Source organism: Pigmentiphaga sp. CHJ604 (assembly GCF_036972535.1).
In the GTDB taxonomy this organism is placed as follows: domain Bacteria; phylum Pseudomonadota; class Gammaproteobacteria; order Burkholderiales; family Burkholderiaceae_B; genus Pigmentiphaga; species Pigmentiphaga daeguensis.
The window spans coordinates 609,863-665,340 of record NZ_CP136998.1; the positions used below are offsets into that span (position 1 = coordinate 609,863).

Consider the following 55,478-nt stretch of genomic DNA (forward strand, 5'->3'; position numbering starts at 1 on the left):
GGCCGCCAGGAAGAACACGGCGCGCGTGAAGGTGGCCAGGCCGATCAGGGTGCTTTGCGTGACGCGAATGTCGTTCTTGTCCCGCAGGCGGCCGGCCAGGTAGATGGCATAGATGAAACCGCCGCTGCCGAACAGCGCGGAGAACACGCCACCCACCGTACCGAAGGCATAGGCCGACCCTGGCGGCAGCGTCCGGTGCGGACGAAAGCCGCTCAGGGAATACAGCGAGTAGGCGATGGCGAACACGCCCAGCAACAGGAGCAGGGCGTCCGGCCGGCTGCGCAGCAGGACGACGGCGCCCACCAGGCTGCCGAGCACCATCGCCGGTACCAGCCGACGCAGCTCGCCCATCGACGCGTGGCGCACGTCGCGCGCCACGCTGGTGGTGGCCGCGGCGAAGTCCAGCAAGGCCAGGAGCGGTACGATGGTGGCCACCGGCACGAAGTTGGCCAGCAGCGGGCCGGCGACCAGCGCGGTGCCGAAGCCCGCCATGCCGAAGATGACGTAGGCCGCTGCCACGCCGGCGAACATCAGCGCGAACTGGGAAAGCGGAACGGGAAGCAGGAAGAGAAGGGCATCCACGGCTGGGCTCGATCGGGGCAACGGCAGCAGTCTGAGCCCTGCGCGCGTGGCGGTCCAATTCTAAAATCAGGCCTCATCCATCTCATCGCGCGATAAATGTTCTCGGTCAGGCAGCTTGGATACTACGTGGCGATCGTCGAGGCCGGCAGCTTCAGCGAGGCGGCCGAGCGGCTGCACGTGGCACAGTCGGCGCTGAGCCGGCAGATCAAGCTGCTGGAGGAAGAGGTGGGCGTGGCGCTGCTGGCGCGCACCACGCGACAGGTGGAAATGACGGCGGCGGGAAGGGCCTTCCACGAGGACGCGGTGCGCATGCTGGCGGGGCTGGGCGAGATGGCGGGCCGCGCGCGCCAGGCCGAGCGCGGCGTGCAGGGCAGCGTGGCGCTGCTGCATTCCAGTTCCGTGCCGCTGGGCCGGTCGCTGCTGGCGCCGCTGCGGCGCCACCTGTCGCGCCAGCCCGGTGTCAGCCTGTCGATCTCGTCCGCATCGTCCGAGCAGCAGGCGCAGGACATCCAGGACGGACGCGCGGACCTGGGCCTGGCCCGCGCGCCGGTGCTACGGCAGCTGCCCGACGTGCTGACGGAGGTCCTGTACGAGGAAGCGCTGGTGCTGGCCGTGCCGGCGGAACATCCGCTGGCGGGGCGGGACGCGGTGCCGCTGCATGCCCTGCGCGGCGAACGCTTCGTGTCGCTGCCGCATGCCCATCGGGGCGGGTTGAGCTATCGGGTGGTGGAACTGTGCCGGCAGGCCGGGTTCTTTCCCCTGGCCGCGCAGGCGGTGTCCCGCAAGGCGACCCTGCTGCGGCTGGTGGAGCTGGGGTTCGGCGTCGCGCTGGTGCCGGCGGACATGGCGGCCGACGCGCGCGCCGAGGTGCGCCTGGTGGCGTTGGCCGAGTGCGATGCCCGCACCCAGGTGCTGCTGCACGTCCACCGTTCGCCCACGCCGCAGGCCCGCCAGGTCGCCGATGCGCTGCGCGCGGCCTGCGCGGGTTGGCGAGGACTGGGCCGCGCGGACCCGGTCAGCCCAGGGTAGATTCCAGCGCCAGCAACTGCTCGACGGTTTCGCGCGCCCGCACGACATGGTAGTGGTCGCCGTCCACCATGACTTCGGCGGCGCGCGGGCGGGTGTTGTAGTTGCTGGCCATGACCATGCCGTAGGCGCCCGCCGATTCCACGGCCAGGTAGTCGCCTTCGCGCACGGCCAGGTCGCGGTCCTTGGCCAGCCAGTCGCCGCTCTCGCACACCGGCCCGACCACATCGTAGCGTCCGGTGGCCTCGTCCGCGCGCGGCGCCACGGCCAGCACGCCGTGGTAGGCCTCGTACAGCGTCGGGCGGATCAGGTCGTTCATGGCCGCGTCGACGATCAGGAAATTCTTCGCTTCCGTGGGCTTGAGGTACTCCACGCGCGTCACCAGCAGGCCGGCGTTGCCGACCAGGGAACGGCCGGGTTCCAGCACGATCTGGCGCGAGCCGTAGCCGCGTGCGTCGATGCGTTCGAACACGCGGGACAGCAGGTCGGCGGGGGCCAGCGCGGTCTCGTGGGCGTAGCGGATGCCCAGGCCGCCGCCCAGGTCCAGGTGCTCGACCCGGATGCCGTCGGCCGCCAGCTTGTCGAGCAGGTCGAGCAGCTTGTCCAGCGCGTCCAGGAAGGGGGCGGTCTCGGTGATCTGCGAGCCGATGTGGCAGTCGACGCCCACGATCTCGATCCCCGGCAGCGAGGCCGCGGTCCGGTAGGCCGCGGGGGCGTCGTCGATGGCGATGCCGAACTTGTTTTCCTTCAGGCCGGTCGAGATGTAGGGATGGGTCTTGGGGTCGACGTCGGGGTTCACGCGCAGCGATACCGGCGCGCGCTTGCCCATCGCCTGCGCGACCTCGGACAGGCGGTGCAGTTCGGGCACGGATTCGACGTTGAAGCACTTGACGCCCGCTTCCAGCGCCAGGCGCATTTCGGCGGCCTGCTTGCCTACGCCCGAGAAGACCACCTTGGCCGGATCGCCGCCCACCGCCAGCACGCGCTGCAGCTCGCCCGCGGACACGATGTCGAATCCGGCTCCCATGCGCGCGAATTCCCGCAGCACCGCCAGGTTGGAGTTGGCCTTCATGCCGTAGCAGACCAGCACGTCGCGCGAGCCGATGCCGCGCCGGTAGGCGTCGTAGGCGGCGTGCAGCGCGGCGCGCGAATAGACGTACAGCGGCGTGCCCAGCTGGTCGGCCAGCCGGGCCACGGATACGCCTTCGGCGTGGAGCACGCCGTCGCGATAGGCAAAGTGGGGGCTGCCGACCGGAGTGGGCAGGGAAGCGGGGGTGGTCATTGTGTCAGGGGGGTATGCGAGATGGATTCGTTGCGCCGGGAGATGTCGTCGACGTCGCCCGTGGTCTTGGACACCGGCGCGGGGGCGGGCTGCACGGCCGGCGCGGGCGCCGTGGGGGCCGGCTGGGCAGGCAGGTAGAGCGGGCCCTTGATGCCGCAGGCGGCCAGCAGCGCGAGCGGCAGGACCGCCAGCAGGGGAGCCAGGCGGCGCCCGGCCGGCCGGGCGCCGATGGCTACAATGCCGGTATCAGCAACCAACGAGGGGTCTGGGCATGCGGCGCGCGCAGGGCGCGTGGGTTTCATGTCGGACATAGTCGAAATTATGAACGAAAGCGAGTTTCTTGCCTTGGCCGACGCCATCCTGGATTCCATCGAGCGGCAGGCCGACGTGTGGTTCGAGCAGCGCGACATCGATATCGAGGCGACGCGCAGCGGCAACGTGCTGACGCTGACCTTCGCCGATCGCAGCCAGGCGGTCATCAACAGCCAGGCGCCCATGCAGGAAATGTGGGTGGCGGCGCGCAGCGGCGGGTTCCATTATCGCCTGAAGGACGGGAAGTGGCTGGATACGCGGTCTGGCGAGGAACTGGCGCGGGCGTTGTCGCGGATTTGTTCCGAGCAGTCGGGGGAGGAGATTGTGGTAGAGGAACTGCCGGTTCGGTGAGTTCTAAACACGGCTGGTCCGGGGCACCGAATGCGCCGTCCGGCCTCTCGGCGCCCCGGACCCAGCCTGCGGCGTCTTGTGGTGGTGGCCGCCCGTGGGGGTATGGCGGGCGGGCGTAGGGGCGGTCAGGGCAGGTATTCCGGGCGGGTGTTGCCGCCGCCGCTGGTGCTGCCCGAGCTGCCGCCATTGCCATTGATCAGGTTGCCCAGGCTGTCGATCAGCCGCGACATGGGATCGGTCGAGGGGGGCGGCAGTCCTACGGTGGCGACGGCCTGGCCGGGCGGGAATTCGGCGAAATAGTAGTCGCCGTTCTGCACGATGATGCCGGGGGGCATGGGCTGTTCGCGCTGGGGGATGTCCTTGAGCGCGCGCTGCATGTATTTCAGCCAGATCGGCATGGCGGCGCCGCCGCCGGTTTCGCGCACGCCCAGCGAGCGGGGCTGGTCGTAGCCCAGCCAGGCGACGCCCACGAGGCCGGGGGTGTAGCCGGCGAACCAGGCGTCCACCGAGTTGTTGGTGGTGCCGGTCTTGCCCGCCACGTCCTGGCGCTTGAGCGACAGGGCGGCGCGGGCGGTGCCGGTGCGGACGACGTCGCGCAGCATGGAGTCGGCGATGTAGGCCGTGCGGGCGTCGATGGCGCGCAGCGATTCGTCGCCCGCCTTGGTCGGGCGAGCCTGCATCAGGACGCGGCCGGTGCTGTCGGTGACCTTGTCGATCAGGTAGGGGGTGACGCGGTAGCCGCCGTTGGCGAAGACGGAATAGGCGCCGGCCATCTGCAGCGGCGTGACCGAACCCGCTCCCAGCGCCATGGTCAGGTAGGCGGGGTGGCGGGCGGCGTCGAAGCCGAAACGGGTGATGTAGTCCTGGGCGTACTGCGGACCGATGCTTTGCAGCACGCGGATCGACACCATGTTCTTGGACTTGGCCAGCCCCTGGCGCATGGTCATGGGGGGCTCGTTCTTGCCGTCGTAGTTCTTCGGTTCCCAGCGCTGCGAGCCGGTGGCCGAGGCTTCGAGCACGAACGGATCGTCGGAAATGATGGTGGCGGGAGTCAGGCCCCGTTCCAGCGAAGCCGCGTAGATGAAGGGCTTGAAGCTGGAGCCGGGCTGGCGCCAGGCCTGGGTGACGCGGTTGAACTTGCCGCTGTGGAAATCGAAGCCGCCGACCATGGCGCGGATGGCGCCGTTTTGCGGGTCGGTGGAGACGAAGGCCGCCTGGACCTGGGGCGTTTGCAGGATTTCCCACTCGTTTCCGGTCTTCAGGATGCGGACGATGGCGCCGCGGCGGATGCGCACCGAAGGCTGGGCCTTGGCCGACAGCGCCGGCTGCACGAACTTGAGCCCCTTGCCGGTGATGTCGATGATCTCGCCCGAGCTGCGGGCCACGCGGACCTTGTTGGCATCGGCGGCCAGGACCACGGCGGACAGCAGGGTATCGCTGTCGGGATAGTCGTTCAGGGCGTCGTCGACCGCCTCGTTCAGCTTCTCGGGGTTGTTGTCGATGCCATTGGGCAGGTCGACGAAGGCCTCGGGGCCGCGGTAGCCGTGGCGGCGCTCGTAGTCCAGCACGCCGTCGCGCAGCGAATCGTAGGCGGCATCCTGCATGTCCCGGTTCACGGTCGTATAGACGTTCAGGCCGCGGGTGTAGGTCTCTTCCTTATAGATGTCGTAGACCAGCTGGCGAGCCAGCTCGGCCACGTATTCGGCGCGCACGCCGAATTCTCCGCCCAGTTGCCGGACCTGCTGCTTTTCGTCCAGGGCGGCGCGGTATTCGGGCTCGGTCAGATAGCCCAGGCTCAGCATGCGCTGCAGCACGTATTGCTGGCGCAGCTTGGCGCGGGTCGGGTTGACCACCGGGTTGTAGCGCGACGGGGCCTTGGGAATGCCGGCCAGCATCGCGGCCTCGGCGGCGGTGATCTCCGACAGCGGCTTGCCGTAATAGATGCGGGCCGCCGAGGCGAAGCCGTAGGCGCGCTGGCCCAGGTAGATCTGGTTGATGTAGAGCTCCAGGATCTGGTCCTTGGTCAGGTTGGCCTCGATCTTGAAGGTCAGCAGGATTTCGTAGAGCTTGCGGGTCCAGGTCTTTTCCGACGACAGGTAGAAATTCCGGGCCACCTGCATGGTGATCGTGCTGGCGCCCTGGCTCTTGGACAGGTTCACCATGTTGGTGAGGGCCGCGCGCATGACGCCGGACCAGTCTATGCCGCCATGTTGGTAGAAACGGTCGTCTTCTGCCGACAAGATCGCCGATTTGAGTACATCGGGTACGTCGCGGATGCGCACGACGTTGCGCCTTTCCTCGCCGAATTCGCCGATCAGGGCATTGTCCGCGGTGTAGATCCGCAGCGGCATCTTCGGATGGTAGTCGGTCAGGGCGTCGAGGTCGGGCAGGTTCGGGTAGGCGAGGGCCAGCGCCAGCCCCACCAGGAGGGCGCCACAAACGGCCAGCCCGGCCAGAACGCCGGCGACCTTCAGGAGAATACGGGACATGAGGAAGCAGCTTCTCGTGCGAGGACGAGACCCATTATAGGAACATCGAAACGGATCGGCTTATAGACCGCCCGGCGGCCCGGGCGTTCCTGTAACAGTTGGTGTGCCGGGTCCCGGGGGCCGATTTTCCGCTTCCGGCCCTCTTGCGGGATAATGCATCTTATATCGATATCTTTCTGTGGCTTCGGCCTCACGAGCTAGTGGATCAGGTCTCTTACGATTCATGCGCGGCCGCCGCCACGGGGCCGGCAGGCACGGTGTTCGTGCCGCCCGTCTTTCTCGTCGGCATGATGGGGGCGGGCAAAACCACGATCGGCCGCGGCCTGGCGCGGGCGTTGTCGCGCCAGTTCCTGGACGTGGACCTGGTGCTGGAAGCGCGCTGCGGGGTCCGGGTGCCCACCATTTTCGAACTGGAAGGCGAGGCCGGCTTCCGGCGCCGCGAAACCCATGCGCTGGACGAATGCAGCCGGATTTCCGGGGTAGTCCTGGCCACCGGCGGCGGCGCCGTGCTGGCCGAGGAAAACCGCCGCATGCTGCAGCAGCGCGGCACGGTCGTCTACCTCAGGGCCAAGGCCGAGGAGCTCTACCAGCGTACCCGCTACGACCGCAACCGGCCGCTGCTGCAGACGGCCGATCCGCTGGGCCGCATCACCGAGCTGCTGCGCCAGCGCGAACCCCTGTACGAGGAAATCGCCGACCTCGTCGTCGATACCGGCAAGGTGTCGGTGGCGCGGCTGGTCGGCCGCATCCTGCCCATGCTCGCAACCTGCAACAAGCAGGTCCGGCCGCCCGCCGCCGACCTGCCCCCGCTGGAGTGTCTATGAAAGAAGTCCGTGTCGAGACCCCGGGCGGGAGCTATCCCATACGGATCGCCCCCGGCCGCCTCGATCGCCTGGCCGAGGCCGTGCCGGCCGACGCCACCACCCTGGTCGTGGTCACCAATCCCACCGTGGCGGCGCTGTACGCCGAGCGCGCCGAGCAGGCCCTGGCGGCCACCGGCCGGCCCATCCTGCGCATCGAGCTGCCCGACGGCGAGCAATACAAGGATTGGCAGACCCTGAACCTGATCTTCGACGCCATGCTGGCCAGGCACTGCGACCGCAAGGCCGTGATCGTCGCGCTGGGCGGCGGCGTGATCGGCGACATCGCCGGCTTCGCCGCCGCGGTCTACATGCGCGGCATCCGCTTCATCCAGGTGCCCACCACGCTGCTGTCGCAGGTCGATTCGTCGGTGGGCGGCAAGACCGCCGTCAACCACCCCATCGGCAAGAACATGATAGGCGCGTTCTACCAGCCGATCGCCGTGGAAATCGACACCGACGTGCTGTCCACGCTGCCCGCGCGCGAGGTCTCCGCCGGGCTGGCCGAGGTCATCAAGTACGGTGCCATCCTGGATGCCGACTTCTTCGCCTGGTGCGAGGCCCACGCCCGGGACCTGCGCGCGCTCGAACCGGGCGCGCTGGCCGTGGCCATCGCCCGTTCGTGCGAACTCAAGGCCTACGTCGTCTCGCAGGACGAACGGGAAACCGGCTTGCGCGCCATCCTGAACTTCGGCCATACCTTCGCCCACGCCATCGAGGCCGGGCTGGGCTTCGGCGCCTGGCTGCACGGCGAGGCCGTCGGCTGCGGCATGGTGCAGGCGGCGGAGCTCTCGGCGCTGGCCGCCGGGCTGCCGCCGGCCGACGCCGAACGCATCCGCGGCCTGGTGCTGGCCATCGGCTGCCCGGTGTACGCGCCCGACCTGGGGCCCGACCGCTGGTTCGACCTGATGCAGGGCGACAAGAAAACCGAAGCCGGCCAGATCCGCTTCATCCTCTTGCCCAGGCTGGGGGAAGCGGTACGGACCCCGGCCGAGGCCGGACTGGTCCGGCAGGTCCTGGACCGGACCGTCGCCAAGACAGCGGGCGAGCAGCCAGCCACGCTCGCCTGACCCCGCCCACTCCGGAGGAGCCCCGACGTCATGCCCCAAGTCCTCGCTCCCTACGCCGCCGACCCGGCCGCCACCCGCGGCCGGCGCCACCCCGAAGCCCCGCCCCAGGGGCGTTCCGAATTCCAGCGCGACCGCGATCGCATCATCCATTCCAACGCCTTCCGGCGGCTGGAGTACAAGACCCAGGTCTTCGTGAACCACGAGGGCGACCTGTTCCGCACCCGGCTCACGCACAGCCTGGAAGTGGCGCAGATCGCGCGGTCCATCGCGCGCAACCTGGGCCTGAACGAAGACCTCGTCGAAGCCATTTCCCTGGCCCATGACCTGGGCCACACCCCGTTCGGGCATGCCGGACAGGATGTGCTGCACGCCTGCATGCAGGAGTTCGCACCCGAGGCCGGCGGCTTCGAGCACAACCTGCAAAGCCTGCGCGTGGTGGACGAACTCGAGGAACGCTACGGCGACTTCAATGGCCTGAACCTGTGCTTCGAGACCCGCGAGGGCATCCTCAAGCACTGCTCGCTGACCCGGGCGGCGCGCCTGGGCGACGTGGGCGAGCGCTTCCTGAACCGCACCCAGCCTTCGCTGGAAGCGCAACTGACCAACCTGTCGGACGAGATCGCCTACAACAACCACGACATCGACGACGGCCTGCGCTCCGGCCTCGTCTCGCTGGAGCAGATGCGGCAGGTCGGCATCTTCAACCGCCATCATGCCGAGGTCGTGCAGCGCTACCCGGACCTGCCCGAGCGGCGTGCCATCACCGAAACGGTGCGGCGCATGATCAACACCCTGATCATCGACCTGACCGAGACCACGGCGGCCCGCATCGCCCGGCACCAGCCGGCCTCCATCGACGACGTGCGCCGCGCGCCGCCGCTGGCGGGCTTCAGCCCCGAAGTGAAGGCCGAGGCCGAGGAACTCAAGATCTTCCTGCGCGACAACCTGTATCGCCACTATCGGGTGCTGCGCATGACCACCAAGGCCAAGCGCGTGCTGCGCGACCTCTTCATCGCCTTCCTGGACGACCCGCGCCTGTTGCCGCCGCAGTACCAGGCACGGGCCAACGTGGATCAGCCGCGGGCCATTGCCGACTACATCGCGGGGATGACCGACCGGTATGCGATCAAGGAGCACCGGCGGTTGTTCCTGGTGAGCGACGAGTAGCGGCGGGGGGGGCGGCCATCCGCCCCGCTTCCCGATGCATTGCGGTGGCGCCGTGCTGGTCAATGCGCCGCCTGCAACACCTCCGACCGATTGCCGCCGCCATTCTGGCGAGGGTAGGTATAGGCGCCGAGCCGCAACACCAGCATCGCCGAAGCCAGCAGGACCAGGCTCAATCCGGCCAATGCCGACGAATAGCTTCCCGTCGCGTCGAACACGAGCCCCATGACATAGGGGCCTCCGCCGGACCCCGCCATAAAGGCTGCGAACAGATAGCCATAGATCTCGCCGAAGCTCTTCAAGCCCAGGTAGCGCGACAGCAGGAAGGCGATCAGGTCTACTTCCGCGCCCAGGCCCAGCCCTATCAGCACGACCGCGACGGCCGCATAGGCGGGCGACGGGTTGGCGAGCAGCAGGGCGATGCCGGCTACCGGGACCAGGAAGAAGAAGGCCGCCACGTAGGGCGCGAAGATGCGGTCGAGCAGGAAGCCAGCCAGCAGCCTGCCTCCGATGAGCGCGAGGCCGGCGAAGCCCAGCGCCGAGGTGGCGAGCGTGGCGGCAATGCCGCGGTCGACCAGCAGCGGAACCACGTGGGCGATGACGCCGTTCGTGGCCAGGGCGACGCCCGCAAAGGCGATGGCCAGTTTCCAGAACAGGGGGCTGCGCAGCGCCTGTCGACCGGTCAGTCCGGGCAACGCCGGCAGGCCGTCGGCCGCGGCGCGATGGGGCGGTTCGCGCACCGCCAGGCCGACTGCGGTAAACCCGACCACGAAGGTGAGCGCCGCCAGCCCGACGTATGCGCCGCGCCAGCCCACGTGCGCGACCAGCGCCTGGGCGAACTGGGGAACCAGCGCCGCTCCCAGGCCGACGCCGGACATGGCCACGCCCAGCGCCAGCCCGCGCTTGTCGTCGAACCAGGCGGCAATCGCCTTGGCGTAGGGCAGGGGCGTCTGGCCCGCCGCGGCGATGCCCATCAGCGCATAGATGATCATGAACTTCGCCGGCGTATCGGCCAGGAAGGCCAGCGCGACCATCGCGAGCGCGAACAGCGTGATGGCCGGCAGGGTGACGGCGCGCACGCCGTGGCGGTCGGCGAGCCTTCCGGCCAGTGGCACGCATAGCGCGGTCACGCATAGCCCGATCACCAGGGCCAGCGATGTGGTGGAACGCGACCAGCCGAACTCGCTGGTGACCGGCAGCAGAAACACGCCGAAGGTGAATTGCATGATAGGACCGTTGCCGACCAACAGGCCGAACACGGATCCGACCACGATCCACCATCGATTGATCGTCTTCATTGTCTTCCTCCTGATGGCTCGGGCCATCTATGGGATGGGATCGCCGGCCGGATGCGATGTCCGGCCGGGGGGGGCGATTACCGGTCCAGCTTGAACAGCCGCGCCGCATTGGCGCTGCCTATCTTGAGCCGGTCGGCTTCGCTGATGCTGGTTGAGTCGAACCATTCGGCCGCATGGTCGATGTTCTCGAACGGCCAGTCGGTGGAGAACAGGATGCGGTCGGCGCCGATCTCGAGGATGGCATCGATCAGCGTCTGCGTGCGGAAGTTGCCCGAGGTGGTCAGGTAGAAGTTCTCGTTGAAGTAGTCGACGATCTTCCTCTTGGCCGGATACTTCGGCTTGGCCTTGAGCCAGGCGTTGCGGTGGTCGATGCGCCACATGCTGTAGGGCAGGCCTTCTCCCATGTGGCCCAGGATGATGCGCAGCGCCGGAAACTGGTCGAATAGGCCCGAGCCCATCAGCCGCAGGGCATGCACCGCCGTTTCCTGCCCGAATGCCCACGTCGGTCCGAGCAGCCAGCCGTGTCCGTCGTAGATGCCGGCGTCGGGTGGCAACGGATTGCGCGGATGCAGGTAGAACGGGACGTCGAGCGTCTGGACGGTTGCCCAGAACGGCAGGTACTGCGGCATGTCGTAGTACAGCGGCTTGGAATGCCGCACGTCTTCGGAGAATCCGTTGACCAGCGCGCCGACGAAACCCAGGTCCTTCACGCAGCGCTCCAGTTCGGCCGCCGCGAGTTCCGGCTCCTGCATGGCCAGCGCGGCAAAGCCGCGGAACCGGTCCGGCCGCTTGGCCACTTCCTCCGCCAGGAAGTCGTTGGCCCTGCGGGCCGTCTCATGCGCCTTGCGGTGGTCCCCGATGGCCTGCACCGCCGGCGCGTTCAGCGACAGGATCATGACCTCGATGCCATGCTCGTCCATCAGGCGCAGCCGCCTGTCCTGGATATCGAGCAGCCGCGACTTCAGCTCCGGCCAGTCCTTCTCCGGCACGAAGCCCGCCGAATCCATCAGGGTCTCTTCCGTGGCGAAATGTTCTTCCAGCGCGATTTTTCCTTTCATTCCTCTCTCCTGTACATGCAGTCAGAAAATGCAAGATCCCAATTCACGCAGCACGCGGTGCCCGTCTAGTACGAGCTTCTTGAGGTGTCACGCCACTGCTGCCGCTGGCAGCCAGCGAAGCACCGGCGCCACAGTCCAAGAAAGCGGCCCTAGACCCAGGATGCGGTGGATCCGGCTCCGCCGGTCCACCCGCATCGCCCCCTGGGGGGCGCGCGTCAGCGCGTAGGGGGGGTCAATATTGCCCGCGCGGCGCCAACCCCAGCGCCATCTGCCCGTACATCGTGCCCACCGCATCCCAGTTCATGCTGATGTGGCGGCCGACCGCGTTGATGTCGCGCCAGGCCCGCTGCACCGGGTTGTCCATCTGCAGGCCCGCGCCGCCGGTGGACGCGTTGAGGGCCTCGATCGCCCGCAGCGCCAGCGATACCGCGAACGACTGGCCGCGCCGGCAAACGATGCGGTCTTCCTCGGTCACGGCATGGCCGCCGCCGACCCTGGCGGTGACCCAGCGCAGGTCGCGCAGAAGGATCTCCCGTGCCGCGTCCGCGCTGGCGGCCGCTTCCGCCACGCGCAACTGGACCGTGGCGAACTCGGCCATCTTCTGATGCGCGCCGGCCACCGCGCCGCGGGTGACGCGGCCGCTGGTGACCGCTACGTACTCGTCGAGTGCCCCCTGCGCGGCACCTACCGCGACCGAGGCCAGGCACGAGGGAATGACGGTCAGCATGGGAATGCGGTAGCCGGGGACTTGCCGGTAATGCGCGGCCCCTGGAGTGTCGCCCGACGTGGTCTGGGCGAAGGTCAGCAGACGATGGGCGGGTACGTACACATCGTCGAGCACCAGTGTCTTGCTGCCTGTGCCCGCCAGCCCGACCACGTCCCATGTGTCGACGATGCGATAGTCCGTCGCGGGTACCAGCAGGAAGGCGGGCTCCAGGCGAGACGGATCGTCGGCGCACGGCACCATGGCGGCGCAGAGCGCCCACCGGGCGTTCTCACAGCCACTGGCAAAACTCCAGCTTCCGCTCAGCCGCAGGCCGCCTGGCGCCGGCTGCGCCCGGCTTGCCGGCGCATACGACCCGCATAGCAGCGCATCGGGATCGGCGCCCCAGACGTCGTGCTGCGCTTCGGCCGGAAAGCCCGCCAGCAGCCATTGATGCGCGGCCAGCAGGCCGCACACCCAGGCGGTCGATGCGCAGTGCTGTGCAAGGAGCAGATTGGCCTCGACCAGCGCTGCGAAGCTCTGCTCCGCGCCGCCGTATGCGGCCGGCTTGACCAGGTCGAAGAAGCCGGTGGCGCGCACCCGTTCCATGTGGGCAGCGGGTATGCGGCGCGCGGCCTCCACTTCTCGCGCAGCGGCGCGCAAGCCGGGAGCCAGCTCGCGCAATGCGGCGACGAGGGGCGGGGAGGGCGCGTCCGTGCCGCCGGGCGGCGACAGAATGGCGTGTTCCGCGAAACTGCTCATGATGGTCTCCGAGTTATGTGCATGAATGGCCGGCCTGCCGGCGCGCGGTGCGAGGGAGTGGAAATGCGCTAGCCCGACGCCATGGGGATCGAGCGGCAATAGGTCGCGTTCTGGTAAAGCAGCGGGGCACTGCGGTCTGACAGCTGTACGTCGTCGACCTCGCCGATGAAGACGGTATGCGTGCCGAACGGAACGGCGAGCTTCTTGACGCAGAAAATGCGGGCCTGCGCCGAGGCCAGGTGCTTGATGCCTTCTTCGGTTTCGGCCCAGTCGCCCAGGGCAAACCGTTCGCCGGGCGCGACCGCGCCGCTGAAGGCGGCGGAGAGGTCCTGGTGTTCCTGCGCCAATACGTTGACGCAGAACCGCTCGGTCGAGGACATGATGTGATGCAGCAGCGTGCGGTTATTGATGCAGACCAGCAGCGCCGCGGGATCGAGCGATACAGAGGTGACCGCGGTGGCGGTCATGCCGTGGCCGCGCTCGCGGTCGCCAGCGGTGATGATGGAGACGGTGGCGGCGATGCTGCGCATGGCCTGGCGAAACGCGACTTGCACGTCGCCGGAAGGCGTGGCGGCCATGTGTCTTCCTCCATGTTCTTCGTACTGTTTGAACAGTTTCACATACAACAATTGAAAATACAACTGTTGTAAAGTCCAAATCAGATAGGGGTTTTCTCTGCCCCGGTTCCTGAGCGCAGCCTTGACCATGTATCGATTGACCGATTCCTTTCCCTACTTGCTCAACCGCGTGGGCGTGCGCATAGGCGAGTTGTTCAGCAAGCGGCTCAAGCCTTATGACCTCACGCTGCCGATGTATCGCGTGCTGGTGTCGCTATGGGAAAGGGGCGACCAGAGACTGAACGAATTGGGCAAGGCGACCACGCTGGAGGTGTCGTCGCTGTCGCGGCTGATCGGCACCATGGAGGAGCGCGGCCTGGTGGTCCGGAACCGGCTGGAGGACAATGCGCGCGCCGTGGCGATCAATCTCACCGCGGAAGGAAGGCGGCTGGCGGAAGAACTGATTCCGCTGGCTGTCGAATTCGAGGAGGTGGCCATCCACAGTTTCGGCCGGAGCGAAGTGGCGCGGCTGAAGTCGGCCATGCTCGACATCTACGAACACCTGAACGCGCTCGATCCGCGGCTGCTGGAACCGGGCCGCAAGCGCAAATCCGGACACTGAGCGCTCCAGCCCGCCCATCCGTTGCCAATACGGCAACGGACAGGCCGTGAAAAGGCAAGGTTCGAGTACGCCAACTGGCACAAGGTATGCATGAGTCGGGCGTGGCCTGGAACGGGGCGCCCGCATGCACCATCAGTGGGCATCCCGCCGCTCGGAGCAGCGAGGCGGATTGCCTTCCGGGTCGCAACCTTATCGAAGGAACGATCCGACATGTCTATTTTCCGCTGGATTATCCGGGCCGCCGGCCTGGCCGCCCTGGCGTGCGCCTTGCCCGCCGCCGCGCAATCGCCCGCCAAGATCAGATTCATGCTGGACTGGAAGATCCAGGGCGTCCACGCCTGGTTCTATTGGGCCAAGGACAAGGGCTATTTCAAGGATGAGAACCTGGACGTGACCATCGACCAGGGCGACGGGTCGGCGGCGGCGGTGACACGGGTCATGTCCGGAGGCTACCAGGCGGGCGTGGGCGACGTGAACGCCATCATCCAGAATGCCGCGACCAAGCCCGGCGAGGCGCCTGTCATGGTTTACATGATCTACAACCAGGCGCCGTTTGCGCTGATTACCAAGGCCGACGGACCGATCAAGACGCTCAAGGACATCGAGGGCAAGACGCTGGGGTCGCCCGCCGGGGCGGCGGCGCTGAAGGTCTTCACCGCGCTCGCCAAGCGCAACGGCATCGACGAGAAGAAGGTGAGCTGGACCAACATGGCCCCGAACCTGCAGGAGCAGATGCTGCTGCGCGGGCAGGTGGATGCCTCGGCGGTATTCGCCGCCACCAGCTACATGAATCTGGTCGCGCAGCACGTGGATCCGGACAAGGACATCCGTTGGATTTTCTACAACGACAACGGCCTCGATCTGTACAGCAATGGCGTGCTGGTATCTCCCAAGCTGCTGGCCGAGCAACCGCGCGCGGTGGGCGGCCTGGTGAAGGCGGTCAACCGGGCGATGAAGGAATGCATCGCCGCAGCGGACGCCTGCATCGACAACCTGGCGCGCAACGAGCCGCTGATCGACAAGAGTATCGAGAAGCGCCGCATGTTGTACGTCCTCAAGCATTCCATCCTGACATCCGAGGTGGCCGAGATCGGATTGGGGGACGTGCGCGACGAGCGCATGGCGCGCGCCATCGACCAGATCGCCGACAGTTACGGCCTGCCGCGCAAGCCGTCGCCGGGCGAGGTGTTCAACCGGAGTTTCCTGCCGCCCAAGGCTGACCGCACGGCCAGGCTGCCGCTATGACGGCCGCGCAGGCGGCAACGGATGCCTGGGGCATCCGCAATGCGGCTCTCCCCGGGCGCGAAGGGCGGTGGCGCGTGATCGTGGCCGGGGGGCGCATTGCCGAGATCGCGCCCGAGGGCGACGGCGGCCGGTATGCCGACGCCTGGGACGCGGACGGACGGCTGCTCTCGACGGCCTTCGTCGACCCTCACGTCCATGTGGACAAGGCGCTGACCAGCGACCGCGTGGATGATGCCGTGGCCGCGTCCGACCTGGACGCGGCAATCCGGGCCGTGCGCCGCCTCAAGTCCGGCTTTACCGAGGAGGACGTCGCCGCCCGGGCGGCGGCGTCTCTGCGTATGGGGCTGGCGCACGGCACGACCGTGGCACGCACCAACTGCGAGGCTGACCGCCATGTCGGCTTGCGCGCCGTGGCCGGCGTGCGTGCGGCAGCCCGGGCGTTGGCGGGCGCGGTGGACGTGCAGGTCATCGCATTTCCCCAGGAAGGCTGGTTCGAGACCGCCGGCTCGGCCGAGGACGGCGCGGCGCCGTACATCGAGCAGGCCCTGGAGGCCGGCGTGCGCATCGTCGGCGGCAACGTCAACCGGGCGTTGTGGCCATCGGATCCCGAGCGCCAGGTGGACGAGAGCTTCGCGCTGGCCGCGCGCTACGACTGCGACATCGACTATCACCTCGACAACTGGGATACGCCCGAGTCGTTCACCCTGCCCTACGTGGCGCACAAGACCCTGGCGCAGGGATGGCAAGGCCGCGTGGCGGTGTCGCACATTGCCTCGCTGGCCGCGGTCGGCGATGCCGAGGCGGCCGACGCGATCGATGCGGTCAGGCGCGCCGAGGTGAGCGTTTGCGTACTGCCCACCCGCATGCGGCTCACGCGCGTGCTCGAACTGATGGAGGCCGGGGTCAACGTGGCCTGTGGCACCGACAACATGCGCGATCCGTTCGTGCGCTATGGCGATGCCGATCCGCTCAAGGCCATGCTGCTGCTCGCGCAGATCACGCGCCAGCTGCACAACGCCGGACTGGAGCGGATCTGGACGACCATGACCGGCAATGCGGCGCGCATGCTGCGATTGCGCGACTATGGCATGGCGCCTGGCTGTCATGCGGATCTGGTGTTGCTGGACGCGCATTGCGTGTCCGACGCGATATTGCGGCAGGCCGCCCGGCTTGCCGTGTTCAAGCGCGGCATGCAGGTGGCGGGACAGCTCCGCGTGGTCTGATCCGCGCCGGGTGGCGGGGCATCAGGCTTCGGCCGCCGCCAGCGTCTGCTGGATGTGTTCGACGAAGGCATGCGCGATCACCGGCAACTGGCGGTGCCGCAAACTCGCCAGCACCAGCTTGCCCCTGGGGAAATGCCGGTCCTCCAACTGCCGCGCGACCAGTTCCCCGCCTTCGGTGACCGCCCCGATGGCAATCTGGAAGGAAATGGCTTGCTGGTAGTAGAGGCAGCCGCGCAGGAATTCGAACGAGTTGCTTTCCACCATCGGGTGCAATTTGATCGAGCTGCGCGTCATGAAGCGCTCCAGCAACTGGCGGCCGCCTATGTCGCGATCGGGCAGTACGACGGGATAGTCGGCACAGTCGCGCAAGTAGACGCGAGGCTGCCCGGCCAGGGGATGGCTGCGGTGCATCAGCGCGACCAGGGGCTGGTCGAACTGCCTGATGGACTCGATGTCGGCCTCCGGCGCGAGGTTGAAGACCAGGGCCAGGTCAACGTCGAAAGCGCGCAGCGCCTCGAGCGCCTGCAGGTGGTCGCCGAAGGTGACCTCGAACGAGACCAGCTGATGGGCGGCGCGGAATGAGGACACCGCGCCGGGCAGGCAGACCGGCGCGAGCGCCTGGCTGGCGACGATCCGGACGGTGCCGCGGCGCTTTCCCTTCAATTCTTCGATTTGTGACCGGACGCCGTCGAGTTCGGCGCTCCGGCTGCGTATGTAGCGCACGAAAAGCTCGCCGGCGGTGGTCAGCCGCATGCCTCGGGGAAGGCGCTCGAAGATGGGCGTGCCCAATTCTTCCTCCAGATCCTGGATGCGGCGGTTGACGGCCGACGGCGCGACGTGGAGCCGCTCGGCAGCCTGGCGGATGGAGCCGACGCGAGCGACTTCGTCGACGTAGCGGAGAAAGCGCAGGTGATTCATGAGGGGAGGACCTGGAAGTGGGGAAGGGGTGGACGCACTGCTTCGTGGCCTGCGCCGCCCGATAGCGGGCATGCCGCTTCGGTTTGGTGCATGGGCCGGTACGTGTGCGAGGCGCATCGGCGGCGGCCGGCCCGCCGCCCCGTCGAGCGCGGCAGCCGTGCGGAAAGACCACCAGCCAGGGGCGGCGCGGGCGTGTTCCGCATCGTTGCCGATACGGCAACGGGTAGTCCGTCAAATGGCATTGAATTGGATCGCAGAATCAGGTGGACGGGTACGGTCATTGCATAGAGCAAATCATGTTCCGGGATTCGCCGGCATCCACGCATCGTCCAGACCATGACCGCACCGACTGTTCCCACCCATTCCTTCGGCCCCTCGCCGGACAACGCATGGACCCAGCGAGACGATTGCCTGAGTCTCGTCCGCCCGGCCCGCCCGTCCCGGCCGCTGCGCCTGCCGTCCGATGGACAGGCGCTGGAGTTCGATCTTGCTCGCTCCGCGTTGATCGTGATCGACATGCAGAATGACTTCTGCCATGCCGACGGCTGGTTCGGCCAGAAAGGCGTGGACGTCTCGCCCATGCGCGCACCCATCCCGGCCATCGCCGCGCTGTTGCCGGCATGGCGCGCCGCGGGCGGACGGGTGGTCTGGCTCAACTGGGGCGTGCGTGCCGATCGCCTCAATCTCAGCCCCACCATCCTTTTCAAAGGCAAGCGCAGCGCCGACGGCGTGGGCTATGCCGAGTGCTCGCCCGATGATCGCGGCCCCAGCGTGGTGGCCGGCGAATGGGGCGCGCGCGTCGTCGAGGAACTGCCGGTGGCGGCGGACGACGTGACCGTCTACAAGCATCGCCTTAGCGGCTTCTGGGACAACGAGCTGGACAGCCTGCTGCGCCAGCAGGGCATCACGACACTGTTCTACGCGGGCGTGAATACCGACCGCTGCGTGTTCTCCACGCTGCAGGATGCGGGGTTTCTGGGCTACGACAACATTCTCCTGGCCGATGCCTGCGGGTCGCCATCGCCTGATTACGTCACCCAGGCTATTCATTTCCTGGTCAGACAACTGCACGGCTTCGTCGCCAGCGCGCAAGACCTGGCTGGCGCGCTGGCAGCCAACGCTCCGCAATCGCCGGAGCTTCCCTCCACTCCTCGTTCTATAGGAATCGCTCCATGATCGATCATCTGAAACGGCTGGTTCGCGCCTCGGCCGGCGCCGCCGCGCTCGGACTGTGCCTGTCGGCGCTTCCCGCCCTGGCCGATGCCCAGCCCCGGATCAAGCTGACCTTGAACTGGAAGTACGAGGGGGCACAGGCCTGGTTCTTCCTGGCCCAGGAGCGCGGCTATTTCAAGGCCGAAGGACTGGATGTCCAGATCGACCAGGGCGAGGGGTCGGCAGCCGGCGTGCCCAAGGTCGCCGCCGGTACGTACACCGCGGCGTTCGGCGACATGAATGCGCTGATCGACTTTGCCGCGCGCCGGCCCGACGATGCGCCGGTGGCCGTCTACATGCTGTACAACGTCGCGCCGTTCACCGTGGTCGTGAAAAAAGACAGCCCCATCAAGACGCCCAAGGATTTCGAGGGCCGCACCCTGGGCGGGCCCGCCAGCGACGGCGCCCTGAAGCTGTTCCCCACGCTGGCGAAGACGGCGGGATTCGACCTGGCCAAGGTCAAGATCAACAACATGGCGCCCAACCTGCGCGAGCAGATGCTGTTGCGCGACCAGGTCGACGGCGTGTTCGGCTACGTGAACACCGTGTGGTTCGCCGCCAAGCTGAGCGGCATGGATCCCGAGAAGGACCTGCGCTTCATCAAGTACGCCGACTACGGCCTGGACCTGTACTCCAACACCATCATGTTCTCGCGCAAGTTCGCCAGGGAGAACCCCGAGGCGGTCAAGGGTTTCCTGCGCGCGCTCAACAAGGCCATCAAGGACGTCGTGGCCGATCCCGACGCCGGCATCGCCGCGGTGCTCAAGCGCGAACCGCTGCTCAAGGCCGAGCTGGAGAAAGAGAAGCTCCTGTCGACCATGAAGCGCGACATGAGCCACCCCGAGATTGCCAGGATCGGGCTCGGCGACGTGGACGATGCCCGCCTGAAGCGGGCCATCGATCTCGTGGTGCAGGCCAACCAGCTGGGCAGCACGCCCGCCGTATCAGCGGTGTTCGACCGCGGCTTTCTGCCGGTGCGCGCCGAGCGGCCCACGCATTTCTGAACCCCCGCACCGCCGGCGACGGCAGGCGCGGCGGGATCGAGTACTACCGCATTGAACGAGAGATAAGACATGGAATTGCAGCTGAAAGACAAAGTGGCCGTCATCACCGGCCCCGCCAAGGGCATGGGCCGGGCGATCACCCTTGCCTTCGCCCGTGAAGGGTGTGCGCTGGTGCTGGCCGGGCGGGATGTCGTCGCCATCGAGCCGGTCGCCGCCGAGGCGCGCGCGCTGGGCGTGCGCGCCAAGGTGATCCGGTGCGACCTGATCGACGCCGGCCAGACCGAGGCCCTGGGGCGGGAAGCCGAAGCGGCCTTCGGCCGGGTCGACATCCTGGTCAACGTGGCCGGCGGCTCGGGCCCGATCGGCAAGACGGGCTGGGAGACCACCGCCGAGGAGTTCGACGAGATCGTCGGCCTCAACATGAAAGGCTGCTTCAACACCATGCATGCCGTGCTGCCCGGCATGATCGCCCGGCGCTACGGCAAGATCGTCAACGTCGGCGGCACGTTCGGCATGCGCGGGCGCGCCGGTCGCATGGCGTACTCCGCCTCGAAATGGGGCCTGCGCGGCATTACCAAGAGCTTTGCCCTGGAGGCCGGCCCGCACAACGTCAACGTCAATTGCGTTGCCCCGGGCATGGTCGACGGCCCCCGCTTTCGCGAGAAGGTCTGCGCGGACATGGCGCGCAAGCACGGCATCCCGCTGGAAGAGGCCATGGCGCGCCATGCCGCCGACTATGCGCTGCGCCGCGTTTCCACCGACGAGGACGTGGCCATGGCCTGCCTCTTCCTTGCCAGCGACGCGTCGCGCCAGATCACCGGCGTCGATCTGCCGGTCGACGGCGGCTGGGCCGCACTGTAAGGAGAAGACACATGAGCCAGGTAGATCTCCTCATCCGGGGCGGCAGGGTCGTGTCGCCCGACCAGATCATCGAGGCGTCGGTCGCCATCGACGGCGGCCGGATCGTCGCCGTCGGCCATGACGACATGATGCCTTCCGCGCGCGAGACGCTGCAGGCCGACGGCCTGTACCTGTTGCCGGGCGCGATCGACAGCCACGTGCATTTTCGCGACCCGGGGTATCCCAACAAGGAAACCTGGAAGAGCGGGTCGGCCGCGGCGGCCTGCGGCGGCGTCACCACCGTGTTCGAGATGCCCAACACCAACCCCGCCACCGGCACGGTCGAGGCGCTGCGCATCAAGCAGAAGGCGGCGGAATCGTCCTATGTGGACTACGGCATCCATGGCCTCCTGGGCGACGACACCATAGACCGGCTGGAAGAATTGCTGGATGCGGGCGTGACCAGCTTCAAGGCCTTCGTCGGCAACACCTTCGGCAACTTGCCCGCGCCCACCGACGGCGCGCTGCTGGAGGGGTTCGAGAAACTGGCGCCCCTGGGCATACGCACGGTCGTGCATGCCGAGAACTCGTCCATCATGGCGCGCCGCCAGCAGCGCATGGAAGAGGCGGGACGCATCGACGCCATGGCCCATCTTGCCTCCCGTCCCGCCGTATGCGAGATCGAGGCCATCGGCCGGGTATTGACCCTGGCCGAATGGACCGGGGCCCGCGTGCACATCGCCCACCACAGTTCGCGCGATTCGCTGTTCCTGCTGCGCGACGCCAAGCGGCGCGGCGTGGACGTCACGGTCGAGACCTGCCCGCAGTACCTGCTGCTGAACATCGGCGACATGACGCGCCTGGGCGGCATCCTGCGCCTGAACCCGCCCATACGGGAAGCCCATCACAACCAGCCGCTGTGGGATGCCCTGGTGGAAGGCGTGATCGACATGATCGCCACCGACCACGCCCCGCACACGCCGGAAGAAAAAAGCCGGCCGAATATCTGGCAATGCGACTGCGGCTTTCCCGGCGTGGAAACGCAGATGCCGCTGATGCTGACCGAGATCAACCGCGGGCGGGCAAGCCTGATGGACTATGTGCGCTGGAGCTCGGTCAACCCGGCCAAGGCCTGGGGCCTGTATGGCACGAAAGGCGTGATCGCCGCCGGCGCGCATGCGGACATCGCCATCGTGGACCTGGCGCGCGAAGGCGTCCTGTCGGAAGGCAAGCTGCACAGCGTCAGCAAGATCTCGCCATGGAACGGCCGCGTCGTGAAGGGGTATCCGCTGCATACCCTGGTGCGCGGTCGCTTCGTCATGCGCGACGGCCGGCTGGTCGAGGAGGCCGCCGGGTGGGGACAGTCGGTCAAGGGCGTGCAGCGCATGCCGGCTTCCAGGCCCCGCAACGTCGAGAGCTACACGTCGAACATCCTGGAGACGCCGGCGGGTGTCCCGCCCACGGCGGCACCCCGCCGGGAGGCCGCATGACCGGGACAGCAGAAGCCGCGGGCCGCCGGGCGCAGGTCGTGGGCGTGCATCGCGTATCCTGCCGCGGGCCGGGCGACCTGTCCGGAGTCGGGACGCTGGTGGACACGGGCGAACTGGATCCGCGCCACGTCGTGGCGGTCATGGGCAAGACCGAAGGCAATGGCTGTGTCAACGACCACACGCGCGAGTATGCGGCGGTGAGCTGGTGCCATTTCCTCGCTCCCTACCTGGGCTGCACGCCGGCCGAGGTCGAATCGCGCGTGGCGCTTGTGATGTCGGGCGGGACCGAAGGCGTGTTGTCGCCGCATTTCACCGTATTCACGCGCCGTTTCGCCACGGCCGCGGACGCGCCGCCGGCGGGCAAGCGGCTGGTGGTGGGCGTTGCGCACACGCGCGATTTCGCGCCCGAGGAAATCGGCCGCGTGGCGCAGATCGACGCCACGGCCGAGGCCGTGAAGGCCGCCATGGCCGACGCCGGCATCGTGTCGGCGGCTGACGTGCATTTCGTGCAGGTCAAGTGTCCGCTATTGACCTCGGCCAAGGTGAACGATGCGTTGTCGCGCTCGGCAGATCCGGTCACGCGCGACACCTACGAGTCCATGGGCTACTCGCGTGGCGCCTCGGCGCTGGGCGTGGCGGTGGCGACCGGCGAGATCGCGCGCGAACGCGTCGGCGATGACTCGGTGCTGGACGACTGGTCGCTGTGGTCGGCCCGCGCATCGGTGTCGGCCGGCATCGAACTCGAAGGCAACGTGGTGATCGTCCTGGGCGAGGCCCAGGGCAGCCTGTCGCCCTATCGCATGGCGCACACGCTGATGCGGGACGCCGTGGACGCCGCGAGTGTGCGCGCCATGCTGCGCGAGTCCTTCGGCCTGGATCCCGACCGCGATGCCGAGGCGCTCGGCCAGCGGCTGGTGAACCTGCTCGCCAAGGCCGAGGCCAGTCCCGACGGCGGCGTGCGGGGGCAGCGCCACACCATGCTCAACGACTCCGACATCAACGCCACCCGCCATGCGCGCGCGGCGGTTGGCGGCGTGCTGGCATCGGTAGCCGGCCATACCGCGCTGTACGTGTCCGGCGGCGCCGAGCATCAAGGTCCACCCGGCGGCGGGCCGGTGGCCGCCATCCTGCGCATCGATGCGCCGTCTCTCCTCAGGGAATGACTCCATGACCCGATCCTTCATCGAACTGGCGGACGTGACGCTGCGCTACGGCGGCGGCACGCTGGCGCTGGACCACACCGACCTGGACATCGACCAGGGCGACTTCGTCGCGCTGGTCGGCCCCAGCGGCTGCGGCAAATCCACCATCCTGAAACTGGTGGCGGGGTTGCTCAATCCCAGTTCCGGCGGCGTCATCGTCGGCGGGCGCGAGGCCGGCGCCAAGGGCGGCGGACCGGTCGATCCGCATACGCCGCGCGTACGCATCGGCCTGGCGTTCCAGAACCCCACCATGCTGCCCTGGCTGACCATCCGCGAGAACGTCATGATCCCGCTCAAGATCGTCCAGCCGTTCCGCGCCGACTACGCCCGCAAGAAGCGGGGCGAGTTCGCCGAGCGGGCCGAGGCGCTGCTGGAACAGGTGGGCCTGAAAGGCTTCGGCGACAAGCGCCCATGGCAATTGTCCGGCGGCATGCTGCAGCGGGCGTCGCTGTGCCGCGCGCTGGTGCATGACCCGCAACTGCTGCTGCTGGACGAGCCGTTCGGCGCGCTGGACCAGTTCACCCGGGAAGAACTGTGGGCCATCATGCAGGAGCTGTGGATCGCCAAGCGGCCGACGGTGCTGCTGGTGACGCACGACCTACGCGAATCCGCCTACCTGGCCAATCGCATCTGCGTGATGAGCTCGCGCCCCGGCCGCATCCTCGAGGACCGGGAGGTCGGTTTCCCGCGCCCGCGCACGCTGGAGGATAGCTACGCGCCGGAATTCGCCACCCTGGTCCAGGAACTGCGCATGCGCATCGCCCATGCGCGCACGGAGAGCGATACCGCTCCCGCCGAGATCGAACCGCTCGCAAGGAGAGTCGCATGAGCGATGAGAAAAAGCCGCTGCTTTCGCCCAAGACGAAGCGCTACATCCTGTCCGTCCTGGCACTGGCCGGTTTCTTCCTGCTATGGGAGGTAATCTGCCTGGCAACGGGCGTGTCCGACCTGGTCCTGCCGCGCCCCAGCCAGATCGCCGCCGTGCTGGTGGAGAAGATGCCGCTGCTCTGGCCGCATACCGTGCAGACGCTGTACACGACCGTGACCGGGTTCGTGCTCGGCGTGCTGGTGGGCATCGTGCTGGGCATGATCATCGGCTCCTCGCGCCTGGCCTACGACGTGGCCTATCCGCTGCTGGTCGGCTTCTCCAGCATTCCCAAGGTGGCCGTGGTACCGATCTTCGTCGTCTGGTTCGGCGCCGGCACGATGCCCGCGATCCTGACCTCGCTCGTCATCAGCATCTTCCCGGTCGTGGTCAACGTGGCCACGGGCCTCGCCAATACCGAGCCCGAACTGGAGGACGTCCTGAAAGTGCTGGGTGCCAGCAAGCGCGACGTGCTCTGGAACGTAGGCCTGCCGCGCGCGCTGCCCTATCTGTTCGCATCCCTGAAGATCGCCATCACGCTTTCGTTCGTTGGCACCGTGCTGTCCGAGACCGTCGCCGCCAACAAGGGCATCGGCAACGTGATGATGATCGCAAGCGGCAACTTCGACGTGCCGCTGGTGTTCGCCGGCCTGTTCATCCTGGCGGTGCTGGGCGTCGCGTTGTATGCGGTCTCGGCCCTGATCGAAGTCAGGCTGACAGGGTGGGCGCAGCGCAAGAACGACATGGCCATGGCGTGATGCGGCCGGCGATCGGACATCTCATGAGCACCACGGCTGGAGTTGGGCGTCATTAACCGCCGGTTGCATGATCGAGGAAAAAGCCGCCTTGAGTTAAGGATGTGAGCGGGCTGTGCTTGCGGATGGAGCCTGGGTTCTCATTCCATATGGGACGTCCAGAGCTCGCATTTGTTGCGGCTGGGAGCTGATTGGCTATGATGGCTTGGGGACGATTTTTTTATTTTTCAGCTGGGTCTGGTTCTTTAAAAAATTGGTGGATTTAAAGAGGCCGATTTTCTCTTTTTAAAACAAGTGCTTATGTTTGGTGTGTTCCCCGCGGGAGCGGGGATGAACCGTACGAAGCTCCGGCCTCGGCGGACGCCGGTGGGTGTTCCCCGCGGGAGCGGGGATGAACCGGGCGTCATGTCCTCGTCGCCTTGCCACCGCTGGGTGTTCCCCCCGTGAGCGGGGATGAATCGGTCGGCTAGATGGGAAGCGTGGTGTAATCAAACACGCAACTGAGCGGCTTCGCGACACCAGAAGTGCCGCCAGCATCTGCGAGCCAAACGAAGTGAGCGGCGTAACGTGCCGAGCCGGCCTCCGTCTTGTCGGGAACTACAATATAAGTGCCTCGCAATGAATCCTGGAGGACGACCATGCGACCATCCGAAATTCTTGCATTGAAACGAAGCGCGGTACGCGAAGCGGCAGCTCGTTTCAAAACAGCGAATCCACGTGTCTTTGGTTCGGTTCTACACGGTACCGATCAGGACGGCAGCGATCTTGACATCTTGGTCGATGCTCTGCCCGGCGCTACATTGTTCGACCTCGGCGGCCTCCAGGACGAATTGGAAACGCTGCTTGGGGTGCATGTCGACTTGCTTACCCCGGGCGATTTGCCCATGAAATTTCGGGCCAAGGTTCTTGCGGAAGCCCAACCCGTATGAATCGCCTTTCTGACTATCTCGATCACATGCACCAAGCCGCCGTCAATGCGTGCGCCTTCACCGAGGGCATGTCCAAAGACGAGTTCCTGACGGACCGGCGGACGCAGCAGGCGGTTGTAATGAGCCTCATCATCATCGGAGAGGCTGTTACGAAAATCATAGATCACCATGCCAGCTTTGCCGCAGCCCATCCCGAGGTGCCTTGGCGCAATATGCGTGCGATGCGTAATCGCATGGCTCATGGCTACTTTGATATCGATCTCGGCATTGTGTGGGACACTGTGAAGCTGGCCTTGCCCACACTACTGCTGCAGCTAGGAAACCTGCGCGACGAAGCTGGCGGACAATGATTCAGAATACGGGAGCCAGGTCCGTTTGCACCGGTATTCCAAGTGGCAGCACAAAGCTCTCCTGCTCCGAACGCTAGCTCGCTGTTCTAAGTTTTTCTCTCTGCACGCGCTCAATCGCTTTAACTTCATTTGGTTGTCTGGGTACCCAGGTCAAATCCGGGTCATGCGGCCGAATAGCTCCGTATCTCTTCTTGAGCAGCCGTTTCGCACATCATCGTCGGTCCCCTGGCTTTTCGCATAGCCGCAAAGTCTCCGGAGGCGCCCGAGCGCGAAGTGCGATTGGCCTGCCGGGATTTGTTTCGATCTGGCAAGCTGCTTGGACGGATCATTCCCCTGATCGACGATGTGTTGGCCGCTGGTGGTATCCAGCCGCCCGAGGCCCCTCCTGAATCCGTACCTCCAGCCATTCCGAATCCAGATAGCGACGGCGACGTCGGGCATCGAGTCGCTGATGAGCTTTCTCGTGGTTGTCACCGAGAACGTCCCGCCAAGATTGCGGGGGAGATTGGCCATCTGGTTGCTCGAGGTCCGAGCCGGTGCCTATACCGGTGATGTATCGCGCCGTACACGGGAAATGATCTGGCAGCAGCTCGATTCAGGGTATGAGACGGCAACATCGTGATGGCTTGGGCCAGCAACAGCGAATCTGGCTATGACTTCCAGACGCTTGGGGCGAATCGCCGGGAACCGGTCGACTACGATGGGTTGAGGCTGGTTGCGTTTCTTCTGCCAGAGGGGTCAACTCTTTAACAGAAAAGTTGGTGGGTTTTTGGCATCCGATTTTTCCCTTTGAAAACAATCGGTTATGTTCGGACTGTTCCCCGCGTGAGCGGGGATGAACCGGCTCGATCTCGCAGCTGCGCGAGGTTCAGGCCCTGTTCCCCGCGTGAGCGGGGATGAACCGTTGCAGCCCGCGCCAGCGATCACCGGCTTGGCCTGTTCCCCGCGTGAGCGGGGATGAACCGCATTGCGGATGCCGGTTGGTGCCGCAGGCGCCCCTGTTCCCCGCGTGAGCGGGGGATGAACCATTCGAGATCAGCCGTCGAATGGGTTCGTTCGAATGCTCCCGCTCAGGCTGGGCATGAGTCCATGCCTCCTCACTGCCTGGCTACTCCACCAGCTTCGTCGGCAACAGCACCTCGAACGTGATCCCTTCCTCCGATTTGCCCGCCGTACCGCGCTGCGAGCTGAAGTAGAGCCGGGTGCCGTCGGGCGAAACGGCGGGGCCGGTGATCTCGCTGTCGTCGTGGCCGACCAGCCGCATCACGGCCTGCGACGTGCCGTCGTCGCGCAGCACGCCGATCTCCAGGTTGCCCGCGTCCTCGGCCACCAGCATTTCGCCGAAGGAGGTGATGGTGATGTTGTCCGGTTCGTCGATGCTGTGGGTGTCGGCCGGGCCCAGTTTGCCGTCGAAGATGACTTCGAGGGTGCGGTGGGCGGTGTCGTAGGCCCAGATGCGGCTGTTGCGGGACGTGACGAAGAATACGATGCCGTTGAAGAACCAGATGCCTTCGGCCTTCTGGAAGTAGTTGCCGGGGGGCAGGATGCCGCCCTTGCGCAGGGTGTCTCGGATGTTCTTCTGGCCCTGGTCGGGGAAGGCCACGGGCTCCCAGGTGACGGAGGCCGGCGTCTTGCCGAAGCCGATGAGGTCGGCGTAGGCGGCGTCGGAGGCGTCGGCGTCGCGGGGCAGGGCGTCGATGCGCAACACTTGCAGCTGGCCGGATTCGAACTTGACGGGGCGTGCGGCGCCGGTGGGCCAGTCGGTCGAGTCGCAGACGTAGCGGTAGATGCGTCCGCCGCTGGCATCCTCGGTCAGGTACAGCATGCGATTGGCCGGATCGACACAGACCGCTTCGTGCGCGTACTTGCCCAGGGCGGGCCAGGCGCGGGGCGGGTTGGCGTCGGACCAGGGGCGGTAGGGGTCGCATTCCCAGACCATGCCGGCGATCTGCTGGGTGAGTTCGAATTCCTCGCACGACAGCCAGGTGTTCCAGGGCGTGGGGCCGCCGGCGCAGTTGCCCGAGGTGCCTTTCAGGATGGGGTAGGCGTCGACGATTTTGCCGGTCTTGTCGAACTTGAGCGCGCTGACGCCGCCCAGCGGGGCGGTCATTTCGGCGTTGCTGACGTAGATCCAGCCGCCGTCGTCGGTGGCATAGCAGGCTCCGCCGTCGGGCGCGGCATGCCACAGGAAGCTGCCGCCGCTGACCGGGGCCTTGCCGCTGCGCGCGACGATGCGCGAGGAGAAGCCCTTGGGCAACATCACGCCGTTGGCGTCGGCGGGCTGGAGGGCGCTGAATTTGGCGAAGGGGTTGAACTTCTCGACCGGTGGTTCGGGGTCGACGGGGGGCTTGGGATCGACCGGCGCGGGGTTGGCGGAAGCGTCGTCGCCGTCGCCGCCACAGGCGGCCAGGAAGCCCGTCAGGCTGACCGCGCCGGCGGTGCGGAAGGTCTTGAGCAGGAAGGCGCGACGCAGGGAGAAGTCCAGTGGGATGACGGGGTAGGTATGTTCGCTCATCGTTGTCGGGGTGCGGATGGGGGGGATGCTCGGGTGTGGAGCGCTGCCATCCTGCGTGCCTCGCGTTACAGGGTGTTGACGCCATCGGGGCGGCCCGGCGCGTTTACACTTTCATGCTTCGGTACCGAGGGTTTTTTTCATGGACACCACAGCGCTTGCTCTTGGCCGGGTCGCAGTTTTCTGCGGCTCGAATTTCGGTTTTTCGGACGAGTACGCGCAGGCCGCGCGGCGACTGGGCGCGCAGATCGCCGCCCGGGGCCTGACGCTGGTCTACGGCGGCACCCACAAGGGCCTGATGGGCATCATGGCCGACACGGTGCTGGAGGCGGGCGGACAGGCGGTGGGCGTCATCAATCGCCGGCTGCACGACCGCGGCCATCTGCATCCGGGGTTGACCTCGCACGAGATCGTGGCGGACATGCGGGCGCGCAAGGCGCGCATGGCGGACCTGGCGGACGCCTTCATCGCGATGCCCGGCGGGCTGGGGACCTACGAGGAGCTGTTCGAGGCGGCCACGCTGACGCAGCTGGGGGACCACACCAAGGCGTGCGGCGTGCTGAACGTGCGCGGCTTCTACGAGCCCATGCGGGCCATGCTGACGCACGCGGTGCAGGAGGGTTTCATGAAGGCCGAGCACCGCGACATGATCGTGATCGAGGCCGACCCGGGCGCGCTGCTCGATGGGCTGGCGGCCTGGAAGGCGCCGACCGTCACGAAGTGGATCGGCGATCCCGACCCCGCTCCCGCCGCCTGAACCGGACAGCCATTTGATTAAACTGAGGCGCCTGGCCGGTTTTTTTCCTTCATCCGGGGCCCGTCAGGGCCCCAATCCTTCGCAGACCACCATGACAAGAATCCGCATACGCGCCGCCGAATACGAGTTCATCGCCGAGACCAATCCGGATGCTCCCGAGACCGTGGCCGCCTTCCTGAAGTTGCTGCCCTACAAGCAGAAGATCATCCACGTGCGCTGGAGCGGCGAGGGCTGCTGGATTCCGCTGGGCGAGTTCAAGCTGGGCGTGGGGTTCGAGAACCACACCAGCCATCCCTCGGTGGGGGACATCCTGTTCTATCCGGGCGGCTACAGCGAGACCGAAATCATCCTGGCCTATGGCAGCTGCATGTTCGCCAGCAAGATGGGCCAACTGGCCGGCAACCATTTCCTGACGGTGGTCGAGGGCAAGGAAAACCTGCGCGCGCTGGGCGTGAAGACGCTGTGGGAAGGCGCGCAGGATATCGTTTTCGAACTGGCGTAAGGGCGGGCCTCCGGCGGCGGGGACGCCGCGCGGAGGCCGCAGCCGCGGCTATCGCAGGAACAGCTTGTAGGCCGGGTTCTCGGACTCGTCCCAGTGCCGATAGCCCAATTCCGCCAGGAAGGCCGCGAATTCCTTCTTGTCGGACGGCGGCACCTGCAGGCCGACCACGATCTGCCCGTAGTCGCCGCCCTGGTTGCGGTAGTGGAACAGGCTGATGTTCCAGTTGGGCGACATGGAGTTCAGGAAGCGCATCAACGCGCCGGGCCGCTCGGGGAATTCGAAGCGGTACAGCAGTTCGTGATTGGCCTGCGGGCCGCTGCCGCCGATCATGTGGCGCAGGTGGGTCTTGGCCAGCTCGTCGTGAGTGAGGTCGATGGCGGTGAAGCCGTTGCGCCGGAAGTTGGCGGCGATCTTGGTGGATTCGCCGGCCGACTCGGTCTGCAGGCCCACGAAGACGTGGGCTTGTTCGGAATCGGCCATCCGGTAGTTGAACTCGGTCACGTTGCGGTTGCCGACCAGTTCGCAGAAGCGGCGGAAGCTGCCGCGTTCCTCGGGCATGGTGACCGCGAACACGGCTTCGCGCGACTCGCCCACGTCGGCTCGGTCGGCCACGAAGCGCAGCCGGTCGAAGTTCATGTTGGCGCCGCAGGCGATGGCCACCAGGGTCTTGCCCTTCAGGCGGTGCTGGGCGGCGTATTTCTTGAGGCCGGCCAGGGCCAGCGCGCCGGCGGGCTCCAGCACGTTGCGGGTTTCCTCGAACACGTCCTTGATCGCCGCGCAGATGGCGTCGGTGTCGACCACGACGAAGTCGTCCACGTATTTGCGGGTAAGGCGGTAGGTTTCCTCGCCCACGAGCTTGACGGCGGTGCCGTCGGAGAAGAGGCCGACGTCGGGCAGGGTGACGCGGCGGCCTTTCTTCACGCTCTGGACCATGGCGTCGGAGTCTTCGGTCTGCACGCCGATGATGCGGATCTCGGGGCGCAACTGCTTGACGTAGGCGGCCACGCCGGAAATCAGGCCGCCGCCGCCGATGGCGACGAAGATGGCGTCGATGGGGCCGGGGTGCTGGCGCAGGATCTCCATGCCTATGGTGCCCTGGCCGGCGATGACGTCGGGGTCGTCGAAGGGGTGGACGAAGGTGAGTTTTTCCTTCGCCTCCAGTTGCTTGGCGTGGTTGTAGGCGTCGGTGAAGCTTTCGCCGTGCAGGACGACTTCGGCGTTGCGCGCCTTGACCGCGTCGATCTTGAGCTGGGGCGTGGTGACCGGCATGACGATGACGGCCCGGCAGCCCATGCGCTGGGCGGCCAGCGCCACGCCCTGGGCATGGTTGCCCGCGGAGGCGGCGATGACGCCGCGTTCCAGCGCCTTGGGCGGCAGATTGGCCATCTTGTTGTAGGCACCCCGCAGCTTGAAGCTGAAGACGGGCTGGGTGTCTTCCCTCTTGAGCAGCACCGTGTTCGCAATTCGCGCCGAAATCTGGGGAGCCGCGTCGAGGGAGGACTCGATAGCGACGTCATAGACTTTGGCGGTGAGTATGCGCTTGAGATAGTCGGTGGCCATGATGCTGCGTCAGGGGTTGGTGGAAAAAGCGTAATCCTTAAGTTTGACACAGATGGCTCAAGAGGCGCTTCGCCACCTGGAAAGAGCCAGGGGGTGGGCTAAACTCCTCGCCATGCATCAATGGCTGGAATCCTCCGTTCACTGGCTGCTCCACGCTCTGGCTTTGCCCGAGGTGGGGCTGTCGGCCGTTTTCCTGGTCAGCCTGGTGTCGGCCACGCTGCTGCCCATGGGGTCCGAGCCGGCGGTGTTCGGCTATGTGAAGCTGGCGCCGCCGATGTTCTGGGTGGCGGTGCTGGTGGCGACGGCGGGCAATACCGTGGGGGGGATGATCAGCTACTGGATGGGGGTGGGAGCCAAGCGGGCGGTGGAGCGCATCAAGGCGCGGCGCGAGGCCCGGCATCCTCACGAACACGAGGCGGAACCGGACGACGGCGAGGCGCACGCGCCCACGCGGAAGGATCGCTGGCATGCCTATGCCCACGCGTGGATAAAGCGGTTTGGCGCCAAGACGCTGCTGCTGTCGTGGGTGCCCCTGGTGGGGGATCCGCTGTGCGCGGTGGCGGGGTGGCTGCGGCTGGATTTCCGGGCCTGCGTGGTCTACATGGCCATCGGCAAGTTCGGGCGCTACGCCACGATGACCGCCGCGCTGCTGTGGGTGTTCCCCGACAAGTAGCAAGAAAAGGATCTGGAACATGACGACGCGGGTCTACGGACTGAACAATTGCGATACCTGCCGCAAGGCGCGTAAATGGCTGGCCGCCCAGGGGCTGGAGGCCGATTTCGTCGATTACCGGGAGCATCCGGTGGGCGCGGCCACGCTGAAGGACTGGGCGGCCCAGGTAGGGGGCTGGGAGAAGCTGGTGAACCGGTCGTCCACGACCTGGCGCAACCTGCCGGAGGACCGCAAGCAGCCCGCCGGCGAGGCGCAGTGGCTGGCGCTGGTGGCCGAGCATCCGACGCTGGTGAAGCGGCCGGTGCTGGTGACGGCGGACGGCGTGGCCAGCGTGGGGTTCTCGGAGACGGGCTGGGCGCGGCGCCTGGGCGTGGCTTCCTAGGCGCCCCGGCGGGGCGAATGTCCCCGCGTTGGATGCATTTCCCGCCAGATATGACCCTTTTAGCGGGTCGGAAAAGGCGGGCGGCTCCAGCGGGAGGGTGGGGCAATCGGCTAGAATGGTCGGCTACCCTCGGGATGAAGTACAGCCCCCACCATGAACGCCCCTCTGCCCATCGCCCTCGCTCCTGCGCACGCACCGACCCGCCTGCGGGAGATTCCGTACAACTACACGTCGTTTTCCGACCGGGAAATCGTGCAGCGGCTGCTGGGCTCGCAGGCTTGGGACATGCTGTGCGACCTGCGCGGCGAGCGCCGCACCGGCCGGTCGGCGCGCATGCTGTACGAAGTGCTGGGCGACATCTGGGTGGTGCGCCGCAATCCCTATCTGCAGGACGACCTGCTGGACAACCCCAAGCGCCGCGGCCTGCTGGTCGAGGCGCTGAACCACCGGCTGCGCGAGGTCGAGCGCCGGCGCGAGCCCGACGACGCGGAACGCGACGGCAAGGTGGGGCGGCTGCTGGACATGGCGCGCAGCGCCGTGCGGGCATTCGAGCAGGAGTTCAACGAGACCGCCGAACTGCGCCGCCGCGTGCAGAAGGTGCTGGGCCGCGCGACGGCGCGCGACAACATCAAGTTCGACGGGCTGTCCCGTGTCTCGCATGTCACCGACGCCACCGACTGGCGCGTGGAATTCCCGTTCGTGGTGCTGACGCCGGACAGCGAGGACGAGATCGCCGCGCTGGTGCGCGGCTGTATCGAGCTGGGCCTGACCATCATCCCGCGCGGGGGCGGCACGGGCTATACCGGCGGCGCGGTGCCGCTGACGTGGAAGTCCGCCGTCATCAACACTGAAAAGCTCGAGACCCTGGGCGACGTCACCGTCGGGCCGCTGCCCGGCGTGGACCGCGAAGTCGCGACGGTGTTCACCGGCGCCGGCGTGGTGACCAAGCGGGTGGCCGACGCGGCCGACAAGGCCGGCTACGTGTTCGCGGTGGACCCCACCTCGGCCGAGGCTTCCTGCGTGGGCGGCAACGTCGCCATGAACGCGGGCGGAAAGAAGGCGGTGCTGTGGGGCACGGCGCTGGACAACCTGGCCTGGTGGCGCATGGTCGACCCCGAGGGCAACTGGCTGGAGGTCACGCGTCTCGAGCACAACCTGGGCAAGATCCACGACGTGCCGGTGGCCCGGTTCGAGCTCAAGTGGTTCGACGGGATGGGCAAGCCGGGAGAGCGCCTGCTGCGCGCCGAGACGCTCGAGATCAATGGCCGGGTCTTTCGCAAGGAAGGTCTGGGCAAGGACGTCACCGACAAGTTCCTGGCCGGCCTGCCGGGCGTGCAGAAGGAAGGTACCGACGGTCTGATCACCTCGGCGCGCTGGGTGCTGCACCGCATGCCCAAGCACGTGCGCACGGTCTGCATGGAGTTCTTCGGGCAGGCGCGCGATGCGATTCCGTCCATCGTCGAAGTCAAGGCCTACCTGGATGGCGAGGGGCGCGCGCGCGGAGCGATCCTGGCTGGCCTGGAGCACCTGGACGAGCGCTACCTGCGCGCGGTGGGCTATGCCACCAAGAGCAAGCGCGGCACGCTGCCCAAGATGGTGCTGATCGGCGACATCGTCGGCGACGACGAGGATGCGGTGGCCGTTGCCGCCAGCGAGGTCGTGCGGCTGGCCAACACCCGCCATGGCGAAGGCTTCGTGGCGGTCAGCGCCGAGGCCCGCAAGAAATTCTGGCTCGACCGTTCGCGCACGGCCGCCATCGCGCGCCACACCAACGCCTTCAAGATCAACGAAGACGTGGTGATCCCGCTGCCGCGCATGGGCGAGTACACGGACGAGATCGAGCGCATCAACATCGAGCTGTCGACCCGCAACAAGCTGCGGCTGATCGACCGGCTGGCCGAGTTCTTCGACGGCGAGCTGCCGGTGGGCAAGAGCGAGGACGGCGAGGGCGAGAAGCTGTCGCGCGAGGAGATCCTGGGCGACCGCGCCGTGCAGGCGCTGGAACTGCTGGAGTCGGTGCGCGAGCGCTGGAACTGGATCCTGCGCAGCATGGACCTGCCGCTGGCCGACACGCTGGGCGAGTTCGCCCGCATCGGGCTGGGGCAGCTGCTGCCGGCCTTGCAGGAGCGGCTGCAGGTGCAGCCCACGGCCCGCGTGTTCGACGTGGTGCAGGACCGCACGGTGCGCGTGTCCTGGAAGGCGGAGCTGAAGGCGCCGCTGTCGCGCATCTTCTCCGGCCAGGCCTGCGCGCCCATCCTGGTCCGGGCCCAGGAGATCCACGACAAGGAGCTCAAGGGCCGGGTGTTCGTCGCGCTGCACATGCACGCGGGCGACGGCAACGTGCACACCAACATCCCCGTCAACTCCGACAACTACGAGATGCTGCAGGAGGCCAACGAGGCCGTCGCGCGCATCATGGACGTCGCGCGCAGCCTGGACGGGGTGATCTCGGGCGAGCACGGCATCGGCATCACCAAGTACGAGTTTCTGTCCGAGGCCGAGCTGGCGCCGTTCCAGGACTACAAGCGCCGCATCGACCCGCACAACCGCTTCAACGCCGGCAAGCTGATGCCCGGCGGCGACCTGCGCCATGCCTATACCCCCAGCTTCAACCTGCTGGGCCACGAGTCGCTGATCATGCAGCAGAGCGACATCGGCGCCATTTCGCACGCCATCAAGGACTGCCTGCGCTGCGGCAAGTGCAAGCCCGTGTGCGCCACCCACGTGCCGCGCGCCAACCTGCTCTATTCTCCGCGCAACAAGATCCTGGCGACCTCGCTGCTGGTCGAGGCCTTCCTGTACGAAGAGCAGACGCGCCGCGGCATCAGCATCAAGCACTGGGAAGAGTTCGAGGACGTGGCCGACCACTGCACGGTGTGCCACAAGTGCGAGAAGCCCTGTCCGGTGGACATCGACTTCGGCGACGTGTCCATGAACATGCGCAGCCTGCTGCGCCGCATGGGCCGCAAGTCGTTCAACCCGGGCACGGCCGCGGCGATGTTCTTCCTGAACGCCAAGGATCCGCGCACCATCAATGCCACGCGCAAGGCCATGGTCGACGTCGGCTACAAGGCCCAGCGGCTGGCCCACGACGTGCTGGCCAAGTTCGCGCGCAAGCAGACCGAGCATCCGCCGGCCACGGTGGGCAAGCCGCCCATGCGGGAACAGGTGGTGCACTTCGTCAACAAGAAGATGCCCGGCAACCTGCCCAAGCAGGGCGCGCGCAAGCTGCTGGACATCGAGGACGCCAAGTACATCCCCATCATCCGCAACCCGCGCGCCACCTCGGCCGACACCGAGGCGGTGTTCTATTTCCCGGGCTGCGGTTCCGAGCGACTGTTCTCGCAGGTGGGCCTGGCGACCCAGGCCATGCTGTGGCATGCCGGCGTGCAGACCGTGCTGCCGCCGGGCTACCTGTGCTGCGGCTACCCGCAGCGCGGCAACGGCATGGACGACAAGGCGCAGAAGATCATCACCGACAACCGGGTGCTGTTCCACCGGATGTCGAACACGCTCAACTACCTCGACATCAAGACCGTGGTGGTCAGCTGCGGGACGTGCTACGACCAGCTGGCCGGCTACGAGTTCGAGAAGATCTTCCCGGGCTGCCGCCTGATCGACATCCACGAATACCTGCTGGAGAAGGGCGTCAAGCTCGAGGGCGTGACCGGCGCGCGGTACATGTACCATGATCCCTGCCACACGCCCATGAAGCTCCAGGATCCGATGAAGACGGTCCGGGCGCTGGTGGGCGAGGGCGTGGACAAGAGCGACCGCTGCTGCGGCGAGTCCGGAACGCTGGCGGTGACGCGTCCCGACATCTCCACGCAGATCCGTTTCCGCAAGGAGGAGGAGCTGCGCAAGGGGGCCGACAAGCTGCGGGCCGACGGCTTCCAGGGCGACGTCAAGGTGCTGACCTCCTGTCCGTCGTGCCTGCAAGGGCTCAGTCGCTACAACGACGACGCGAACCTGGACGCCGACTACATCGTCGTCGAGATCGCCCGTCACGTGCTGGGGCAGCAATGGATGGAGGATTACGTCAGGCGGGCCAACGACGGCGGTATCGAACGGGTCCTGCTGTAGGCGCGGCCTTGGGAACGGGCGCGCACGCACGGGGAGGCAAGCCATGAGGGAGCATCCGCTGCTGCCTCTGACGCCCGAGCCTACCGGCGACGACGCCTCGCTCGAGGATTTCCGGATCTCGCAGCCGCTGGAAATCCTGACCCTGCTCGGGCGCATGGTCGAGCAGGCCGAGATCGTGGCCCTGGTCGCCGCCGATGGCGTCTCGTGCCTGTCGGCCATCGCCGGTGTGGACCGCGGCCGGCGGCTGCTGTGGCTGTTCGGCACCCCAGGCGACGCGCGCCTGGAGCATCTGCTCGCTTCTCCGTGGATGGTGGCCGTGGGCTACCTGGACCACGTCAAGATCCAGTTCCGCGTCCAGAACCTGCAATGGCTGCCGGGCGACGCGGGCAGCCGGCTGGCGTGCCTGTTGCCGCTGGAGCTGTACCGCTTCCAGCGGCGTTCGTACTTCCGCGTGCGGCCGGTCATGCGCCCCGCTCCGGTGGTGCGGGCGCGCGCTCCCGAGGCCGGCGGGCCGGTCGAGCTGGAAGTGATCGACATCAGCATGACCGGGGTCGGGCTGCTGCTGCCGCCCGGCAGTCCGCCCTTCCCCGTGGGCACGCCGCTGCCGCGGGCCACGCTGGCGCTGGGGCCGGCGACCCGGCTGGCGGTGGACCTGAAGGTGATGCACGTCACGCCGCGCCGGGCGCCGGAGCAAGGGCATCACATGGGCTGTACCCTGGACGGCCTGGACGAGGACGGCCTGCAGGTCCTGCAGCACTTCATCAGCCAGGTGCAGTTGCGCCAGGGCGCGTCATAGCCATCGAGGTGCACACGAGATGAGTTCCCCCGCCGATTCCTGCCCGCTGTGCGCCAGCGATGGCTCGCCGGCCTTGTGGCGCGACGACAGGCTGCGCGTGATCGCCGTCGACGACGCGGACTATCCGGGCTACGTGCGCGTGATCTGGCGTGCCCACGCGGCGGAGATGACCGACCTGGACGACGAGGACCGGCTGCACGTGATGCGAGTGGTGCTGGAGGTGGAGGCCGTCATGCGCGACCACATGCGGCCCGACAAGGTCAACCTGGCCGCGCTGGGGAACATGGTGCCCCACCTGCACTGGCACGTCATTCCCCGCTGGCGCGGCGACCGGCATTTTCCCGATGCGATCTGGGCGGCGCCCCGGGTCGCGCCGGGCGCCGAGCCCGAGGCGTTCCGCGAACTGACCCGGGCGGCGGCGCAGCGCGTGCCCGAGTTCCACCGCCGCCTGCGGGAGCGCCTGGCGGTGCGCTTCCTGCCTTCGCCCTAGAACATGGGGCCGGGGCGAGTTCATGGTTGCGCGTCGTAGTAGAAGTGCTTGGTCGCAAGAAAATCGTTCAGCCCTTCCTGTCCATGCAGGCGACCATAGCCGCTGTCGTGATGGCCGCCGGTCTCGGCTTCGGCGAACAATCGGTTGTGCGTATTGGCCCATACCGTGCCTGAGCGCAACCGGCTGGCCAGGCGGCGGGCCCGGGCCGGGTTTGCCGTCCAGACGCTGGCGGCCAGGCCGTAGCGGGTGGCGTTCGCGCGAGCAATGGCATCGTCCTCATCGCGGAAGCGTTCGATCACCAGCAGTGGACCGAACAGCTCTTCCTGGATGAATCGACTCTGCAGGTCATCGATCTCGACCAGGCTGGGCGTGATGAAAGCACCGCGCGCCAACGCTCCCTGGCCGGTGTGGCCGCGCAGATGCATCGTGTATCGTTTGGCGGCCTCGTCGACGAGAGCCGCGATCCGGTCCCGGCTGCGCATGTCGATCAGGCAGCCCATCTGGGACTCGGGATCGTTGCCTGGACCGACGCGTATTGCTCCCAGGGCGTGGGCTAGCCGCGCTGCAAAGCGGTCGAAGTACGGTTCTTCGACCAGCACGCGGGCGATGGCCGTACATTGCTGGCCGGCCATCACCAAGCTTCCGGCGACGATTCCGGCCACGGTGCGGTCTTCGTCGCAATCCCTCAGCACGATGGCGGGAGCCTTGCCCCCCAGTTCCAGGGACAGGCGCGCCAGCGTGTTCGCTGCGGTTTGGGCGATGCGCTTGCCGGTGGCACTGGAGCCAGTGAAACTGATGACGTCAACCAGCGGCGAAGCGCACAAGTGATGCGATATGGCATGGCCCGACTCGATCACCGAGTTCACGACCCCGGCAGGCAGCCGGTCGTCGCAGACCAGGGCCTCCAGTGCCAGGTTGTTGACCAGCGCCGTCTGGTGCGCGGGTTTGACGACCACGGTGCAGCCGGCCGCCAGGGCGGGCGCCAACGAGCGCACCAGCAGGGTGACAGGGGCGTTCCAGGGCACGACGATGATGGCGACGCCGGCTGCCTCGCGATCGAGGACCGAGTAACAATGGGGTTCGGTTTCGATCACCCGGCCGAACACGTTGCGGGCCAGGCCGGCATAGTAGCGAAGTTCGGAGACCCCGGCGGCGATCTCACCTAGCGCCTCGCGACGCAGCTTCCCATTGAGCGTGACGATCCAGGTGGCGATTTCCTCTTTGCGCGCTTCCAGGCGAGCGGCGAAGTCGAGCAGGATGTCACTGCGCAGGCGCGGCGTACGGCTCCACGCGGTGGAGTGAAAGGCGCGGTAGGCGGCTGCCAGCGCGGCTTCGGCCTCGGGTAGGCCTCCGTCTGCGAACAAGGCCGATGGCTCGGAGGTGGCCGGGTCGATCGATTCGCCGTGGACACAGGTGCCCGACAGGGCGGAGAGCCACTGTCCGTCGATGTAGTGCGATGCGAGTTTCATGGGGTGCGGTTCAGTTGTCCAGTTTGATGTGCGCGTCCTGGATGACTTTCTTCCACTTGGCGGCGTCTGTCGCCAGGAATTGCGCCATCTCGGAAGGGGATAGGGACCAGGGCTCCAGCCCCGCGGTGGACAGCGTCTGCTTCACATCGGGCTGCTGCAGGGCTTTCTCCACTTCGGCATTCATCTTGCGGATCAAGTCGGCCGGCGTGCCGCTGGGTGCGAACAGGCCGATCCAGGCGTCAGCGCTATAGCCCTGGATGCCCAGTTCCGCCACCGTGGGGATGGCCGGCGCGGTACTGGTGCGGCGCGAGCCGGTCAACGCCAGGATGCGCAGTCGGCCGGATTTGGCCAACGGTTGCAAGGTCGACAGATCGGATATCGCCATCGGGACCTCGCCCCCCGCCACGGCGACGGCTGCCTGGGAGGTGCCTCGATAGGGGACGGCCTGCAGCCGCGCTCCGGTCATGCTCTGCAGGAGTTCGCCTGCCAGGTGCATGTGCGTGCCTATCGCGGGCACACTGTATTGAAGCGGTTGCGGATCCGCCTTCCCTGCGGCGATGAGGTCGGCAAGCGTTTTCCAGGGCGTACCTTGATAGACCGCGATGGCGCTGGGTACGAAGGCGATCATCGCCACTGGCGTCAAGTCTCTGGACGGATCGTAGGCCAGTTTCTGCAAGTAGGGGCTGACGACGACGGGGCCGTTGGGGGTCACGAGCAGGGTATGGCCGTCGGGTGCCGAGCGGATGACGTCCTGCAGGCCCAGTTGCCCGCCGGCGCCGGGCTTGTTGTCGACGACGCCGATCTTGCCGAGCGCCGGCCCCAGCTTGCTGGCGAGCAACCGCGCGGTTTGATCGGCGCTTCCGCCGGCCGCGAAGGGCACGACGATCCGGATCGTATCGCCGCCGAGGGTAGCCGCGGCGCCAGTCGTCGACACCAGCATCAGCGCAAGGGCGAGGGAGGCCACGGCCGGGCGCCGGGTGAAGATGTGTGGGTTCATCGTTGTCTCCGATTTTTCTTGGGAAGGCGTTGAATCCGGTCTGGAGACCGGGTTGTCTGCTAGATGGGATACACCAGGTAGCGGGGCGTCGCGACGGTATCGAGTACCGCGCGCCGGGAACGGAATTTCGGTTGCCCATCTTCCATCGATACGACGTCCTGGTAGATACCGGCGGCCAGCACGCCCGACTTCCCGCCTTCCTGGGTATAGGCCACCATGAAATTGCTTTCGGCCTCGGCCAGGCCAGGTCCGGTTTGACGGAACGAGAGCGGCTGGATGAAGTGGCGCGTCTGGTAGTCCTCGAAGGTTCCTGCCCAGACCTGCGTGATGTAGTTGGCCCGGTCGTGGATGCGAGCCAAGCTGTCGTCCATCATCAGGGCCAGGGGCAAGTCCTGCTCCACGTTCTCGGCGGCGATGCATATGTAGGACGCGTCGGCATCGAAGCAGGCCACCCAGGCAGTCATGTCGCGGCGGTCGAGGGCGTTGATGTACCGGGTCTGAAGCGCATTCAGGCGCTGGAGGATATCGTGGTCAGGCACGTTCGAACCCCATGGTCTTGCGATAGTGTTCCCAGCGGACCAGGTTGCCCGCTTCGTCGTTCTGCTGCAGTTCGGTGGGCAAGGGCATGTCTTCGCGAACGCCTTTCTGGAAGACCGCCATGCCGCCGGCGCGTGCGCCCAGGTGCAGACGATTGAACACGGCGCCGTCTTCCAGCGAGATCAGGCCGCTGGGGCCCAGCAGGTTCGAGGCTTGCCGTACGCGATGCGCCAGTAGCGCCGGGTCGTCGCCGTCGCGCGCGAAATAGGTGTAGTGCACTTCGGTTTCGTCCTGGGAGATCGGGAGGGCGTAGCGTACGGTGATGACGTCCAAGTGCCGCAGAATCAGGCTGACCGGAAACAGCGACACGATGATGGACTCGGGCGTCTTCGACTTGTCGTGCATCTCGATCAGCGTATGGTCGTGCAGGAAACCCGTATCCGGCGCATGGGCCAGCTCCGCGGCGATGACCTTGTGCGCGTTGGGTGTCATGAACTGGAGGCCCGCTCCGCCTTGCCATTTCAGCAGTCGGAAAGCGCTATGCAGCAGCGGCGCATGGTAGCCCTCGTTGTCTCCGTATTCCTTCCAGTTGGTGGTGAACGACACTTTCTGGTACCCGAGCAGGCGCAGATTGCCGTCGCCGCCGAACGCCCGCGCGATGTAGCCGCGCGTGTCGCCCAGGTATTCCAGAATGTCGGGAGTTTCCGGATCCAGCGTGGCGAAGACGAGGCCCTCGAACTGCTGGCTGCGGATGATGTGCAGGCCGTTCTGATCCTTGCGGAAGCTTTCCGGAAATTGCTGGATGCCCGGGGCGCCCATCAGCGCCCCGCGGTTGTTGAAGGCCCAGCGATGGTAGGGACATTCGATGGCCTTGGTCTTGCCCCGGGGGGCGGTCTTGAGCAGCGTGCCGCGGTGCGGGCAGGAGTTGGCGAAGACCCGTATCTGCCCATCGTCGCCGTGCACGATCAGCGCTGGCACCTGGCCGATGGCCGTGGTCTTGAAGTCGCCGGGGCGGGGCACTTCCGAGCGGTGCGCGAGAGGATGCCATTGTGGACCGTGGAATATGCGATCCATCTCGGCGCGGAAGACATCTTTTCTTATGAAGACCTCTTTGGGTATCTCGTTGGGCTTGGCTGGCCAGTTCATGCGTACCGGTGAATCGAGATTCGTGTGCTGCATTGCTATTCCAGGAAGGGACTACATGCGGTCGAAGGTGGGAATCCGGAAGCCCGCGGTCATGCCGCCGTCGACCACCAGCGCGGCGCCAGTGATGTACGAGGCGCCGTCCGAGGCGAGGAATACCGCGGGCCGGGCAATTTCCTCGGGCTCGGCCGAGCGTTTCATCGGGCACAGCTCGGCCATCTCGCTCTTGCCGGTGGGCGAACTGCGCCAGTAGCTCTGCGTGCGCGGTGTGCGCGTCGACCCCGGGCACACGGCGTTGACGCGGATGTTGTCGCGTGCGAAATCCATCGCCATGTTGCGAGTCAACAGCACCACGCCGCCCTTCGACGCGCTGTAGGCACCGCAGCGGTTCTCGGCCATGATGCCGGCGATCGATGCGATGTTGATGATGGCTCCGCCGCCGCGGCGTCGCATGTGGGGAATCGCCTGGCGGCAGGCGCGATAGACGGAATTGAGATTGACGTCCATGACGGCGGACCATTCGTCCTCGTCCATGTGCTCTACGTTCTTGGGGATGTTGATGCCGGCCACGTTGAACAGCAGGTCGAGGCCGTTGGCCGGTTCGGCCGCGGCGTCCACGGCATCGAGCAGCCGCTGGGTATCGCGCACATCCAGTTCGAGCGCGCGCGCCTTGCCGCCGGCCTGCCGGATGTCGGCCGCCACCTGTTCCGCCAGTTGTCCGCTGCGGTCGGATACCAGCACCGTGGCTCCACGCGCCGCCGCTTCCAGGGCAATGCATCGTCCTATGCCCGATCCGCCCGCCGTCACGAAGGCCGTTTTGCCCTCGAAGTCGCGCAAGTCGTTCATGGCGCCACCTCCAGCTCGGCGAATCCCAGACCGGTGATCCATTCCGGCACCGGCTCGTAGGCCAGGACGCGAGCGTTGTAGGGTGGCATCGCCGCCATCGCGACGATCCAGTTGCGCACCTCCAGGGCACCGTTGCCTGCGGTCGCGACGATCTCTTCCGCGCTCAGCCTCGCCAGGCCGTCGAGGTCGCGTGCTTCCACCATGCCGAGGATCCGCCGATCGAACGCTTCGTTGACGCGCCCCATGTCCGACATGCCGACCCAGTGGCTGATGCCGCCGGTGCCGATCATGACGACCCGTTCGTCACCGGGCCAGGACGCGATCGCTGCGCCCAGCATGCGGCCGAGTTCGAGGCAGCGACGTCCCGGAATGAGTGGGTCGCCGCCGCTGTTGATGTAGACGGGGATGACGCGCGTGCCGACGGGAAGCGCCAGGTGGATGGGCACCATCGTGGAGTGGTCGAGCGCGAGCGAACGCGACACGGTCCAGTCGAACCCCGCTTCGAATCCCGCCTCGACCAGGTGTTGCGCCAGGGGCGGGTGGTTGTTCACCGCTCGTCTGGGGATGCCTAGCCAGGGTTCGATGGGGCCCTCCAGATCTCCCGTGCCGATGAGGATGGCCGGCACGCAGCCCGGCCCGAACATCGTGCAGTGGTCGTCGCCGATTACGATCGCGGTATCGGCGCGCAGCGTCGCGATGCGCGCCCGGACTTGGGCGAACGCCTGCATGACGCGGGCCGCCTGCTCACGTGGCGGGGCGTCTGCGTTGCCCAGGATGAGCGGGTCGTGAGGAACACAGAATCCTCCTACCAGTCGAGCCATGTCTGTCATGCTCCTTTCAAGCCACCGGCGGCCGGATACGCCGCATGTATTCGGGCATGCTGTCGCGCCCTTCGATCGCGGTGAACGCCCGCATCGTCAGCATGGGGTTGATGGCCAGGCCGATCAGGTTTTTCACGTCCATGTCCAGAATCAACCGACACTCTTGCGGGTCGAGCCGATAACGCGTCAGGAAATGCCTGGGGTCGGCGCGATAGGCGTTCGTCTCTTGCGGGTCGGAAGCGATGTCGAACAACGCTTGTTCGATGGCGTACACACTCATGATTGCCGTTCCTGCCTGTAGCGCCGGTCGAGCGCGGCCCAGGCTTCGCCGGAGCGGCGTGCCCCGGCCAGATAGTCTTCCGGTACCAGCATGTAGGGTGGGCGGCATGGGCCGGCCTTCATCCAGCCTGCGGCGTCGATGCGCGCTTTTTCCAGACCGATGTTGTACTTGGCGAACTCCGCGACGTCCCCTTTAGGGAATAGTGTCGACAGCGATGCCTTGATGTCGTCGGCAACCTGGCGGGCGGCGCTCCAGTCGCCTGTGCCGCGCGCCTGGCGGACCTCATCGCGCAGGCGAATGGCGGGCGCCGGGCCGCATGAGGCGCCGCTGCTCCAGAATGCCGTGCATTGTTCGGGATCGATGCGGGCGGCGGCATAGTGATCGCCGTCGGTGGTCAGGAAACGGATGCGGCCTTGTGTCAGCTTGAGGTCGGTGAACAACTGGGCGATGGTCAGGTACTTGGCCGATACGACCTGCGGAATGTCGGCGACCTGGGCCCAGAACGCCCGCGAGAACTCGAATTTGAAGGCTTCGACGTTGGCGTAGATACAGATCGGCATGTCGGGACAGGCTTCAGCCACGTCGCGGTAGAAGCGCACGGCGGTGGGCAGGTCGGGCTTGCACCACATAGGCAGGCCGAGCATCGTGCCGTCCACCCCGATATCCAGGGCGGCCCGGGTCTGCCTGACCGTGTCGCGGGTATTCAGACTGGTGGTGCCGCCGAAGAAAGGCACTCGGCCGCGAACGGTTTCGACCATGGCGCCGAGGAAAGCGCGCTTTTCTTCCCAGTCCAGGGTGGCTCCCTCGCCGAAAGTGCCCAGAGTGAGGATGCCGTCTATGCCGCCGGCGATCAGGCTTTCCACCGCCCGCACCGCTTCGTCGATGTCCACGGTGTCGCTGGCCCGCCAATCGGCCGCATCGGGCTTGGCGGGGGTCGGCATGATGGCCCAGGCGCCTTGTATGTCGGCGGCGGTCAAGCGGGCGCGTCCTTGTCTGCGCGTCATGAAATCCTCCTAAGTGTTATCGGTGGACAGAGGCCGCCCTTGCAGGTGGCGCTCGAGAAAATCCAGGCGGTCGTTGCCCCACCACATGGCGCCGTCGGCAATCATGGTCGGCACGCCGAATACGCCGCGCTCCAGCGCGGCGGCGTTCGAGGCCTCCAGGCGACGACCTGCCTCGGAGGACCGCACATAGGCCAGGAATTCATCCTCCGGCCAGGACATTTCCTTCGCCACGGCGGCCAGCAGGCCATCGTCGTCCATGGCGCCGCCGCTGCCCCAGACGTGGCGCCATACGCTATCGGCGTAGTAACGGGCGCGCCCTTCATCGATGGCACGGAAGGCGCCGCAGTTGAGGCGGGTCGATCCATAGCCTGATGGCGGCACGAAGGGGATGCCGTAAGCGGTGGCCCAGCGCTGCAGATCCGACCGCAGGTAGCGGTGCTTGAGCGGGATGTCACGGTTCGACGGACCGGTATTGCCCACCGCCAGCTTGATCCGGAACAGATCGATCGGGTGGTAGGCGAGGCGCGCGCCGTGGCGCTTGGCCAACTCGGGCAGTCGCGCATGCGCCAGATAGGCGTAGGGACTCATGAAATCGAAATAGAAATCGACGATCGTTGCGGCGGCCATTGAATCTTCGGTCCCCAAGGCTTGTGTTCGGTAGCCATGTTAGGGAGACGAAATCGGCGAATACAGGACCGATTCGTTATGGCCCTATTGCTACAGGTTATGGGGAGGCGGAAAGCGGGCGGGAGAGCTATGATTTTTGGGAATGAAGAAGCCCGGCCGGCCGACCAGGAGATCCGCATGACGCTTCAGCAGCTACGCTACTTCGTCGCGACCGTCGAGAGCGGCTTCAATATTTCGCGCGCGGCGCAGGTCGTGCATACCTCGCAGCCGGGTATCAGCAAGCAGATCAAACTGCTTGAACAGCAACTGGGCGCGACGTTGCTCAATCGCAGCGCAGGTCGGATCGTCGGGCTGACCGAGGCGGGAAATCGAGTGTTCGAGACCGCCAAGCGCGTGCTGCGAGAAACGGACAGCCTGGCCCACATGGGACAGGACTTTCTGCGCGAGGAATCCGGCCGTCTGGTCATCGCCACCTTGCATACGTATGCCCAGGCACTGCTGCCTCATGCCGCGGCGCGCCTGCGCGACCGCTATCCGCGTGTTTCGATCGAGCTGCAACAGAGTTCGCCAGGCCGCATCATCGAGCTGGTACGCGGCGGCGACGTGGACATCGGCATCACGATGGAGGTGCCCGGTCCGCGCAGCGGCGTGGTGGCGCTGCCGCTAATGACGGTGCCGCGGCTGTTGCTGGTCCCTGTGCATCATCCCCTGCTGCAGCACGAACGCGTGACGCTGGCAGAGATCGTGCGCTACCCGTTCGTCGTGCAGACCACGCTCTCGGCGGGTGGCTGGGCGGTCAACCAGGTCCTGAAGGCCCGCGGTTTCGCGATCGAGGCCGCAGTAACCGCGACCGATGCGAGCTTGATGAAAGCCTATGTGGAGCAAGGGCTCGGCATCGCGATCATGTCGGCGCCCATCTACAACCCGGAACGCGACTTGGGTATACGGGGGATAGACATCTCGCACATCTTCGATCCCAGCGAGGTGACCCTGTTGCTGGATCCCTATCGATACCAGCGTGGCTACGTCCTGCAGTTCATCCACCTGCTGGCGCCCCGGTGGGCACCGGCGGCGGTGGCGGGCGAGATCCGCCGCTTCATGATCGAGAACGAGCCGGTGGACCTGACGGCGGCCAGTCACGCGTCGGCAGCCCCTGGCCGGTAAGGGGCTGCCATGCTTTTCCCACGATGTCGACCGCCGCCTGCCTTCGCTCCAGCCTAGAGCAGGTCGCAGCGCACCGTCATCGGCAGCGCCCGCAGCGCGTCCATCAGCGCCGCGTCGGCCTGGTTGCCGATGTCGGTCAGCACGTAGCCGATCGGACCCTTGGTCTGCAGTTGCTGGCTGCAGATGTTGATCTTGCGTTCGGCGAAGACGGCGTTCAGCAGGGCCAGCGCGCCCGGTTCGTTGCGGTGCACGTGCAGGATGCGCGAGGTGCCCGCCAGGTCCTGGTGGGACAGCTCGGGGAAGTTCACCGCGCCCTTGGTCGTGCCGCCCTGGATGAAGCGCACCAGCTTCTCGGCCACTTCCTTGCCGATGTTTTCCTGCGATTCGACCGTGCTGCCGCCGATGTGCGGCGTCAGGATGACGTTGGGCAGGCCGATGAGCGGGCTCTTGAGCGGTTCGTCCACGCTCTTGGGCTCGACCGGGAAGACGTCCAGCGCCGCGCCGCGCAGCAGGCCGGCATCGAGCGCGGCCCGCAGCGCATCGATGTCGACCACGGTGCCGCGGGAGGCGTTGATCAGGATGGCGCCGCGCTTCATTTGCGACAGCGTGGCCTCGTTGATGATGTTTTCCGTGGAGCGGCCGCCGGGCACGTGCAGGGTCACCACGTCGGACTCGGCCAGCAGCGCGGACAGGTCGGGGTAGGCGCGGGCGTTGCCCAGCGGCAGCTTGGCCTCGACGTCGTGGAAGATGACCCGCATGCCGAGGGCCTCGGCCAGGATGCCGACCTGCGAGCCGATGTTGCCGTAGCCGATGATGCCCAGGGTCTTGCCGCGGGTCTCGTAGGCGCCGGTCGCGCTCTTGTCCCAGTGGCCCTGGTGCACGCGCAGGTTCTTCTCGGGGATGCGGCGCAGCAGCAGGATGGCCTCGGCCAGCACCAGTTCGGCCACCGAGCGGGTGTTGGAGAACGGCGCGTTGAAGACCGGCACGCCCCGTTCCATCGCGGTGGCGAGGTCGACCTGGTTGGTGCCTATGCAGAAGCAGCCGATGACGCGCAGGTCGGGCAGGCTGTCGATGATGCTCGCATCCAGGTGGGTGCGCGAACGGATGCCGACCACGCTGGCGCCCCGCAGGGCATCGCGCAGCGCGTCGGGCGGCAGGGCGCTGGCGTGGGTGGCGATGTCGCTGTAGCCCGCGGCGGCGAAGACTTCGACCGCGCTGGGATGGATGTTCTCGAGCAAGACGATTTGTGCCATGGGAAGCAGCTCCGGCTGAAACGCTGATGTCCCTATGGTAACGCCAGGTCCGCCGGCGGACGGCCTTGAGCCTACGGTCGTCAGGGGTTCAGCCGCACGCGCAGGTAGTCGCGCGGTTCGTAGGCCGCGGCCAGGCGGTCCAGGGCCTGGGCGGGCAGGCGCAGGTCGCGCCCGCGCAGTGCGACGTCCAGGTGCGAGGACTGGGAGGCGCCGACGATGACCGAGCGCACGCCGGGCTGGGCCAGCACCCATGCCAGCGCGACGGCAGCGGGCTCGGCGCCCAGTTCCGCGGCGATGCGCAGCTGCTCGGCGCGGACCCGGGCGCCGCGCGGTCCGCCGTACAGCCGCTGCCCCTTGGCGTCGGAGGCCAGCCGCGCCGCGGCTTCGGCGTCGCCGGCCGCCGGGCCGGCCAGGTAGCCGCGCGCTAGCGGGCTGTAGGCCATGATGTGCAGGCCGTGCCGGGCACAGGCCGGCACGGTGGCGCGCAGTTCTTCCTGATAGAGCAGGTTCAGCTGCAACTGCGCGCTGGCGTAGCCGCGCGCGCCCAGGGCGGCGGCGGCCCGCGCGGCCTGTCCGATCTGGAGATGGTCCAGGTTGGAGCAGCCGTACGCGCGGATCTTGCCCGCGTCGACCAGGGCTTCGAGGGCGCCCAGCGTTTCCTCGACGGGAACGGCGTCGTCCCAGCTGTGGACCTGGTAGAGATCGATGTAGTCCGTCTCCATGCGCCTGAGCGAGGCCTCGGCCTGCCGGGCGATCTGCGCCGCCGACAGGCCCCGGCCGTCGGCCACCTGCAGTCCGACCTTGGTGGCAAGGGTCAGCTCATGGCGGCCGCCGTGCTCGCGCACCAGCCGGCCCAGGATGCGCTCGCTTTCCCCGTCCGAGTAGTAGTTGGCGGTATCGAAGCATGTGATGCCGTTCTCCAGGCACTGGCGGAACAGGACACGCGCCGCGTCCTGCCCGACGACCCAGGGCGCCCAGGCGGGGTCGCCGTAGGACATCATGCCCAGGCACAGGCGCGACATCCGCGGCAGGGTGGGGCCGGTGCGCGAGGCCATGGCGCTATTCCAGGGTGACGCCGGCCGTCTGCACCATCTTGCGCCAGCGGGCGATCTCGTTGCGGTGGAACTCTTCGAACTGCGCCAGGGGCTTGAACCAGGGTTCGAAACCCGCGCCGGCCAGCTTCTGCTGGATGTCGGGCTGGGCCATGACACGCGCCAGCTCGTCACTCCATTTGGTCAAGATCGCGCGCGGCGTGCCGGCGGGGGCGTACAGTCCGATCCAGCTGTCGGCCGACAACGTCTCGTAGCCGAGTTCGTGCAGCGTGGGGACGTCGGGCGCCTGCGCCTCGCGGGTGTCGCCCGAGATGGCTAGCGCGCGCAGCTTGCCGGCCTTGATGTAGGCGATGGCGCTGGCATAGCTCGCGGTCATGAAGTCCACGTGCCCGGCGATCAGGTCGGTCACCGCCGGCGCGGCGCCCTTGTAGGGAATGTGCGTGCACCGCATCTTCATGCTGGAGCACAGGGTCTCGGACACCAGGTGCGAGGACGAGCCGGGGCTGGAGGAGGCGTAGTTCACCGGCTTGCCGCGGCCGCCCTGGATGAGCTCGGACAGCGTCCTGTACGGCGACGAGGCGGGCACGACGATGGCGTGGCGGGTGCGGGTAAGCAGCGCGATGGGCTGGACGTCCTTGTTCAGGTCGAACTGGATCTTGGGGAACAGCGACGCGTTGGTCGAATGAGTCTGGTTGTTGCCCAGCGTCAGGACGTAGCCGTCGGGCGCGGCGCGCACGCCCGCGGCCGTGCCGATCAGGCCCGAGGCGCCGGCCACGTTGTCGACCACTACGGACTGGCTCCACGCCTCGCCGACCTGCGCGCCGATCAGGCGGGCGACGACGTCGGTGGTGCCGCCTGCCGGGAACGGCACGATGACGCGGATCGGCTTGTTGGGATAGGCAACGCCCTGTGCGAGGGCGGGGGCGGACGGCAGGCTGGCGGCGCCGGCCAGGGCGGCCAGCAGGACGACGAGGCGAACGGAGGTCATGGCGGGTATCCTCGGTGACATGAAGGGGCGAAGACGGGCGGTGCGGATCAGGCCGTGCACAGCCAGGGGAAGGCCCGTGCCATCCACTCCGGATGGGGGATCCCCAGCGTCCGGCTGATGCTCCAGATGCTGCACAGGTTGGAGGACAGGATGGGGACCTGCTTGCCGGTCCCCGCCTGCATGATCGATTCGATGGTCGGCATGCCCGTTCCCGACAGCAGCACGGCGCCGTCGGGATGCGCCTGTACCGAGGCCAGCCGCTGGGCGACCTCGGCCGGCGAGACCTTGTAGGCCACCAGTTCGTCGGCGAAGTGTTCGACGTGGTCTACCTGCACGCCCGCGCCGCGCCAGTAGGCGATGGCCAGTTCGGTCAGCCAGTCGGGGTAGGGCGACACCATGCTGATGCGCGTGATGCCCAGGTGGCGCAGCGCCCGCGCCAGCGCCGAGCTGGCGGTTTCCACCGGCATGCCGAACCGCTCGGACAATTGCTCGCAGCGGCGCAGGTCTTCCTGGTGGCCGATGCGGTATTGCGAGCCGGTCAGGGCGATGACGGCGCCGTCGAGCTTGAGCGAGCCGAAGCCTTGCAGACAGGACACGTAGCTGTCGAGGTAGGCCAGGTTGCGGGTGTCGAGATCGCCGGCCACCACGGGCAGGCGCATCGCGTGCAGCGCGGCGGCGGCCGGCAGCAGTGCCGGATATTCGACTTCGACGGTGGGGTTGGCGGGCGGCACCAGGGCGCCGACGCGCCATTGGGGGCGGCTGACGAGAGGGAGGTCGGTCATGGCGGGTCTCATGCGGCGGCGGAAACGGGGTCGATGCGGCGCGCCAGTTCGGGCGCCATGTCCAGCATGGCGGTCCGGCGCAGGAAGGCGAGACGTTGGGCGGGGTCGCCCAGCAGTCCCTTGACGTTGTCGAGCCAGGTGGCCTGCCCGGTCACCATGGCATCGGTGCGCGGCAGCAGGGAATCGGCGGCGACCCGGTGGCGCCGGTCGGCGGCCGCGTCGACGATGGCCTGGTCGCCTTGGCGCAGGCCCTCGACCAGCGCGGTGGCCATGAAGTAGGCGTCGTGCAGCCCGCAGTTCATGTTCATGCCGCCGCGGGTATTGCTGAGGTGGGCGGCGTCGCCGGCCAGGTAGATGCGGCCCGCGCGGTACGTGCCGGCCACGAACTTGCTGGCCGAGTACACGTCCTGGCCGAGGATGTTGGGCAGTTCCGCCAGGCCGGGCACCAGTTGCCGGAGCCGTTCCAGTATCCAGGCGCGCGACTGGGCGTGGGCCTGGTCCACGTCGGGAGGCACGCGCAGGATGATGCGCCAGCAGTCGGGCATGCGCAGGAAGCTGGCCGAGGCGTCGCCGTTCACGAGGTAGCTGATGGGCCGCAGCCCGGGCAGGATGCGCTCCAGGCTTTCGTCGGCCAGCACCCGCAGCACGCAGCCGGGATAGGGGGTCGGATCGAACGGCAGGCCCATGGATTCCCGTACCTGGCTGCGCGCGCCGTCGGTGCCGAGCAGGTAGTCGGCGCGCAGCGTGTGGACGCCCTTGGGGTCCTGCACGCGCACGGTGACGCCGCCGGTATCCGGGGCGGCGTCCAGGAAGGCGGTGCCGAACCGCACGTCGGCATGCGGATGCGCGCGCAGTTGCGCCAGCAGCAGCGGCGTGATGCGCGATTGTTCCAGGTGCAGGCGATACGGGTAGTCGGTGTCGTGCTTCAGTTCGGCCAGGGCGATCTCGCCCAGGATGCCCTGTTCGGTGCTGCGGTACTGGATGTGCGTGACGTCCTGGCCCTGTGCCAGCATGGCGGGCAGGACGCCCAGGTGGTCCAGCACCGCGAGGGTGGGCGCATGGAAGGTCGAGGCCTTCGAGGCTTCGTTGAGCCGATCGCGCTTTTCCAGGAGCGTGACGCGCACGCCGGCACGCGCGATGATCAGCGCGGCGGTCAGGCCCACCGGCCCTGCGCCGGCAACGATGACGTGGTGAGGCTGCTGCATGGGATCCTTCTGTCTCGACGAGGCGGCCGGCGCTGGCATCGGGCCGGTCTAAAAGTATTTTGTATCATACATAATACTTTTATGGTTGGGATGGCGGATACGAATCAGGACGCGACGGCTCAGGCCGGCGACGGGCGTATCGGCGGGATCAAGGGGAGGGGCGGGGCGCGCGGCGGCGCCGCCCGGGTCAGTCCGGGACTTCCGACCAGCGCGGGGCGTCGCCCTGCTCGACGCGCGACAGGTTCACGCGGTATTCGTAGCGATCGGGCCGATAGAGCTCGTGCAGGATCTCGATGGGCCGCCCGGCGGTATCCCGGTAGATCCGCGTCAGGCTGATCAGCGCGCTGCCCATCTCGACCTGCAGGGCCTGGGCCGTGTCCTTGTCGGCCAGCGTGGCGCTGATCCACTGCTCGGCCTGGGTGGCCTTCACGCCCTGGCGCTCGAGCAGGATGGACACCGGCGTGTTGCGCAGTTCGTTGCGCTTGAGCAGGCTGGCCTCGGGTTCCGGCAGGTAGCAGGTGATGTGCGAGAAGGGCGACGTGGCGTCGCTGCGCACGCGCACGATGCGCAGGCCGGGTTCGCCCTGCTGCCTGTCGAGCAGCGGCGCGATGTTGGTCGGCAGCCCGACGCGCTCGAACGCCAGCAGCTTGACCTTGGTCGTTTCCTGGAAGTGGACGATGTTCTCGATCAGGCCGCTGAAGCCGGTCTTGCCGGGCGGGCGGACGGGCTTGCGGGCGAAGGTCCCCCGGCCGCGCTGGCGCGTGATCAGGCCGTCGGCCTCCAGGATGTTCATCGCCTTGCGCAGGGTCACGCGCGAAACCTGGAAGCGTTCGGCGAACTCGGCCTCGGTCGGCAGCGGCGTGTGCTCGTCGTAGCCGTGGTCCCGGATGTGCTGGAGCAGCAGCGTATAGACCCGGTAGTAGAGCGGGACGTAGTCGGCGATGCGATGCGAGGCGGCGGCGTCCTCGCTCTTTCTGGAGCGGGTGGGGTCGGTTCTGGTCACGGTGGGGCGGCACGGCGGCGCGCGCCGTCATGCCGGGTAGGTCGCTGGGGACTCGCGCCATCATAGCCAATTTGCCTTTCCGCCGCCGGGAGCCGGCTCAGCGCCGCACGAAGGGGTTGGGGATGTCGGTTTCCATGGACAGCCAGACGCTCTTGATCTCCATGTACTCGCGCATGCCGGCAATGCCGCATTCGCGTCCGACGCCGCTCATCTTGAAACCGCCGAACGGCGAGGTGACGCTGGTCGAGCGGTAGTTGTTGATACAGACCGTGCCGGCCCGCACCTTGCCCGCCATGCGTAGCGCGCGCGGCATGGAGGTGGTCCAGACGCCGGCCGCCAGGCCGAAGTCGACGTCGTTGGCGATGGCCACGGCTTCGTCTTCGTCCTGGAAGCGGATGACCGACAGAATGGGGCCGAAGACTTCTTCCTGCGCGATGCGCATGCGGTTGTCCACGTCCGCGAAGATGGTGGGCTGGAAGAACAGCCCGTCCGGGCACTCCGGCACGTGGGCGCGCTTGCCGCCCGCCACCAGCCGCGCGCCATCGGCCAGCGCCACCTGGACGTAGGATTCGATCTTGTCCAGCTGGGGAGCGGTGGAGATGGGCGCCACCTGGGTCTGCGGATCGGCCGGGTGGCCGAAGCGGGCGTTGCCGGCGATCTCGACCAGGCGTTCCAGGAAGCGGTCGTGGATGCCGTCCTGGAGCAGCAGGCGCGAGCCGGCCACGCAGGTCTGGCCCGAGGCGGCGAAGATGCCGGCCACGGCACCCTTCAAGGCCTGTTCGAAGTCGGCATCGTCGAACACGATGTTGGGCGACTTGCCGCCCAGCTCCAGCGTCACGCGCTTCATGCGCGAGGCGGCCTGCTCGTTGATGCGCTGGCCGGCCTCGGGGCCGCCGGTGAAGGCGATGCGCTGGACCAGCGGATGGTCCACCAGCGCGGCCCCGACCTCGGCGCCCAGGCCGGTCACGACGTTGACGACGCCGTCGGGCACGCCGGCGAGCTGGAACAGCTTCATGAGTTCGAGCAGCGAGGCCGACGTGAATTCCGAGGGCTTGAGCACGACCGTATTGCCGGCCGCCAGGGCGGGCGCGATCTTCATGCTGGCCAGCGGCAGCGGCGAGTTCCAGGGCGTGATGCAGGCGACCACGCCCAGTGGCTCGTAGACGGTGTAGTTGAACACGCCCGGCTTGTCGGTCGGGATGACGGTGCCTTCCATCTTGTCGGCCAGGCCGCCGTAGTAATAGTAGTAGTTGGCCATGTAGCGCATCTGCATGGACAGCTCCGCGCTGAGCTTGCCGTTGTCGCGTTGTTCCACGTGCGCCAGCCATTCCGCGTGCTCGGTGACCAGGTCGCCGATGCGGCGCAGCAGCGCGCCGCGCTGGCTGGCGTTCATGGCCGGCCACGCGCCCCGGGTGAAGGCGCGGTGCGCGGCCTGCACGGCCTTGTCCACGTCCTGCGCGGTGCCGCGGGCGATGCTGGCCCACTGGCGTCCGGTGACCGGATCGCTGGTGGCCAAGCGGGCGCCGTCGGCGCCCGTGAAACCGCCGTCGATGAATTGGGTGTAGACCAGGTGGCCCTGCGCGTCGGTGGCGGTGGGCGGAAGCTTGGGGAACTGCTGGGCGTAGGCCTGGGTGTCGGGACGTTGCATGGAAGGAATCGAAGTCGTGGAAAGCGAGGGTTGGGGTCAGGCGCCGCCGTCGAGCACGGCGGCGGCAAGCGCGAGCTCCTCCTCGTCGGCGTCGCGGGTGATGAGCACCAGCACGCCGGACAGGTCGCCGGGTACTTCGCCGTCCAGCGGCCGCGGCGGGCTGAAGACATGGCGCACGCCGTGGATGGCGTAGTGGGCGCCGTCTTCCATGAGCAGGATGCCCTTGACGCGCAGCAGCCGTTCGCCCAGCCGTGATTGCATGTAGTCGACCCAGGCGGCGTAGCGTGCCCAGTCGACCGGGCCATCGGCCCGGATCACATGAGAGGCGATGCCGTAGCGCAGGACGTGGGCGAGCCGCGTCCAGGCCCGCGGACGCTCCAGCCCGGACTGGCCCGGCGCGACGGTCCGGCGGTCCGCGGCCTGGAAGAGATCGGTCCGCTCTTGCAGGCCGTCGCGATCCGCGCGCAGGACCGGGGCGCCGGGCGCCTGCCGGCGCAGTTGCCCGGCCATGGCCGAGGCGGCCTCGGGCGCGACCTTGTCGGTCTTGGTCAGGACCACGAGGTCGGCCACCGCGAGCTGCGTGGCGGCGGTTTCGTATTCGTCCAGCGTGGCCGCGCCGTGCTCGGCATCGATGGTGGTGATCACGCCGGCCAGCCGCACGTGGCGCGCGATGGAGGCGTCGGAAGCCAGGGCGTTGATGAGCGGGGCCGGTTCGGCCAGCCCCGAGGTCTCGAC

53 protein-coding genes, 1 pseudogene and 1 CRISPR repeat array (2 of these 55 running past the window's edge) are annotated in these 55,478 nt (G+C 67.2%); of the genes and pseudogenes, 26 read left to right on the forward strand and 28 right to left on the reverse strand.

Going from position 1 to position 55,478, the window contains the following annotated elements; translation table 11 throughout:
* On the reverse strand, positions 1-582 hold the 5' portion of the coding sequence (locus tag R4823_RS03085) for a sulfite exporter TauE/SafE family protein (protein WP_243724386.1). It extends 183 nt beyond the left edge of the window; the window shows 582 of its 765 coding nt (coding positions 1-582); it begins with the start codon at positions 580-582; its stop codon lies off the left edge, out of view.
* A 96-nt stretch (positions 583-678) separates the two neighbouring features.
* Between R4823_RS03085 and R4823_RS03090 the strand changes: the two genes are divergently transcribed.
* Positions 679-1,611 carry a LysR substrate-binding domain-containing protein gene (locus R4823_RS03090; RefSeq protein WP_087841549.1) on the forward strand — a complete coding sequence of 311 codons (933 nt, stop codon included), beginning with the start codon at positions 679-681 and terminating at the stop codon, positions 1,609-1,611.
* Here the strand turns inward: R4823_RS03090 and lysA are convergent.
* Together lysA and R4823_RS03100 are read right to left on the reverse strand one after the other, a co-directional pair.
* The gene (gene lysA / locus R4823_RS03095) at positions 1,598-2,890 is read right to left on the reverse strand and encodes a diaminopimelate decarboxylase (protein WP_087841550.1); all 1,293 of its coding nucleotides are present in this window, start codon (positions 2,888-2,890) and stop codon (positions 1,598-1,600) included. The genes R4823_RS03090 and lysA overlap by 14 nt on opposite strands.
* Positions 2,887-3,147, reverse strand: coding sequence for a lipoprotein (locus R4823_RS03100; RefSeq protein WP_243724385.1), 261 nt, complete (start codon positions 3,145-3,147; stop codon positions 2,887-2,889). The genes lysA and R4823_RS03100 overlap by 4 nt, the downstream gene beginning before the upstream one ends.
* 64 nt (positions 3,148-3,211) lie before the next feature.
* Here R4823_RS03100 and cyaY point away from each other — a divergent pair, with 64 nt between their 5' ends.
* Positions 3,212-3,553, forward strand: coding sequence for an iron donor protein CyaY (cyaY, locus tag R4823_RS03105; RefSeq protein ID WP_087841552.1), 342 nt, complete (start codon positions 3,212-3,214; stop codon positions 3,551-3,553).
* A gap of 125 nt (positions 3,554-3,678) precedes the next feature.
* Here the strand turns inward: cyaY and R4823_RS03110 are convergent, their stop codons facing one another.
* Positions 3,679-6,042: a penicillin-binding protein 1A gene (locus R4823_RS03110; RefSeq protein WP_087841553.1), complete on the reverse strand. Its 2,364-nt coding sequence runs from the start codon at positions 6,040-6,042 to the stop codon at positions 3,679-3,681.
* A 287-nt stretch (positions 6,043-6,329) separates the two neighbouring features.
* Between R4823_RS03110 and R4823_RS03115 the strand changes: the two genes are divergently transcribed.
* Genes R4823_RS03115 through R4823_RS03125 form a run of 3 tightly spaced genes read left to right on the forward strand, consistent with a single transcriptional unit; the run spans position 6,330 to position 9,139 of the window.
* Positions 6,330-6,866: a shikimate kinase gene (locus tag R4823_RS03115; protein ID WP_087841599.1), complete on the forward strand. Its 537-nt coding sequence runs from the start codon at positions 6,330-6,332 to the stop codon at positions 6,864-6,866.
* Positions 6,863-7,972 (forward strand): 3-dehydroquinate synthase, encoded by a 1,110-nt coding sequence (aroB, locus tag R4823_RS03120; protein WP_087841554.1) that lies wholly within the window; start codon positions 6,863-6,865, stop codon positions 7,970-7,972. Before R4823_RS03115 ends, aroB begins: the two co-directional genes overlap by 4 nt.
* Positions 7,973-8,002: 30 nt before the next feature.
* Positions 8,003-9,139, forward strand: a complete 1,137-nt coding sequence (locus tag R4823_RS03125; protein WP_087841555.1) for a deoxyguanosinetriphosphate triphosphohydrolase — start codon at positions 8,003-8,005, stop codon at positions 9,137-9,139.
* Positions 9,140-9,198: 59 nt separating this feature from the next.
* On the opposite strand, the gene R4823_RS03130 is transcribed toward R4823_RS03125, so the two are convergent.
* The 4 genes from R4823_RS03130 to R4823_RS03145 all read right to left on the reverse strand — a co-directional run bounded on the left by R4823_RS03130 (position 9,199) and on the right by R4823_RS03145 (position 13,535).
* The gene (locus R4823_RS03130; RefSeq protein WP_087841556.1) at positions 9,199-10,434 is read right to left on the reverse strand and encodes an MFS transporter; all 1,236 of its coding nucleotides are present in this window, start codon (positions 10,432-10,434) and stop codon (positions 9,199-9,201) included.
* Between the two features lie 77 nt (positions 10,435-10,511).
* Entirely contained in the window at positions 10,512-11,492 is a 981-nt protein-coding gene (gene tsdA, locus R4823_RS03135) for a gamma-resorcylate decarboxylase (RefSeq protein WP_087841557.1), read from the reverse strand.
* Between the two features lie 232 nt (positions 11,493-11,724).
* Positions 11,725-12,957 (reverse strand): acyl-CoA dehydrogenase family protein, encoded by a 1,233-nt coding sequence (locus R4823_RS03140; RefSeq protein WP_087841558.1) that lies wholly within the window; start codon positions 12,955-12,957, stop codon positions 11,725-11,727.
* A gap of 68 nt (positions 12,958-13,025) precedes the next feature.
* Positions 13,026-13,535, reverse strand: coding sequence for a flavin reductase family protein (locus R4823_RS03145; RefSeq protein ID WP_243724384.1), 510 nt, complete (start codon positions 13,533-13,535; stop codon positions 13,026-13,028).
* Between the two features lie 127 nt (positions 13,536-13,662).
* Between R4823_RS03145 and R4823_RS03150 the strand changes: the two genes are divergently transcribed.
* The 3 genes from R4823_RS03150 to R4823_RS03160 all read left to right on the forward strand — a co-directional run bounded on the left by R4823_RS03150 (position 13,663) and on the right by R4823_RS03160 (position 16,604).
* Positions 13,663-14,136: a MarR family transcriptional regulator gene (locus R4823_RS03150; RefSeq protein ID WP_087841601.1), complete on the forward strand. Its 474-nt coding sequence runs from the start codon at positions 13,663-13,665 to the stop codon at positions 14,134-14,136.
* A 210-nt stretch (positions 14,137-14,346) separates the two neighbouring features.
* Positions 14,347-15,381 (forward strand): ABC transporter substrate-binding protein, encoded by a 1,035-nt coding sequence (locus tag R4823_RS03155; RefSeq protein ID WP_132979116.1) that lies wholly within the window; start codon positions 14,347-14,349, stop codon positions 15,379-15,381.
* Positions 15,378-16,604 (forward strand): amidohydrolase family protein, encoded by a 1,227-nt coding sequence (locus R4823_RS03160; protein WP_279814656.1) that lies wholly within the window; start codon positions 15,378-15,380, stop codon positions 16,602-16,604. Before R4823_RS03155 ends, R4823_RS03160 begins: the two co-directional genes overlap by 4 nt.
* A 21-nt stretch (positions 16,605-16,625) precedes the next feature.
* Here R4823_RS03160 and R4823_RS03165 read toward each other — a convergent pair whose 3' ends face one another.
* Positions 16,626-17,522, reverse strand: a complete 897-nt coding sequence (locus R4823_RS03165) for a LysR family transcriptional regulator (RefSeq protein ID WP_338617378.1) — start codon at positions 17,520-17,522, stop codon at positions 16,626-16,628.
* A 336-nt stretch (positions 17,523-17,858) separates the two neighbouring features.
* Between R4823_RS03165 and R4823_RS03170 the strand changes: the two genes are divergently transcribed.
* From R4823_RS03170 to cas2e, 10 genes and pseudogenes are all read left to right on the forward strand, one after another.
* Positions 17,859-18,698 carry an isochorismatase family cysteine hydrolase gene (locus R4823_RS03170; RefSeq protein ID WP_279814658.1) on the forward strand — a complete coding sequence of 280 codons (840 nt, stop codon included), beginning with the start codon at positions 17,859-17,861 and terminating at the stop codon, positions 18,696-18,698.
* Positions 18,695-19,738: an ABC transporter substrate-binding protein gene (locus R4823_RS03175; RefSeq protein WP_338617379.1), complete on the forward strand. Its 1,044-nt coding sequence runs from the start codon at positions 18,695-18,697 to the stop codon at positions 19,736-19,738. The genes R4823_RS03170 and R4823_RS03175 overlap by 4 nt, the downstream gene beginning before the upstream one ends.
* Positions 19,739-19,807: 69 nt before the next feature.
* A complete protein-coding gene (locus R4823_RS03180) occupies positions 19,808-20,599 on the forward strand; it encodes an SDR family NAD(P)-dependent oxidoreductase (protein WP_087841564.1) in 792 nt (263 codons plus the stop codon).
* Between the two features lie 11 nt (positions 20,600-20,610).
* The gene (gene allB / locus R4823_RS03185; protein ID WP_338617381.1) at positions 20,611-22,068 is read left to right on the forward strand and encodes an allantoinase AllB; all 1,458 of its coding nucleotides are present in this window, start codon (positions 20,611-20,613) and stop codon (positions 22,066-22,068) included.
* Complete coding sequence (locus R4823_RS03190; protein WP_338617383.1) at positions 22,065-23,231, forward strand: ring-opening amidohydrolase; 1,167 nt, start codon at positions 22,065-22,067, stop codon at positions 23,229-23,231. Before allB ends, R4823_RS03190 begins: the two co-directional genes overlap by 4 nt.
* A 4-nt stretch (positions 23,232-23,235) precedes the next feature.
* The gene (locus R4823_RS03195; RefSeq protein ID WP_087841567.1) at positions 23,236-24,099 is read left to right on the forward strand and encodes an ABC transporter ATP-binding protein; all 864 of its coding nucleotides are present in this window, start codon (positions 23,236-23,238) and stop codon (positions 24,097-24,099) included.
* Complete coding sequence (locus tag R4823_RS03200; RefSeq protein ID WP_087841568.1) at positions 24,096-24,893, forward strand: ABC transporter permease; 798 nt, start codon at positions 24,096-24,098, stop codon at positions 24,891-24,893. The genes R4823_RS03195 and R4823_RS03200 overlap by 4 nt, the downstream gene beginning before the upstream one ends.
* 635 nt (positions 24,894-25,528) lie before the next feature.
* On the forward strand, positions 25,529-25,819 hold the full coding sequence (locus R4823_RS03205) for a nucleotidyltransferase family protein (protein WP_087780757.1): 291 nt from the start codon (positions 25,529-25,531) through the stop codon (positions 25,817-25,819).
* Complete coding sequence (locus tag R4823_RS03210; protein WP_338617386.1) at positions 25,816-26,169, forward strand: DUF86 domain-containing protein; 354 nt, start codon at positions 25,816-25,818, stop codon at positions 26,167-26,169. Before R4823_RS03205 ends, R4823_RS03210 begins: the two co-directional genes overlap by 4 nt.
* Positions 26,170-26,620: 451 nt before the next feature.
* A pseudogene (cas2e, locus tag R4823_RS03215) lies at positions 26,621-26,919 on the forward strand (type I-E CRISPR-associated endoribonuclease Cas2e).
* 63 nt (positions 26,920-26,982) lie between these two features.
* A CRISPR array of direct repeats spans positions 26,983-27,196; the repeat unit is 30 nt; unit sequence CCTGTTCCCCGCGTGAGCGGGGATGAACCG.
* Between the two features lie 81 nt (positions 27,197-27,277).
* Here the strand turns inward: cas2e and R4823_RS03220 are convergent.
* The gene (locus tag R4823_RS03220) at positions 27,278-28,684 is read right to left on the reverse strand and encodes an alkaline phosphatase PhoX (RefSeq protein ID WP_087841571.1); all 1,407 of its coding nucleotides are present in this window, start codon (positions 28,682-28,684) and stop codon (positions 27,278-27,280) included.
* Positions 28,685-28,823: 139 nt separating this feature from the next.
* On the opposite strand from R4823_RS03220, the gene R4823_RS03225 reads away from it, so the two are divergent.
* Together R4823_RS03225 and R4823_RS03230 are read left to right on the forward strand one after the other, a co-directional pair.
* On the forward strand, positions 28,824-29,438 hold the full coding sequence (locus R4823_RS03225) for a TIGR00730 family Rossman fold protein (RefSeq protein ID WP_338617388.1): 615 nt from the start codon (positions 28,824-28,826) through the stop codon (positions 29,436-29,438).
* A 91-nt stretch (positions 29,439-29,529) separates the two neighbouring features.
* Positions 29,530-29,940 (forward strand): DUF3830 family protein, encoded by a 411-nt coding sequence (locus R4823_RS03230; protein ID WP_087841573.1) that lies wholly within the window; start codon positions 29,530-29,532, stop codon positions 29,938-29,940.
* Positions 29,941-29,988: 48 nt separating this feature from the next.
* Here the strand turns inward: R4823_RS03230 and ilvA are convergent, their stop codons facing one another.
* Complete coding sequence (gene ilvA, locus R4823_RS03235) at positions 29,989-31,500, reverse strand: threonine ammonia-lyase, biosynthetic (protein ID WP_087841574.1); 1,512 nt, start codon at positions 31,498-31,500, stop codon at positions 29,989-29,991.
* A gap of 112 nt (positions 31,501-31,612) precedes the next feature.
* On the opposite strand from ilvA, the gene R4823_RS03240 reads away from it, so the two are divergent.
* The 5 genes from R4823_RS03240 to R4823_RS03260 all read left to right on the forward strand — a co-directional run bounded on the left by R4823_RS03240 (position 31,613) and on the right by R4823_RS03260 (position 37,924).
* Entirely contained in the window at positions 31,613-32,173 is a 561-nt protein-coding gene (locus R4823_RS03240) for a YqaA family protein (protein WP_338617390.1), read from the forward strand.
* A 19-nt stretch (positions 32,174-32,192) separates the two neighbouring features.
* Positions 32,193-32,555, forward strand: a complete 363-nt coding sequence (locus tag R4823_RS03245; RefSeq protein ID WP_087841576.1) for an arsenate reductase — start codon at positions 32,193-32,195, stop codon at positions 32,553-32,555.
* A gap of 153 nt (positions 32,556-32,708) precedes the next feature.
* Positions 32,709-36,638, forward strand: a complete 3,930-nt coding sequence (locus tag R4823_RS03250) for an FAD/FMN-binding oxidoreductase (RefSeq protein WP_132979112.1) — start codon at positions 32,709-32,711, stop codon at positions 36,636-36,638.
* A gap of 43 nt (positions 36,639-36,681) precedes the next feature.
* Entirely contained in the window at positions 36,682-37,434 is a 753-nt protein-coding gene (locus R4823_RS03255; RefSeq protein ID WP_338617392.1) for a flagellar regulator YcgR PilZN domain-containing protein, read from the forward strand.
* 19 nt (positions 37,435-37,453) lie between these two features.
* Entirely contained in the window at positions 37,454-37,924 is a 471-nt protein-coding gene (locus R4823_RS03260) for an HIT family protein (RefSeq protein WP_338617394.1), read from the forward strand.
* A gap of 20 nt (positions 37,925-37,944) precedes the next feature.
* Here R4823_RS03260 and R4823_RS03265 read toward each other — a convergent pair whose 3' ends face one another.
* From R4823_RS03265 to R4823_RS03305, 9 genes are read right to left on the reverse strand one after another with little or no spacing between them, the layout of a single operon-like run.
* Positions 37,945-39,393: an aldehyde dehydrogenase family protein gene (locus R4823_RS03265; RefSeq protein ID WP_338617395.1), complete on the reverse strand. Its 1,449-nt coding sequence runs from the start codon at positions 39,391-39,393 to the stop codon at positions 37,945-37,947.
* Positions 39,394-39,403: 10 nt separating this feature from the next.
* Positions 39,404-40,390, reverse strand: a complete 987-nt coding sequence (locus R4823_RS03270) for a tripartite tricarboxylate transporter substrate binding protein (protein ID WP_338617396.1) — start codon at positions 40,388-40,390, stop codon at positions 39,404-39,406.
* A gap of 59 nt (positions 40,391-40,449) precedes the next feature.
* Positions 40,450-40,929, reverse strand: coding sequence for an aromatic-ring-hydroxylating dioxygenase subunit beta (locus R4823_RS03275; RefSeq protein ID WP_338617397.1), 480 nt, complete (start codon positions 40,927-40,929; stop codon positions 40,450-40,452).
* Complete coding sequence (locus R4823_RS03280) at positions 40,922-42,106, reverse strand: aromatic ring-hydroxylating dioxygenase subunit alpha (protein WP_338617398.1); 1,185 nt, start codon at positions 42,104-42,106, stop codon at positions 40,922-40,924. The genes R4823_RS03275 and R4823_RS03280 overlap by 8 nt, the downstream gene beginning before the upstream one ends.
* 18 nt (positions 42,107-42,124) lie before the next feature.
* The gene (locus R4823_RS03285; protein ID WP_338617400.1) at positions 42,125-42,916 is read right to left on the reverse strand and encodes an SDR family NAD(P)-dependent oxidoreductase; all 792 of its coding nucleotides are present in this window, start codon (positions 42,914-42,916) and stop codon (positions 42,125-42,127) included.
* On the reverse strand, positions 42,913-43,737 hold the full coding sequence (locus R4823_RS03290; RefSeq protein WP_338617402.1) for a 2,3-dihydroxyphenylpropionate 1,2-dioxygenase: 825 nt from the start codon (positions 43,735-43,737) through the stop codon (positions 42,913-42,915). The genes R4823_RS03285 and R4823_RS03290 overlap by 4 nt, the downstream gene beginning before the upstream one ends.
* Positions 43,738-43,753: 16 nt before the next feature.
* Positions 43,754-44,017: a hypothetical protein gene (locus tag R4823_RS03295; RefSeq protein ID WP_338617404.1), complete on the reverse strand. Its 264-nt coding sequence runs from the start codon at positions 44,015-44,017 to the stop codon at positions 43,754-43,756.
* A complete protein-coding gene (locus R4823_RS03300; RefSeq protein ID WP_338617405.1) occupies positions 44,014-45,021 on the reverse strand; it encodes a dihydrodipicolinate synthase family protein in 1,008 nt (335 codons plus the stop codon). Before R4823_RS03300 ends, R4823_RS03295 begins: the two co-directional genes overlap by 4 nt.
* A gap of 9 nt (positions 45,022-45,030) precedes the next feature.
* Positions 45,031-45,648, reverse strand: coding sequence for a 2-hydroxychromene-2-carboxylate isomerase (locus R4823_RS03305; RefSeq protein WP_338617406.1), 618 nt, complete (start codon positions 45,646-45,648; stop codon positions 45,031-45,033).
* Positions 45,649-45,825: 177 nt separating this feature from the next.
* Between R4823_RS03305 and R4823_RS03310 the strand changes: the two genes are divergently transcribed.
* Positions 45,826-46,812: a LysR substrate-binding domain-containing protein gene (locus tag R4823_RS03310; RefSeq protein WP_338617407.1), complete on the forward strand. Its 987-nt coding sequence runs from the start codon at positions 45,826-45,828 to the stop codon at positions 46,810-46,812.
* 53 nt (positions 46,813-46,865) lie between these two features.
* Here the strand turns inward: R4823_RS03310 and serA are convergent, their stop codons facing one another.
* The 8 genes from serA to R4823_RS03350 all read right to left on the reverse strand — a co-directional run.
* Positions 46,866-48,065, reverse strand: a complete 1,200-nt coding sequence (serA, locus tag R4823_RS03315) for a phosphoglycerate dehydrogenase (protein WP_087841580.1) — start codon at positions 48,063-48,065, stop codon at positions 46,866-46,868.
* Between the two features lie 80 nt (positions 48,066-48,145).
* A complete protein-coding gene (locus R4823_RS03320; RefSeq protein ID WP_338617409.1) occupies positions 48,146-49,120 on the reverse strand; it encodes an aldo/keto reductase in 975 nt (324 codons plus the stop codon).
* A 4-nt stretch (positions 49,121-49,124) separates the two neighbouring features.
* Entirely contained in the window at positions 49,125-50,105 is a 981-nt protein-coding gene (locus R4823_RS03325) for a tripartite tricarboxylate transporter substrate binding protein (protein ID WP_338617411.1), read from the reverse strand.
* Positions 50,106-50,152: 47 nt separating this feature from the next.
* Complete coding sequence (locus R4823_RS03330) at positions 50,153-50,887, reverse strand: hypothetical protein (protein ID WP_140416920.1); 735 nt, start codon at positions 50,885-50,887, stop codon at positions 50,153-50,155.
* An 8-nt stretch (positions 50,888-50,895) separates the two neighbouring features.
* The gene (locus tag R4823_RS03335; RefSeq protein ID WP_338617414.1) at positions 50,896-52,092 is read right to left on the reverse strand and encodes an FAD-dependent oxidoreductase; all 1,197 of its coding nucleotides are present in this window, start codon (positions 52,090-52,092) and stop codon (positions 50,896-50,898) included.
* Positions 52,093-52,279: 187 nt separating this feature from the next.
* Positions 52,280-53,095: a GntR family transcriptional regulator gene (locus R4823_RS03340; protein WP_087841583.1), complete on the reverse strand. Its 816-nt coding sequence runs from the start codon at positions 53,093-53,095 to the stop codon at positions 52,280-52,282.
* Between the two features lie 97 nt (positions 53,096-53,192).
* On the reverse strand, positions 53,193-54,743 hold the full coding sequence (locus R4823_RS03345) for an aldehyde dehydrogenase (protein WP_338617417.1): 1,551 nt from the start codon (positions 54,741-54,743) through the stop codon (positions 53,193-53,195).
* Positions 54,744-54,779: 36 nt separating this feature from the next.
* On the reverse strand, positions 54,780-55,478 hold the 3' portion of the coding sequence (locus R4823_RS03350) for a GTP-binding protein (protein ID WP_338617419.1). It continues 309 nt past the right edge of the window; 699 of the gene's 1,008 nt are visible here — the last part of the coding sequence; its start codon lies off the right edge, out of view; its stop codon occupies positions 54,780-54,782.

Excerpts from the sequence above, each read along its gene's own strand:
- R4823_RS03090 (WP_087841549.1), top strand. The coding sequence starts at position 679 with ATGTTCTCGGTCAGGCAGCTTGGATACTACGTGGCGATCGTCGAGGCC.
- lysA (WP_087841550.1), bottom strand. The coding sequence starts at position 2,890 with ATGACCACCCCCGCTTCCCTGCCCACTCCGGTCGGCAGCCCCCACTTT.
- cyaY (WP_087841552.1), top strand. The coding sequence starts at position 3,212 with ATGAACGAAAGCGAGTTTCTTGCCTTGGCCGACGCCATCCTGGATTCC.
- R4823_RS03110 (WP_087841553.1), bottom strand. The coding sequence starts at position 6,042 with ATGTCCCGTATTCTCCTGAAGGTCGCCGGCGTTCTGGCCGGGCTGGCC.
- R4823_RS03115 (WP_087841599.1), top strand. The coding sequence starts at position 6,330 with ATGATGGGGGCGGGCAAAACCACGATCGGCCGCGGCCTGGCGCGGGCG.
- aroB (WP_087841554.1), top strand. The coding sequence starts at position 6,863 with ATGAAAGAAGTCCGTGTCGAGACCCCGGGCGGGAGCTATCCCATACGG.
- R4823_RS03125 (WP_087841555.1), top strand. The coding sequence starts at position 8,003 with ATGCCCCAAGTCCTCGCTCCCTACGCCGCCGACCCGGCCGCCACCCGC.
- R4823_RS03130 (WP_087841556.1), bottom strand. The coding sequence starts at position 10,434 with ATGAAGACGATCAATCGATGGTGGATCGTGGTCGGATCCGTGTTCGGC.
- tsdA (WP_087841557.1), bottom strand. The coding sequence starts at position 11,492 with ATGAAAGGAAAAATCGCGCTGGAAGAACATTTCGCCACGGAAGAGACC.
- R4823_RS03140 (WP_087841558.1), bottom strand. The coding sequence starts at position 12,957 with ATGAGCAGTTTCGCGGAACACGCCATTCTGTCGCCGCCCGGCGGCACG.
- R4823_RS03145 (WP_243724384.1), bottom strand. The coding sequence starts at position 13,535 with ATGGCCGCCACGCCTTCCGGCGACGTGCAAGTCGCGTTTCGCCAGGCC.
- R4823_RS03150 (WP_087841601.1), top strand. The coding sequence starts at position 13,663 with ATGTATCGATTGACCGATTCCTTTCCCTACTTGCTCAACCGCGTGGGC.
- R4823_RS03155 (WP_132979116.1), top strand. The coding sequence starts at position 14,347 with ATGTCTATTTTCCGCTGGATTATCCGGGCCGCCGGCCTGGCCGCCCTG.
- R4823_RS03160 (WP_279814656.1), top strand. The coding sequence starts at position 15,378 with ATGACGGCCGCGCAGGCGGCAACGGATGCCTGGGGCATCCGCAATGCG.
- R4823_RS03165 (WP_338617378.1), bottom strand. The coding sequence starts at position 17,522 with ATGAATCACCTGCGCTTTCTCCGCTACGTCGACGAAGTCGCTCGCGTC.
- R4823_RS03170 (WP_279814658.1), top strand. The coding sequence starts at position 17,859 with ATGACCGCACCGACTGTTCCCACCCATTCCTTCGGCCCCTCGCCGGAC.
- R4823_RS03175 (WP_338617379.1), top strand. The coding sequence starts at position 18,695 with ATGATCGATCATCTGAAACGGCTGGTTCGCGCCTCGGCCGGCGCCGCC.
- R4823_RS03180 (WP_087841564.1), top strand. The coding sequence starts at position 19,808 with ATGGAATTGCAGCTGAAAGACAAAGTGGCCGTCATCACCGGCCCCGCC.
- allB (WP_338617381.1), top strand. The coding sequence starts at position 20,611 with ATGAGCCAGGTAGATCTCCTCATCCGGGGCGGCAGGGTCGTGTCGCCC.
- R4823_RS03190 (WP_338617383.1), top strand. The coding sequence starts at position 22,065 with ATGACCGGGACAGCAGAAGCCGCGGGCCGCCGGGCGCAGGTCGTGGGC.
- R4823_RS03195 (WP_087841567.1), top strand. The coding sequence starts at position 23,236 with ATGACCCGATCCTTCATCGAACTGGCGGACGTGACGCTGCGCTACGGC.
- R4823_RS03200 (WP_087841568.1), top strand. The coding sequence starts at position 24,096 with ATGAGCGATGAGAAAAAGCCGCTGCTTTCGCCCAAGACGAAGCGCTAC.
- R4823_RS03205 (WP_087780757.1), top strand. The coding sequence starts at position 25,529 with ATGCGACCATCCGAAATTCTTGCATTGAAACGAAGCGCGGTACGCGAA.
- R4823_RS03210 (WP_338617386.1), top strand. The coding sequence starts at position 25,816 with ATGAATCGCCTTTCTGACTATCTCGATCACATGCACCAAGCCGCCGTC.
- R4823_RS03220 (WP_087841571.1), bottom strand. The coding sequence starts at position 28,684 with ATGAGCGAACATACCTACCCCGTCATCCCACTGGACTTCTCCCTGCGT.
- R4823_RS03225 (WP_338617388.1), top strand. The coding sequence starts at position 28,824 with ATGGACACCACAGCGCTTGCTCTTGGCCGGGTCGCAGTTTTCTGCGGC.
- R4823_RS03230 (WP_087841573.1), top strand. The coding sequence starts at position 29,530 with ATGACAAGAATCCGCATACGCGCCGCCGAATACGAGTTCATCGCCGAG.
- ilvA (WP_087841574.1), bottom strand. The coding sequence starts at position 31,500 with ATGGCCACCGACTATCTCAAGCGCATACTCACCGCCAAAGTCTATGAC.
- R4823_RS03240 (WP_338617390.1), top strand. The coding sequence starts at position 31,613 with ATGCATCAATGGCTGGAATCCTCCGTTCACTGGCTGCTCCACGCTCTG.
- R4823_RS03245 (WP_087841576.1), top strand. The coding sequence starts at position 32,193 with ATGACGACGCGGGTCTACGGACTGAACAATTGCGATACCTGCCGCAAG.
- R4823_RS03250 (WP_132979112.1), top strand. The coding sequence starts at position 32,709 with ATGAACGCCCCTCTGCCCATCGCCCTCGCTCCTGCGCACGCACCGACC.
- R4823_RS03255 (WP_338617392.1), top strand. The coding sequence starts at position 36,682 with ATGAGGGAGCATCCGCTGCTGCCTCTGACGCCCGAGCCTACCGGCGAC.
- R4823_RS03260 (WP_338617394.1), top strand. The coding sequence starts at position 37,454 with ATGAGTTCCCCCGCCGATTCCTGCCCGCTGTGCGCCAGCGATGGCTCG.
- R4823_RS03265 (WP_338617395.1), bottom strand. The coding sequence starts at position 39,393 with ATGAAACTCGCATCGCACTACATCGACGGACAGTGGCTCTCCGCCCTG.
- R4823_RS03270 (WP_338617396.1), bottom strand. The coding sequence starts at position 40,390 with ATGAACCCACACATCTTCACCCGGCGCCCGGCCGTGGCCTCCCTCGCC.
- R4823_RS03280 (WP_338617398.1), bottom strand. The coding sequence starts at position 42,106 with ATGCAGCACACGAATCTCGATTCACCGGTACGCATGAACTGGCCAGCC.
- R4823_RS03285 (WP_338617400.1), bottom strand. The coding sequence starts at position 42,916 with ATGAACGACTTGCGCGACTTCGAGGGCAAAACGGCCTTCGTGACGGCG.
- R4823_RS03290 (WP_338617402.1), bottom strand. The coding sequence starts at position 43,737 with ATGGCTCGACTGGTAGGAGGATTCTGTGTTCCTCACGACCCGCTCATC.
- R4823_RS03295 (WP_338617404.1), bottom strand. The coding sequence starts at position 44,017 with ATGAGTGTGTACGCCATCGAACAAGCGTTGTTCGACATCGCTTCCGAC.
- R4823_RS03300 (WP_338617405.1), bottom strand. The coding sequence starts at position 45,021 with ATGACGCGCAGACAAGGACGCGCCCGCTTGACCGCCGCCGACATACAA.
- R4823_RS03305 (WP_338617406.1), bottom strand. The coding sequence starts at position 45,648 with ATGGCCGCCGCAACGATCGTCGATTTCTATTTCGATTTCATGAGTCCC.
- R4823_RS03310 (WP_338617407.1), top strand. The coding sequence starts at position 45,826 with ATGACGCTTCAGCAGCTACGCTACTTCGTCGCGACCGTCGAGAGCGGC.
- serA (WP_087841580.1), bottom strand. The coding sequence starts at position 48,065 with ATGGCACAAATCGTCTTGCTCGAGAACATCCATCCCAGCGCGGTCGAA.
- R4823_RS03320 (WP_338617409.1), bottom strand. The coding sequence starts at position 49,120 with ATGGCCTCGCGCACCGGCCCCACCCTGCCGCGGATGTCGCGCCTGTGC.
- R4823_RS03325 (WP_338617411.1), bottom strand. The coding sequence starts at position 50,105 with ATGACCTCCGTTCGCCTCGTCGTCCTGCTGGCCGCCCTGGCCGGCGCC.
- R4823_RS03330 (WP_140416920.1), bottom strand. The coding sequence starts at position 50,887 with ATGACCGACCTCCCTCTCGTCAGCCGCCCCCAATGGCGCGTCGGCGCC.
- R4823_RS03335 (WP_338617414.1), bottom strand. The coding sequence starts at position 52,092 with ATGCAGCAGCCTCACCACGTCATCGTTGCCGGCGCAGGGCCGGTGGGC.
- R4823_RS03345 (WP_338617417.1), bottom strand. The coding sequence starts at position 54,743 with ATGCAACGTCCCGACACCCAGGCCTACGCCCAGCAGTTCCCCAAGCTT.